At 68.3% G+C, this 55,945-nt stretch carries 50 protein-coding genes (2 of these 50 only partly in view); 24 read left to right on the forward strand and 26 right to left on the reverse strand.

The window, feature by feature from the left end:
- The 4 genes in view from ureC to ureG are tightly spaced (at most 29 nt apart) and all read left to right on the forward strand, a layout consistent with a single transcriptional unit that may run on beyond the window.
- Nucleotides 1-1,326, forward strand: the 3' portion of a protein-coding gene (gene ureC / locus A3A5_RS0125035) for an urease subunit alpha (protein ID WP_304412947.1). It extends 393 nt beyond the left edge of the window; 1,326 of the gene's 1,719 nt are visible here — the last part of the coding sequence; its start codon lies off the left edge, out of view; it ends in the stop codon at nucleotides 1,324-1,326.
- A gap of 29 nt (nucleotides 1,327-1,355) precedes the next feature.
- Complete coding sequence (gene ureE, locus A3A5_RS0125040) at nucleotides 1,356-1,967, forward strand: urease accessory protein UreE (protein WP_018313226.1); 612 nt, start codon at nucleotides 1,356-1,358, stop codon at nucleotides 1,965-1,967.
- Nucleotides 1,968-1,976: 9 nt separating this feature from the next.
- Nucleotides 1,977-2,669, forward strand: a complete 693-nt coding sequence (locus A3A5_RS0125045; RefSeq protein WP_018313227.1) for an urease accessory protein UreF — start codon at nucleotides 1,977-1,979, stop codon at nucleotides 2,667-2,669.
- 14 nt (nucleotides 2,670-2,683) lie between these two features.
- Entirely contained in the window at nucleotides 2,684-3,313 is a 630-nt protein-coding gene (gene ureG / locus A3A5_RS0125050; RefSeq protein ID WP_013956047.1) for an urease accessory protein UreG, read from the forward strand.
- Here ureG and A3A5_RS0125055 read toward each other — a convergent pair.
- A complete protein-coding gene (locus A3A5_RS0125055; RefSeq protein WP_026201101.1) occupies nucleotides 3,310-3,750 on the reverse strand; it encodes a helix-turn-helix domain-containing protein in 441 nt (146 codons plus the stop codon). The two genes, ureG and A3A5_RS0125055, sit on opposite strands and share 4 nt — an antisense overlap.
- 233 nt (nucleotides 3,751-3,983) lie before the next feature.
- On the opposite strand from A3A5_RS0125055, the gene A3A5_RS0125060 reads away from it, so the two are divergent.
- Nucleotides 3,984-4,859: a hypothetical protein gene (locus A3A5_RS0125060; RefSeq protein WP_232431450.1), complete on the forward strand. Its 876-nt coding sequence runs from the start codon at nucleotides 3,984-3,986 to the stop codon at nucleotides 4,857-4,859.
- 50 nt (nucleotides 4,860-4,909) lie between these two features.
- On the opposite strand, the gene A3A5_RS0125065 is transcribed toward A3A5_RS0125060, so the two are convergent.
- A complete protein-coding gene (locus A3A5_RS0125065) occupies nucleotides 4,910-5,602 on the reverse strand; it encodes a glutathione binding-like protein (protein WP_018313230.1) in 693 nt (230 codons plus the stop codon).
- Between the two features lie 156 nt (nucleotides 5,603-5,758).
- Complete coding sequence (locus tag A3A5_RS0125070) at nucleotides 5,759-7,021, reverse strand: acyl-CoA dehydrogenase family protein (RefSeq protein WP_018313231.1); 1,263 nt, start codon at nucleotides 7,019-7,021, stop codon at nucleotides 5,759-5,761.
- Nucleotides 7,022-7,210: 189 nt separating this feature from the next.
- Between A3A5_RS0125070 and A3A5_RS0125075 the strand changes: the two genes are divergently transcribed.
- From A3A5_RS0125075 to ggt, 3 genes are all read left to right on the forward strand, one after another.
- Nucleotides 7,211-8,149, forward strand: a complete 939-nt coding sequence (locus tag A3A5_RS0125075) for a LysR family transcriptional regulator (protein ID WP_018313232.1) — start codon at nucleotides 7,211-7,213, stop codon at nucleotides 8,147-8,149.
- Nucleotides 8,150-8,441: 292 nt separating this feature from the next.
- Nucleotides 8,442-9,563: a CAP domain-containing protein gene (locus tag A3A5_RS0125080; RefSeq protein WP_018313233.1), complete on the forward strand. Its 1,122-nt coding sequence runs from the start codon at nucleotides 8,442-8,444 to the stop codon at nucleotides 9,561-9,563.
- Between the two features lie 301 nt (nucleotides 9,564-9,864).
- Entirely contained in the window at nucleotides 9,865-11,754 is a 1,890-nt protein-coding gene (gene ggt, locus A3A5_RS0125085; RefSeq protein ID WP_026201104.1) for a gamma-glutamyltransferase, read from the forward strand.
- 67 nt (nucleotides 11,755-11,821) lie between these two features.
- Here the strand turns inward: ggt and A3A5_RS0125090 are convergent, their stop codons facing one another.
- The 4 genes from A3A5_RS0125090 to A3A5_RS0125105 form a co-directional block, all read right to left on the reverse strand.
- Nucleotides 11,822-12,898 (reverse strand): phosphotransferase, encoded by a 1,077-nt coding sequence (locus A3A5_RS0125090; protein ID WP_018313235.1) that lies wholly within the window; start codon nucleotides 12,896-12,898, stop codon nucleotides 11,822-11,824.
- 60 nt (nucleotides 12,899-12,958) lie between these two features.
- Nucleotides 12,959-13,687, reverse strand: coding sequence for a histidine phosphatase family protein (locus A3A5_RS0125095; protein ID WP_018313236.1), 729 nt, complete (start codon nucleotides 13,685-13,687; stop codon nucleotides 12,959-12,961).
- An 83-nt stretch (nucleotides 13,688-13,770) separates the two neighbouring features.
- Complete coding sequence (locus A3A5_RS0125100; protein WP_018313237.1) at nucleotides 13,771-14,550, reverse strand: oxepin-CoA hydrolase, alternative type; 780 nt, start codon at nucleotides 14,548-14,550, stop codon at nucleotides 13,771-13,773.
- Nucleotides 14,551-14,583: 33 nt separating this feature from the next.
- Complete coding sequence (locus tag A3A5_RS0125105) at nucleotides 14,584-16,107, reverse strand: 3-hydroxyacyl-CoA dehydrogenase (protein ID WP_018313238.1); 1,524 nt, start codon at nucleotides 16,105-16,107, stop codon at nucleotides 14,584-14,586.
- 189 nt (nucleotides 16,108-16,296) lie between these two features.
- On the opposite strand from A3A5_RS0125105, the gene A3A5_RS0125110 reads away from it, so the two are divergent.
- Nucleotides 16,297-16,941, forward strand: a complete 645-nt coding sequence (locus A3A5_RS0125110) for a glutathione S-transferase (RefSeq protein ID WP_018313239.1) — start codon at nucleotides 16,297-16,299, stop codon at nucleotides 16,939-16,941.
- An 84-nt stretch (nucleotides 16,942-17,025) separates the two neighbouring features.
- Here the strand turns inward: A3A5_RS0125110 and A3A5_RS0125115 are convergent, their stop codons facing one another.
- Together A3A5_RS0125115 and A3A5_RS0125120 are read right to left on the reverse strand one after the other, a co-directional pair.
- Entirely contained in the window at nucleotides 17,026-18,207 is a 1,182-nt protein-coding gene (locus tag A3A5_RS0125115) for a pyridoxal phosphate-dependent aminotransferase (protein ID WP_026201105.1), read from the reverse strand.
- Nucleotides 18,208-18,286: 79 nt separating this feature from the next.
- Nucleotides 18,287-18,814 carry a putative toxin-antitoxin system toxin component, PIN family gene (locus A3A5_RS0125120; RefSeq protein WP_018313241.1) on the reverse strand — a complete coding sequence of 176 codons (528 nt, stop codon included), beginning with the start codon at nucleotides 18,812-18,814 and terminating at the stop codon, nucleotides 18,287-18,289.
- 49 nt (nucleotides 18,815-18,863) lie between these two features.
- Here A3A5_RS0125120 and yaaA point away from each other — a divergent pair, with 49 nt between their 5' ends.
- Nucleotides 18,864-19,649, forward strand: a complete 786-nt coding sequence (gene yaaA, locus A3A5_RS0125125) for a peroxide stress protein YaaA (RefSeq protein ID WP_026201106.1) — start codon at nucleotides 18,864-18,866, stop codon at nucleotides 19,647-19,649.
- A gap of 26 nt (nucleotides 19,650-19,675) precedes the next feature.
- Nucleotides 19,676-20,818, forward strand: coding sequence for a M14-type cytosolic carboxypeptidase (locus tag A3A5_RS0125130; RefSeq protein ID WP_018313243.1), 1,143 nt, complete (start codon nucleotides 19,676-19,678; stop codon nucleotides 20,816-20,818).
- Nucleotides 20,819-20,918: 100 nt separating this feature from the next.
- On the opposite strand, the gene A3A5_RS0125135 is transcribed toward A3A5_RS0125130, so the two are convergent.
- The 3 genes from A3A5_RS0125135 to A3A5_RS0125145 all read right to left on the reverse strand — a co-directional run bounded on the left by A3A5_RS0125135 (nucleotide 20,919) and on the right by A3A5_RS0125145 (nucleotide 23,854).
- Nucleotides 20,919-21,710, reverse strand: a complete 792-nt coding sequence (locus A3A5_RS0125135; RefSeq protein ID WP_369797814.1) for a BspC domain-containing protein — start codon at nucleotides 21,708-21,710, stop codon at nucleotides 20,919-20,921.
- 251 nt (nucleotides 21,711-21,961) lie between these two features.
- Nucleotides 21,962-22,849, reverse strand: coding sequence for an N-formylglutamate amidohydrolase (locus tag A3A5_RS0125140; protein WP_018313245.1), 888 nt, complete (start codon nucleotides 22,847-22,849; stop codon nucleotides 21,962-21,964).
- A 15-nt stretch (nucleotides 22,850-22,864) separates the two neighbouring features.
- Nucleotides 22,865-23,854 (reverse strand): tripartite tricarboxylate transporter substrate binding protein, encoded by a 990-nt coding sequence (locus tag A3A5_RS0125145; protein WP_018313246.1) that lies wholly within the window; start codon nucleotides 23,852-23,854, stop codon nucleotides 22,865-22,867.
- 124 nt (nucleotides 23,855-23,978) lie between these two features.
- Here A3A5_RS0125145 and A3A5_RS0125150 point away from each other — a divergent pair, with 124 nt between their 5' ends.
- Nucleotides 23,979-24,887: a LysR substrate-binding domain-containing protein gene (locus A3A5_RS0125150; RefSeq protein ID WP_026201107.1), complete on the forward strand. Its 909-nt coding sequence runs from the start codon at nucleotides 23,979-23,981 to the stop codon at nucleotides 24,885-24,887.
- Nucleotides 24,888-24,890: 3 nt separating this feature from the next.
- Here A3A5_RS0125150 and A3A5_RS0125155 read toward each other — a convergent pair whose 3' ends face one another.
- A complete protein-coding gene (locus tag A3A5_RS0125155; RefSeq protein ID WP_018313248.1) occupies nucleotides 24,891-25,799 on the reverse strand; it encodes a LysR family transcriptional regulator in 909 nt (302 codons plus the stop codon).
- Nucleotides 25,800-25,908: 109 nt separating this feature from the next.
- On the opposite strand from A3A5_RS0125155, the gene mdlC reads away from it, so the two are divergent.
- The 3 genes from mdlC to A3A5_RS0125170 are packed head-to-tail and all read left to right on the forward strand — an operon-like array spanning nucleotide 25,909 to nucleotide 30,063.
- The gene (gene mdlC, locus A3A5_RS0125160) at nucleotides 25,909-27,513 is read left to right on the forward strand and encodes a benzoylformate decarboxylase (protein ID WP_018313249.1); all 1,605 of its coding nucleotides are present in this window, start codon (nucleotides 25,909-25,911) and stop codon (nucleotides 27,511-27,513) included.
- 49 nt (nucleotides 27,514-27,562) lie between these two features.
- Complete coding sequence (locus tag A3A5_RS0125165) at nucleotides 27,563-29,014, forward strand: aldehyde dehydrogenase (RefSeq protein WP_018313250.1); 1,452 nt, start codon at nucleotides 27,563-27,565, stop codon at nucleotides 29,012-29,014.
- A gap of 59 nt (nucleotides 29,015-29,073) precedes the next feature.
- Nucleotides 29,074-30,063, forward strand: coding sequence for a tripartite tricarboxylate transporter substrate binding protein (locus A3A5_RS0125170; RefSeq protein WP_018313251.1), 990 nt, complete (start codon nucleotides 29,074-29,076; stop codon nucleotides 30,061-30,063).
- Between the two features lie 196 nt (nucleotides 30,064-30,259).
- Here the strand turns inward: A3A5_RS0125170 and A3A5_RS0125175 are convergent, their stop codons facing one another.
- Genes A3A5_RS0125175 through A3A5_RS0125185 form a run of 3 tightly spaced genes read right to left on the reverse strand, consistent with a single transcriptional unit; the run spans nucleotide 30,260 to nucleotide 32,961 of the window.
- Nucleotides 30,260-31,435: a VWA domain-containing protein gene (locus A3A5_RS0125175; protein ID WP_013956076.1), complete on the reverse strand. Its 1,176-nt coding sequence runs from the start codon at nucleotides 31,433-31,435 to the stop codon at nucleotides 30,260-30,262.
- Nucleotides 31,436-31,463: 28 nt separating this feature from the next.
- Nucleotides 31,464-32,057 (reverse strand): GNAT family N-acetyltransferase, encoded by a 594-nt coding sequence (locus A3A5_RS0125180; RefSeq protein WP_018313252.1) that lies wholly within the window; start codon nucleotides 32,055-32,057, stop codon nucleotides 31,464-31,466.
- 13 nt (nucleotides 32,058-32,070) lie between these two features.
- Entirely contained in the window at nucleotides 32,071-32,961 is an 891-nt protein-coding gene (locus A3A5_RS0125185; protein ID WP_018313253.1) for a MoxR family ATPase, read from the reverse strand.
- 539 nt (nucleotides 32,962-33,500) lie between these two features.
- Here A3A5_RS0125185 and A3A5_RS0125190 point away from each other — a divergent pair.
- Together A3A5_RS0125190 and A3A5_RS0125195 are read left to right on the forward strand one after the other, a co-directional pair.
- Nucleotides 33,501-33,848, forward strand: coding sequence for a cytochrome c (locus A3A5_RS0125190; protein WP_026201109.1), 348 nt, complete (start codon nucleotides 33,501-33,503; stop codon nucleotides 33,846-33,848).
- Nucleotides 33,849-33,858: 10 nt separating this feature from the next.
- Entirely contained in the window at nucleotides 33,859-34,257 is a 399-nt protein-coding gene (locus A3A5_RS0125195; protein ID WP_018313255.1) for a c-type cytochrome, read from the forward strand.
- A gap of 105 nt (nucleotides 34,258-34,362) precedes the next feature.
- Here A3A5_RS0125195 and aroG read toward each other — a convergent pair whose 3' ends face one another.
- Nucleotides 34,363-35,442, reverse strand: a complete 1,080-nt coding sequence (aroG, locus tag A3A5_RS0125200; RefSeq protein ID WP_018313256.1) for a 3-deoxy-7-phosphoheptulonate synthase AroG — start codon at nucleotides 35,440-35,442, stop codon at nucleotides 34,363-34,365.
- Between the two features lie 166 nt (nucleotides 35,443-35,608).
- Nucleotides 35,609-35,770, reverse strand: a complete 162-nt coding sequence (locus A3A5_RS43590; RefSeq protein ID WP_157637294.1) for a hypothetical protein — start codon at nucleotides 35,768-35,770, stop codon at nucleotides 35,609-35,611.
- Nucleotides 35,771-35,955: 185 nt separating this feature from the next.
- On the opposite strand from A3A5_RS43590, the gene A3A5_RS0125210 reads away from it, so the two are divergent.
- A complete protein-coding gene (locus A3A5_RS0125210) occupies nucleotides 35,956-37,011 on the forward strand; it encodes a trans-aconitate 2-methyltransferase (RefSeq protein WP_018313257.1) in 1,056 nt (351 codons plus the stop codon).
- Nucleotides 37,012-37,075: 64 nt separating this feature from the next.
- Here the strand turns inward: A3A5_RS0125210 and tldD are convergent, their stop codons facing one another.
- The 3 genes from tldD to A3A5_RS0125225 form a co-directional block, all read right to left on the reverse strand.
- Nucleotides 37,076-38,536 carry a metalloprotease TldD gene (gene tldD / locus A3A5_RS0125215; RefSeq protein ID WP_018313258.1) on the reverse strand — a complete coding sequence of 487 codons (1,461 nt, stop codon included), beginning with the start codon at nucleotides 38,534-38,536 and terminating at the stop codon, nucleotides 37,076-37,078.
- A gap of 99 nt (nucleotides 38,537-38,635) precedes the next feature.
- Nucleotides 38,636-39,466 carry a carbon-nitrogen hydrolase family protein gene (locus A3A5_RS0125220; RefSeq protein WP_018313259.1) on the reverse strand — a complete coding sequence of 277 codons (831 nt, stop codon included), beginning with the start codon at nucleotides 39,464-39,466 and terminating at the stop codon, nucleotides 38,636-38,638.
- Between the two features lie 23 nt (nucleotides 39,467-39,489).
- Nucleotides 39,490-43,770: a YhdP family protein gene (locus A3A5_RS0125225; RefSeq protein WP_232431452.1), complete on the reverse strand. Its 4,281-nt coding sequence runs from the start codon at nucleotides 43,768-43,770 to the stop codon at nucleotides 39,490-39,492.
- Between the two features lie 195 nt (nucleotides 43,771-43,965).
- Between A3A5_RS0125225 and glnE the strand changes: the two genes are divergently transcribed.
- Both glnE and rrtA read left to right on the forward strand, forming a co-directional pair.
- Entirely contained in the window at nucleotides 43,966-46,959 is a 2,994-nt protein-coding gene (gene glnE / locus A3A5_RS0125230) for a bifunctional [glutamate--ammonia ligase]-adenylyl-L-tyrosine phosphorylase/[glutamate--ammonia-ligase] adenylyltransferase (RefSeq protein WP_018313261.1), read from the forward strand.
- Nucleotides 46,949-47,587, forward strand: a complete 639-nt coding sequence (gene rrtA, locus A3A5_RS0125235; protein WP_018313262.1) for a rhombosortase — start codon at nucleotides 46,949-46,951, stop codon at nucleotides 47,585-47,587. Before glnE ends, rrtA begins: the two co-directional genes overlap by 11 nt.
- Before the next feature lie 19 nt (nucleotides 47,588-47,606).
- On the opposite strand, the gene mprA is transcribed toward rrtA, so the two are convergent.
- From mprA to A3A5_RS0125255, 4 genes are all read right to left on the reverse strand, one after another.
- Complete coding sequence (gene mprA / locus A3A5_RS0125240; protein WP_018313263.1) at nucleotides 47,607-49,220, reverse strand: MprA protease, GlyGly-CTERM protein-sorting domain-containing form; 1,614 nt, start codon at nucleotides 49,218-49,220, stop codon at nucleotides 47,607-47,609.
- A 108-nt stretch (nucleotides 49,221-49,328) separates the two neighbouring features.
- Nucleotides 49,329-49,778, reverse strand: coding sequence for a hypothetical protein (locus A3A5_RS0125245; protein ID WP_026201110.1), 450 nt, complete (start codon nucleotides 49,776-49,778; stop codon nucleotides 49,329-49,331).
- Between the two features lie 49 nt (nucleotides 49,779-49,827).
- Nucleotides 49,828-51,582, reverse strand: coding sequence for a DNA repair protein RecN (gene recN, locus A3A5_RS0125250; protein ID WP_018313265.1), 1,755 nt, complete (start codon nucleotides 51,580-51,582; stop codon nucleotides 49,828-49,830).
- 64 nt (nucleotides 51,583-51,646) lie between these two features.
- The gene (locus tag A3A5_RS0125255; protein WP_018313266.1) at nucleotides 51,647-52,564 is read right to left on the reverse strand and encodes an NAD kinase; all 918 of its coding nucleotides are present in this window, start codon (nucleotides 52,562-52,564) and stop codon (nucleotides 51,647-51,649) included.
- A 102-nt stretch (nucleotides 52,565-52,666) separates the two neighbouring features.
- Here A3A5_RS0125255 and hrcA point away from each other — a divergent pair, with 102 nt between their 5' ends.
- From hrcA to A3A5_RS0125270, 3 genes are all read left to right on the forward strand, one after another.
- Nucleotides 52,667-53,701, forward strand: coding sequence for a heat-inducible transcriptional repressor HrcA (hrcA, locus tag A3A5_RS0125260; RefSeq protein WP_018313267.1), 1,035 nt, complete (start codon nucleotides 52,667-52,669; stop codon nucleotides 53,699-53,701).
- 106 nt (nucleotides 53,702-53,807) lie between these two features.
- A complete protein-coding gene (gene hemH / locus A3A5_RS0125265; RefSeq protein ID WP_018313268.1) occupies nucleotides 53,808-54,923 on the forward strand; it encodes a ferrochelatase in 1,116 nt (371 codons plus the stop codon).
- Nucleotides 54,920-55,315 carry an RNA-binding S4 domain-containing protein gene (locus A3A5_RS0125270; RefSeq protein WP_018313269.1) on the forward strand — a complete coding sequence of 132 codons (396 nt, stop codon included), beginning with the start codon at nucleotides 54,920-54,922 and terminating at the stop codon, nucleotides 55,313-55,315. Before hemH ends, A3A5_RS0125270 begins: the two co-directional genes overlap by 4 nt.
- 66 nt (nucleotides 55,316-55,381) lie before the next feature.
- Here A3A5_RS0125270 and A3A5_RS44170 read toward each other — a convergent pair whose 3' ends face one another.
- Nucleotides 55,382-55,555: a hypothetical protein gene (locus A3A5_RS44170; RefSeq protein ID WP_010809048.1), complete on the reverse strand. Its 174-nt coding sequence runs from the start codon at nucleotides 55,553-55,555 to the stop codon at nucleotides 55,382-55,384.
- A 276-nt stretch (nucleotides 55,556-55,831) separates the two neighbouring features.
- Between A3A5_RS44170 and grpE the strand changes: the two genes are divergently transcribed.
- Nucleotides 55,832-55,945, forward strand: partial view of a nucleotide exchange factor GrpE gene (gene grpE, locus A3A5_RS0125280; protein ID WP_018313271.1) — the start only. It continues 447 nt past the right edge of the window; only the first 114 of its 561 coding nucleotides appear in the window; the start codon lies at nucleotides 55,832-55,834; its stop codon lies beyond the right edge, outside the window.

Consider the following 55,945-nt stretch of genomic DNA (forward strand, 5'->3'; position numbering starts at 1 on the left):
ATCGACAGCCATATCCACTTTATCTGCCCGCAGCAGATCGAAGAGGCGCTGATGAGCGGCGTCACCACCATGATCGGCGGCGGCACCGGGCCAGCCACCGGCACCTTCGCCACCACCGTGACGCCGGGGCCGTGGTACATGGAGCGCATGCTGCAGGCGGCCGATGCCTACCCGATGAACATCGGCCTGCTGGGCAAGGGCAACGCCAGCCAGCAGGGGCCGCTCTTGGAGCAGGTGGAAGCCGGCGCGATCGGCCTTAAGCTGCACGAGGACTGGGGCACCACGCCGGCGGCGATCGACACCTGCCTGTCGGTGGCGGACGCGACCGATACCCAGGTGGCAATCCACACCGACACGCTCAACGAAGGCGGCTTTGTCGAAGCGACCATCGCCGCCTTCAAGGGCCGCACCATCCATACGTACCACACCGAAGGCGCGGGCGGCGGCCATGCGCCCGACATCATCAAGGTGTGCGGCGAGGCCAACGTGCTGCCGTCGTCGACCAACCCGACGCGCCCGTACACGGTCAACACGCTGGACGAGCACCTCGACATGCTGATGGTGTGCCACCACCTCGACCCGTCGATTGCCGAGGACATCGCCTTTGCCGAAAGCCGCATCCGCCGAGAGACCATTGCCGCCGAAGACATCCTGCACGACCTGGGTGCGTTCTCGATGATCTCCAGCGACTCGCAGGCCATGGGGCGCGTCGGTGAGGTCATCATCCGCACCTGGCAGACCGCGCACAAGATGGCGCTGCAGCGTGGCAAGCTGCCGGGCGATCCCAACGACGCGCGCGGCGGGCACGACAACTTCCGCGTCAGGCGCTATGTCGCCAAGTACACCATCAACCCGGCGCTGACGCACGGCATCGCCCATGAAGTGGGCTCGGTTGAAGTCGGCAAGTGGGCCGACCTGGTGCTGTGGCGTCCGGCGTTCTTCGGCGTCAAGCCCAGCCTGATCCTGAAGGGCGGCATGATTGCCGCGGCCGCGATGGGCGATCCCAATGCGTCGATCCCGACGCCGCAGCCGGTGCATTACCGGCCGATGTTTGCCTCAGCCGGCGGGGCGCTGCACCGTTCGTCGCTGACCTTTGTGTCGCAGGCGGCGCTGGCGGCCGGCATCGGCGAGCGCTACGGGCTGGCCAAGACGCTGTCGGCGGTGCGCGGCACGCGCACGGTAAGCAAGCGCGACATGGTGCACAATGACTGGCAGCCGCGTGTCACGGTCGATCCGGAGACCTACCAGGTCGTTGCCGACGGCCAGTTGCTGACCTGCGAGCCTGCCACCGAGCTGCCCATGGCGCAGCGCTATTTCCTGTTCTGACTGGCCGGGGCCCGCGCCCCGCATCGCCCATGCTGAAGATCGACAAACTCCTGAGCGCCCCGCACGGCATCGCGCCCGTGCTGGTGCGCCGCGCGCCCAAGCTGGTCTTGCCCTTCGCCGAACGCAGCAAGAGCCGCCTGCGCGCGGTGCTCGACAACGGCGACGAAGCCGCGCTGTTCCTGCCGCGCGGCACCGTGCTGCGTGGCGGCGACTTGCTGGTGGCCGAAGACGGCAGCTTTGTGGAAGTGCAGGCCGCTACCGAGGCGGTGCTGGAAGTGCGCGCACAAGACCCGCATGCGCTGATGCGCGCGGCCTATCACCTCGGCAACCGCCATACGCCCGTGGAGATCGGGCGCGACTACCTGCGGCTGGAATACGACCCGGTGCTGGCCGACATGCTGCAGCGCCTGGGCGTGCGCGCCGAACCCGCCGAGCTGCCGTTCGAGCCGGAGGCGGGAGCTTATGGCGGCGGGCACAAGCATGGGCACGATGCGACGTTCGCGGAGGACTATGCGGCCGCGCAGGCGGTGTTTCAGGAGCATCATGGGCACGGCCACGGGCATTCGCATGGACATGGTCATTCCCATGATCACGGTGATCCGCACCATGTCCACGACGAACATTGCGGACACAAGCATTGATTGCGTGCCATGACCGGCTTGCCCCAACTGATCTCGCTGCTCCATCTGGCATCACCATCGTTGCCGATCGGCGGCTTCAGCTATTCGCAAGGGCTGGAAGCTGCGATCGATTGCGCCAGCGTGCATGACGCGCCAACCGCCGAGCGCTGGATCCGCGACAACCTGTTGCATGTACAGGCCCAATGCGAAGCCCCGCTGTGGCTGCTGCTGCATCGCTACTGGCTGGCTGGTGACGCTGCGCAGGTGCGGGCATGGAACGACTGGTTCCACGCCACGCGCGAGACTTCCGAGTTGCGGCTTGAGACCGAGCAGATGGGCTGGTCACTGTCCAGGCTGATTGCGCAGATGGAGTGGGGCGCGCCCGTGCTGCGCGACACGCTGGCGGCGCTGTCGCCGGTCTGCCTGCCGACGGCGTTCACTGCGGCATGCGTGGCGCTTCAGGTCGAGGCGCGCGACGGCCTCGCCGCCTATTGCTTCAACTGGGCCGAGAACCAGGTCGCCGCGGCGATCAAGACGGTGCCGCTGGGCCAGGTGGCGGGGCAGCACATGCTGCGGCGCCTGCACGGCGCGGTGCTCGGCACGGTCGAAGAAGCCGCGCGCCGTGCCGAAGCCACGCCGCCGCAACTCTCCACCTTTTCCCCGATGCTGGGCCTGCTTTGCGCCCGCCACGAAACGCAGTACTCCCGGCTGTTCCGATCCTGAACCCATACCGCACCATGACCCAGGCCCGTACCAAGAAGAACCCTCCGCTGCGCGTCGGCGTCGGCGGCCCGGTTGGCTCCGGCAAGACCACGCTGCTGGAAATGCTGTGCAAGGCGATGCGCGACCGCTACGACCTGGTTGCCATCACCAACGACATCTACACGAAGGAAGACCAGCGCCTCTTGACGATCTCTGGCGCGCTGCCGGCAGAACGCATCATGGGCGTGGAAACGGGCGGCTGTCCGCACACCGCGATCCGCGAAGACGCCTCGATCAACCTGGAGGCAGTGGACCGCATGCTGGCGCGCTTCCCGGATGCTGACGTGGTCTTCATCGAATCCGGCGGCGACAACCTCGCCGCCACCTTCAGCCCAGAACTTTCTGATTTGACGATCTACGTTATCGACGTAGCCGGCGGTGAGAAGATTCCGAGAAAGGGTGGGCCGGGCATCACCAAGTCCGACTTGCTGGTGATCAACAAGACGGACCTGGCGCCATACGTCGGGGCATCGCTGGAAGTGATGGAGAGCGATGCGCGCAAGATGCGCGGTGCCCGGCCGTTCGTGATGGGCAGCGTCAAGTCCGGGCAGGGCCTGGACGAGGTGATCCGCTTCATCGAACGGCAGGGCATGCTGGGCGTCTAGTCTTTATTGTCGCCGACAGCATCGGACGCGGCGTTGGTGGCGTGAGCCAGCGACGGGCGGAAGCTGCCCTTGCCCGCCAGCGCCCGTGCCACCGCGGCCACCAGGTTCAGCTCGGGCTCGGTCAGCTCCGCCATATGGCGCACGGTGGCCTCGATCGCCGCGCGCTGGCGGTTGCCGAAGGGTGCGCGGGATTGTTCCACCTGCAGCTGGCTGGCGTCATGGCGGCTGAAGTCGAGCATCTCCGGGGTCGGCACGGCGAGGGTTTCGGCCAGCCTGCAGATGTTGGCGAGCGCCAGGTTGCGCTTGCCGCTTTCGATGCCGCTCAGGTATGAGCGCGACAGTCCGCTTTCAAGCGACAGGGTCTCCTGGGACCAGCCCCGCTGCTTGCGTAGCCAGGCAAGATGCAATCCGAATAGTCTGAGATTTCGAGAAGTCATGGGGTCGTGAAAGGTTCAGAGTGATCTGAGGCTAAGGGTTTGACCTTGAGGCCACGACAACTTATCCTCCTCCTCACTATCGGTGTCCGATCCGCAAATTGAGGGGTGCGCCAGGCAAAATGGCGCGACACGATGGCATCAACCGGACGGCCTGCATGGCCGAGCCAAACGGGCCACTGCGCAATGCTGCGCGCAACGCTGTCATGCGTGCGCCGCGTGCGCGGACAGCCGCCTTGCGGCCTGTCGCCCTGCAGGGGATTGCCATGCAGATCTTCACGCTGTTCGAGGCGCGGATGCGCGCCCTCCATGCCGACCGCCACGCGCCGTCGGATTTCATTCCCGGGTTCCAGTCACGCTTGCTTGCCGCTGCTGCCGGCCTCGGCAGCACCTGTGACTACGTCTTTCTCTGCGCCGGCGAGACCCAGCCTGAATTTGCCGCGGACCGCCATGAATGGTGGGGCTGCCTGCGCGGGGGCCTGCGGCTGTGGTCGCCCGGGCGCGGCTGCCTGCTGATGGGCGGCGGCGAGCTGTTTGCGCCGGCGCCAGGCGTGCCGATGCAGGTGCAGGCGATGGTCGACACCATCCTGGTGCGCACCGTGCCGCAAGGGCCGGCCGATGCGTCGCGGCCGGTGGCACTGCCTGCGGGCGGGTGGCACTGCGCGCTGGGCGGCATTGCCGCGGTCGGGGCCAATGGCGCCGAGGGGGTGGCGGGCATGCACGTATTGCCAGCTGAGGTGGTGCGGGCAGAGGGCCCGCAGCCGGAGCAGGGGATGCGGCCGGAGTTCATCCAGCTCGACCAGTCGGGCGATGACTGGGCGCAGCGGCTGCAGGCGCGCGGGCTGCGCTGGGCGCTGTGCTACCGCGGCGCCATCGGCCTGCACTGGCATGGCGCGCTGGTGCGGGCCGGTGGGGACATGGCCTTCCTGCAGCCCGGCACGCTCTACGCGCCGGCCCCGCACGAGTCATGCCGGCTCGACGTGCTGTTGCCGGGCACCGGCCTGCTGTGCTGCTTCGGACCGGGCGATGACGCGGACATTGGCGTTGCGGCCCGCGGCGGCCGGCGCGCCGACGGGTATGCCGTTGCGTGCCACGCGCCGGCGCCGGCCTGATGCCCGGCGGGGCAGCCGCGGCCTGGGCCCCGGCTGCTCCAGTCCCATGCTCAGTGCCGCTTGTATTGGGTGGCGCCGAACAGGACCTCGCGTGCCTTGTCGTCCTGCAGCGCCTTGCGCGCGCTGGCCAGCACTTCCACGCCGCGCTTGACCGCGGGGCGCTCGGCGATCTCGTTGAACCAGCGCTTCAGGTGCGGGTAGTCGTCCAGATCCACGCCCTGGTTCTGCCAGCTGCGCAGCCACGGGAAGGTGGCGATGTCGGCGATGGTGTACTGCTCGCCGGCCAGGTAGGCGTGCCTTGACAACTGCGTGTCGATCACGCCGTACAGACGCTTGGCCTCGTTGGTGTAGCGGTTGACCGCGTACTCGATCTGCTCGGGCGCGTACATGCGGAAGTGGTGCGCCTGGCCCAGCATCGGGCCCACGCCGCCCATCTGGAACATCAGCCACTGCAGCGCCTCGTACTTGCCGCGTACGTCCTCGGGCAGGAACTTGCCGGTCTTGCCGGCCAGGTAGAGCAGGATGGCGCCCGATTCGAACAGCGAGATCGGCTTGCCGTCGGGGCCGTCGGGGTCGACGATGGCGGGGATCTTGTTGTTGGGGCTGAGCTTGAGGAAGTCTTCGCCGAACTGGTCGCCGGCGCCGATGTTGATCGGATGGACCTTGTACTCCAGGCCGCATTCTTCCAGCATGATGTGGACTTTGTGGCCGTTGGGCGTGGCCCAGGTGTAGACGTCGATCATCGCAAAGGATCTCCTGGCTGCGATCGTTGGGGATGGCCACATCAACCACTGAGGTGGCGAACCGGGCGATTTAAGCACAGAAGAAAAAAACGCGCAGACTGGCTGCGCGTTTTCCATGCTGCCGGCAGGGCCGAAGCCCGCGGCGCAGCCAGGCGGTCAGAACCCGCGTGCCACCGGCATCCTGATGTCGTCCGGGTTCAGGTTCATGTGCTTGGCCAGTTCCAGCTTGGCAATGGCGTTGCGGTGCACCTCGTCCGGACCGTCGGCCAGGCGCAGCGTGCGCTGGTGTGCCCACCAGTTGGCCAGCGGGAAGTCGCTGGAGACGCCGGCCGCGCCATGGACCTGGATGGCCCAGTCGATCACCTTCAGCGCCACGTTCGGGGCGATCACCTTGATCATGGCGATCTCGGCCTTGGCCACCTTGTTGCCCACGGTGTCCATCATGTACGCGGCCTTGAGCGTCAGCAGGCGCGCCATTTCGATCTCGCAGCGGGCTTCGGCGATGCGTTCCTGCGTCACGCCCTGGCTGGACACCGGCTTGCCGAAGGCCACGCGCGACAGCGCGCGCTTGCATAGCAGCTCCAGCGCGCGCTCGGCCACGCCGATGCTGCGCATGCAGTGGTGGATGCGGCCCGGGCCCAGGCGGCCCTGCGCGATCTCGAAGCCGCGGCCTTCGCCCAGCAGGATGTTCGACGCCGGCACGCGCACGTTCTTCAGCTCGATCTCCATATGGCCGTGCGGCGCGTCGTCGTAGCCGAACACCGGCAGGAAGCGCTTGATGGTGATGCCCGGGGTATCGGCGGGCACCACGACCATCGACTGCTGCTCATGGCGGCCGGCGTCGGGGTTGGTCTTGCCCATCACGATGTAGACCTTGCAGCGCGGGTCGCCCGCGCCCGACGACCACCACTTGGTGCCGTTGATCACGTAGTGGTCACCGTCGCGCTCGATGCTGCATTCGATATTGGTGGCATCAGATGAGGCCACCGCCGGCTCGGTCATCAGGAAGGCCGAGCGGATCTCGCCGGCCAGCAGCGGCTCGAGCCACTTGTCCTTCAGTTCCTCGGAGGCATAGCGCTCCAGCGTCTCCATGTTGCCGGTGTCGGGGGCCGCGCAGTTGAAGACCTCGGCCGACCAGGGCACCCGGCCCATGATCTCGCACAGCGTGGCGTATTCCAGATTCGACAGGCCCTGCGGGGCGCGCGGCGAGCGCGGCAGGAACAGGTTCCACAGGCCGGCCGCGCGTGCCAGCGGCTTCAGTTCCTCGATCACCCTGGTCGGCACCCAGGCGTTGCCGGCGCGGCGGTTGGCGTCGATCTCTTCGGCGAAACGCTTTTCGTTCGGGTAGATGTGCTGGTCGAAGAAGGCCAGCAGCTTGGCCTGCATTTCCTTGACCTTCGGGCTGTATTCGAAATCCATGTGGTCTCCTCGCTACAGAATCAGTGGACGCCGGGGTGGGCGGCGTCGCCTCGTTGGCCTCGGCAGGCCTCGGCATCAATGCGGCATGGGCCGATGGAATGCACTCTATCTGAAAGCTGGTAATAACAAAAATGAATTTTCTGGATTTGCCAGTATCAATTCCCTGCATTCCGTGCTAGAATCCCCGGCATGCAGCTCTCCCGCATCGACCTGAATCTCTTCGTGGTGTTCGACGCCATCTACAGCGAAGGCAGCATCACCGCGGCCGCGCGCCAGCTCAACCTGACGCAGCCCGCGGTCAGCCATGCGCTGGGCCGGCTGCGCACGCTGTTCGATGACCCGCTGTTCGAGCGGCGCGGGCAGGGCATGGCGCCCACGCCGCTGGCGCGCTCGCTGGCCGCCGAGGTGCGCAGCGCGCTGCAATCGTTCGCGCGCACGCTGCAGGATACGCCGCACTTCGATCCCACCAATACCGTGCGGCGTTTCACCATTGGCATGCGCGACGCGCTGGAATCCACGCTGCTGCCGCCGCTGATGGCGCGCGTCACGGCGATGGCGCCGCAGGTGGAGATCGCCGCGATCCGCTTCGACCGCCGCGAGATGGAGTCCGAGCTGCTGGCCGGCACGCTGGACGCCGCGCTGGACATCCTGCTGCCGGTCTCGCCCGCCATCCACCACGCGCCGTTCATGGCCGATCCGATGGTGGTGCTGGCGCGGCGCGACCATCCGCTGATGAAGAAGGAGCTGACGCTCGAACGCTACCTCGCGGCCGAGCATGTGCATGTGTCGTCGCGCCGCCGCGGCGCCGGGCTGGAAGACCAGGCCCTGCACCGCATGGGCCTGACGCGGCGCGTGCGCCTGCGTTGCCAGCACTACGCGGCCGCGTGCCGCGTGGTCAGCTGCACCGACCTGCTGGCCACGCTGCCGCTGCGCTATGCGCGCATCGCCAATGAGCCCTATGCCAACCGCGTGCTGTCCCTGCCGTTCAAGGTGCCGTCGCTGGAACTGCACCTGTACTGGCATGCGGGCGGCGAAAACGACGGTGCCAACCGCTGGCTGCGCGAGCAGCTGATGGCGGTGATGGCCGCGCTCGGCACCGGCATGGCCGACGTGGCCGCCGCCAGCTAAGTGCCCCCGCGCCCGCATGGCGGGCACCGCAAGCGCCCCCGCGGCGCCCCGGTGCGGCGCGCGCGGGTCACACGTAAGGAATTGTTCATGGGGTAGACCCTGCCGGTCCGCGCCCATACCATCATCCGGTCTTTCTGCCCCCGGCGCGAGCCCGTGTCCACACGGTGCTGGCGATGGTTGCCGCGCCGGTTGTCCGCGCCTGCGGATCCCCCGGGGCAGGTTCCTTCCTCCGATGACCACACGACGATTCAGAACGATGACCGGGAAACGCTTGTTTGCTGATAACCAACCCATGCTGCCGCGACGCACCACGCTCGCCCTGACCGCCCTTTGCGCCGCTGCGGCGCTGGCACTGTCCGCATGTGGTGGCGGTGGTGGCGATGGCGGCGGCGGTGGTACTTCGTCGGGCGCATCGCAAGCGAACGGGCAGGCCAGCGCGCCGTCGGGCGCGAGCCCCGGCACGACTTCCACCGCCGGTGCCTGCTATACCGTCAGCGGCACGGCGCCGGCCCCCGCGGCGGGCGGCGGCATCTCGCTGCTGCCGGCGCGCGGCAGTGCGGTCAGCAATTACCGCGTGCTGGAAGAGCCGCGCACCGCCGGCCTGTGCTACGCCAACTATCGGCGCGAGCAGGTGGGCCTGCCGCCGCTGGCGGCACGCGATCCGCTCAATACCGTGGCGCAGAACCACACTGCCTACATGCTGGCCAACGCCACGCTGACGCACGACGAGACCAGCGGCAAGCCGGGCTATACCGGCGCCACGCCCAACGAGCGCATCCAGGCCGCCTATCCGACCAATGCCACCGCTGAAGTCGTGGCCGGGGCCAACCGCTGGACCTCGGTTGCCAATGCGCAGCTGTCGATGTCGCCCAAGGACGCGCTGGTGTCGGACCTGGTCAACGCGCCGTTCCACCGCGCCGCGCTGCTGGGCAGCTACGGCTCGGCCGGCAGCGGCTTTGCCGAGCGCGTGGGCCCGGACGGCAGCGGCACCTCGGCCAGCTACTACCAGACCATCGACCTGGCGGATGCGTCCAAGGGCGGCAGCGACAACCAGATGGTGGCCTATCCGTTCAACGGCCAGGCCGATGTGCCGGTGAGCTGGGTCAACTCGGAAAGCCCCAACCCGGCGCCAGGATACGAGGGCAAGACCATGGGTTATCCGGTGTCGCTGCAGGCCATCAACACGTCACTGCAGTTCGATGCCGACAACTTCGTCATCACGGATGCACAAGGCGGCAACGTCAACTGCATCAAGGTCGACAGCCGTTCGGCGGGCCTCTCCAGTGCCGCGGGCGGCCTGGCGATCTGCACACCGGTGGCGCAGCTGGCCAGCCAGCAGCGCTATACCGTGCACGTCACCGGCAGGCTGGGCTCGCAGCCGGTGGACCTGAGCTGGTCGTTCACCACGCGCTGACCTGACCATCCCGCCAGCCCTTGCGCTGGCTGCCATGCACCGGCGCGCTCATTGCGGCGCGTCCGGCTCCCTCGCACGTCAGCATGCGGTTCTCATCGCCGATCAGCCGATATCCCTTCACGTCGGCGCGATGGCGGCCCGTGTCGAGCTGATCTCGATGACGCCTTATCGCCTTCTATCAGGTTGTCGCTGTACGAGTACGCGCCGGCTGGCTGCTGATGTGGAGGGAATTCGACTTTCACGTTTCCTGGATGCCCGGATCGCCACTACAATCGGTTGATCCTTCCCCAGGAGATACCGCATGGCTCACCCCGACCTTACTTCGATGGCATGGCGCGGCGCGCTGGCCCTTGCCCTGACAGCGCTGCTGGGTGCCTGCGGCACCCAGGGCGGAGGGACCGCCACTCCCGCCGCCCCGGCTGCACCGGCCGCGCCGTCGGCCACAACGCCGCCTGCCACGATGCCGCCGGCCCCGGAAGTCGCTTCCGGCTATCGCCCGGGCATGTCCACCGTCTACGCGCAGCGCCACATGGCTGCCGCGGCCAACCCGCTGGCCAGCGAGGCCGGGCGCACCATCCTGCGCCAGGGCGGCTCGGCCATCGACGCCGCCATCGCCATGCAGGCCGTGCTGACGCTGGTCGAGCCGCAGGCCACCGGCATTGGCGGCGGCGCCTTCATCATGTACTGGGACGGCAAGAACGTTCAGGCCTTCGACGGCCGCGAGACCGCCCCTGCCGGCGCCACCGAAAACCTGTTCCTGCGTCCCGACGGCAAGCCAATGGAGTTCAGCGAGGCCCAGATCGGCGGCCGCTCCGTCGGCACGCCCGGCGTGATGCGCGCGCTGGAAATGGCGCACCGGAAGCACGGCCGCCTGCCGTGGGCCAAGCTGTTCCAGCCCGCCATCGACCTGGCGGAGAAGGGCTTCCCGATCTCGGAGCGGCTGTACACGCAGGTGGCGGCCGACAAATTCCTGGCCAATTCGCCGGAGATGGCCGCGTACTTCCTGGATGCACAGGGCAAGCCCAAGCCGGCCGGCACGGTGCTGAAGAACCCGAAGCTGGCGCAGACCCTGCGCGATGTCGCCCGGCGCGGTGCCGGCGTGCTCTACAGCGGGCCGATCGCGCACGATATCGTCGCCAAGGTCAACGGTGGCAGCAATGCCGGCTCGTTGTCGCTGGCTGACCTGGGCAGCTACCGGGCCAAGCAGCGCGTGCCGGTCTGCACCGACTACAGGCGCTGGAAGATCTGCGGCATGCCGCCGCCGTCGTCGGGCGGCATCGCCATCGCGCAGATCCTGGGCACGCTGCAGGCGCTCGAGACCAAGAATCCCAAGTACGCGCTGGCCGCGCTCAAGCCACAGGGGGTGAACACGCCGGCAGTGATGGAGGCCAATCCCGACGCGGTCCACGCGATCTCCGAAGCCGACCGCCTGGCCTACGCCGACCGTGGCCTGTACGTGGCCGATGCCGACTTCGTGCCGGTCAACGTGGCCGGCATGGTCAGCCCGTCCTACCTTGCCACGCGCGCGGAACTGATCGGTGACAAGAGCATGGGCAAGGCCCAGCCGGGAGTGCCGCCGGGCACGGCGATGGCTTACGCGCCCGACCGTTCGCCGCCGCGCGTTTCCACCTCGCAGATCGTTGCGGTCGATGACCGCGGCGGGGCGATTTCGATGACCACCACGATCGAGTCGTACTTCGGCTCGCATCTGATGGTGCGCGGCTTCATGCTGAACAACCAGCTGACCGACTTCTCCTTCGTGCCGAGCGAGAACGGCAAGCCGGTGGCCAACCGCGTGGAGCCGGGCAAGCGCCCGCGTTCGTCGATGGCGCCGACGCTGGTGTTCGACCGCGAGAGTGGCCAGCTGGTGGCAACGGTCGGTTCGCCGGGCGGCTCGCAGATCATCGAGTATGTGTCCAAGACGCTGGTCGGCATGCTGGACTGGAACATGGACGTGCAGGCCGCCATTGGCATGGGCAACTTCGGCAGCCGCAACGGCCCGACCGAGGTGGAGAAAGGGCTGGTGTCGCCGGCCCTGGTGCAGGCACTGCAGCAGCGCGGCCACCAGGTGGCCGAGATCGAGATGACCAGCGGCACGCAGGCCATCATGCGCAAGCAGGGGCCTGACGGCAAGGCGGTGTGGGCGGGTGGTGCGGACCCGCGGCGCGAAGGGGTGGCGCTGGGGGATTGAGCGCCGCGCGACGCGGATGAAAAACGGGCGCCTCGGCGCCCGTTTTCTTGCCGCGGCAGTTGCCGCGTCAGCCCTTTGCCTTCTGCGCGTACTGCCACCCCATCTCCGCCATCGGCCGCGCGCGCTTGCCCGCGTCCAGCGCCTGCGCCGACGACGCGGTGCCGTCCACCACGCGCTTCATGATTCCCTGCAGGATCCCGGCGATGCGGAACATGCTGAAGGCGAGGTAGAAGTTCCAGTCGCCGGTGATCGGGCGGCCGGTGCGCTGCTCGTACAGGCGGCGGTAGCTGGCTTCGTCCGGGATGCCCAGCGCGGCGAAGTCCAGGCCTGCAATGCCGCGGAACTGGCCCGGGGCGATATGCCAGCTCATGCAGTGGTAGCTGAAGTCGGCCATCGGGTGGCCCAGCGTGGACAGTTCCCAGTCCAGCACCGCCAGCACGCGCGGCTCGGTCGGGTGGAACATCAGGTTGTCCAGCCGGTAGTCGCCATGCACGATCGAGGTCAGGTCGGCGTCTTCTTGCGGGATATGCTGCGGCAGCCAGTCCATCAGCGCGTCCATCGACGGGATCGATTCGGTCTCGGACAGCTTGTACTGCTTGGACCAGCGCTCGATCTGGCGCTGGAAGTAGTTGCCGGGCTTGCCGTAGTCGCCCAGGCCGATGGCGTTGTAGTCGACCGTGTGCAGCGCGGCGATGACGCGGTTCATCTCGTCGTAGATGGCGCTGCGCTCGGCGGTGCTCATGCCCGGCAGCGACTGGTCCCACAGCACGCGGCCGGCGACGAATTCCATGATGTAGAAGGCGCGGCCGATCACGGACTCGTCCTCGCACAGCGCGTACATGCGCGCCACCGGCACGTCGCTGCCGGCCAGCGCCGCCATCACACGGTACTCGCGCTCGATCGCATGCGCAGAGGGCAGCAGCTTGCTCTTGGGGCCGGGCTTGGCGCGCATCACGTAGGTCTGGCCCGGCGTGACCAGCTTGAAGGTCGGGTTGGACTGGCCGCCCTTGAACTGCTCCACGGTCAGCGGGCCGGCAAAGCCCTCCACGTGCTGGCGCATCCAGGCTTCCAGCGCGTCGGTGTCGAAGCGCTGCTGGTCCGCCACCGGGCGCGTGCCCTCGAAGTGCGATACGTTGCTCGTCATGCTGTCTCCGTTGGTTTTCTGTTCGGTATCGGTTGGGATTCGATCAAGTCCGCGGCGCACTCAGCCCTGCGGCTGGCGTCCGCGCAAATACTGGTGCAGCAGCACTTCCATGGTGGTGTGGCGCGTGCCGCTGTGCACGGGCGTGGGCGGCGAGTAATTGGTCATGCGCACCACCCAGTCGAGCGGGTCGTCGCCCATGTCGAGCACATTGATGCAGCCCGCGGTCTGCAGCAGCGAGCCGAAGAACACGCGCCGCCCGCAGGTAATGGCCTGCGACAGGATGGCGCGGTTGGTGCCGCCATGCAGCACCATCAGCACCGTGTCCCAGCCGGGATCGGCGCGCAGGCGCTCCAGCGCGGGCAGCACGCGGTCGAGGAACTGGCCGATGGTCTCGCCGTTGAGGAAGCGCTTGTCTTCGGGCACTTCGCCTTCGAAGGCGCCGACGAAGGCGTCGCGCAGGTCTTCGCTGGCAATCGCGGACAAGTCGCCGCCGCGGATTTCCTGCAGCGCGGGCCAGACTTCCGGCACCACGTCGTCCATCCCGGTCAGTTCGGCCAGCACGCGCTCAGCCGTCTCGACGGTGCGTGGCAGGCCGCTGACAATGACGCGGTCGAAGCGGACCTGCTCGGCGGCAAAGGCACGCCCGGCGGCGGTGGCCTGCATGCGGCCGGTCTCATTCAGGGGCACCATCTCGGGCAGGTTGGTGCGGCGCCCGGCCTCGTCGAAGTAGGAAACGGCACCATGCCGCATCAGGTAGATGCGGCGACGCGAGGACGGCGGCAATTCCATGCGTTGTCTCCTTGCATTGTGCCGGCATGCCCGTCTGCCGCGGGCTGGCCGTTCGGGTAAAGCCAGGCGTCCGGCGCCCGGCTTCAACGGTACTGCGGCTTGCGCTTCTCCAGGAAGGCGCTGATGCCTTCGCCGCCGTCGGGGTGATGCAGCGCGGCGACGAAGCTGTCGCGCTCGGCCAGCAGGTGTTCGGCGCGCGATGCGGTGGCCGCGTGGTTGATCAGGTCCTTGATGCGGCCCACGGCGTGCGGCGACTGGCGGGCAAGGCCGGCGGCCAGGCGCAGGGCCTCGTCCAGTGCCTGGCCCGGTTCGGTGACGCGGTTGACCAGCCCGAACTGCGCCAGCCGCGCCGCGTCCACCGGCTTGCCTTCCATCATCAGCTCGCTGGCCAGCGGGCGCGGCAGCGCGCGTGCGATCTCATACGAGCCGCCGCCGTCGGGCGTGAGCCCCACGGAAACATAGGCCATCACGAACTTGGCATTGCTGGCCGCCACCACGAAGTCGCACGCCAGCACCACCGAGAAGCCCGCGCCCGCGGCCGCGCCTTCCACCGCCGCGATGATCGGCTTGGGAAAGGCGTGCAGCGACTCGACCCAGCCGTTCAGCAGCGCGATGCTGGCGGCCTGTACCTCCTGGGGCTGGCTGCGGTTGCCGAGCAGCCGGTTCAGGTTGCCGCCGGCGCAGAAAATGCCGTCGGCGCCGGTGATGATGACCGCGCGCACCGAGTCATCGGCCGCGGCCTGATCCAGCGCCTGCTGCGAGGCCGCGTAGATGTCCGGGTGCAGCGCATTGCGTGCCTCGGGGTTCGAGATGGTCAGCACCAGCGTCGAATCGACGCGCTGGGAAAGCAACTGTGCAGGCATGGGCGTGGCTCGGTCGGTGTGGCGGTGGCGGGCTTACTGCTCTTCGGCCAGCAGCGACAGGCCCAGGCCGGCGCGGCGCCACAGCCACGGGCTCGGGCGGTAGCGCATGTCGCCGGTCAGCGCTTCCATGTTGCGCAGCGTCTCCAGCACCAGTTGCGGGCCGACCGCATCGCCCAGCGCCAGCGGACCCTTGGGATAGCCCAGGCCCAGGTTGACGGCGAGGTCGATGTCCGACGGCGTGGCGATGCGCTGCTGCGCGATATCGCTGGCGATATTGATGATGCAGCAGAGCACGCGCTGCGCGACAAAGCCGGCCGAATCACGGGTCACCGTGACCGGCACGCCGTCGCTGCCAAACAGGCCGTGTGCGGCGTCGCGCGCGGCGGCGCTGGTGGCCGGCGTGGTCATCAGCGTGCGGCGCCTGGTGGCCTCGAACGGCAGCAGCGTGTCGATGGCGACGGTGCGGGCCGGGTCCAGACCCTGTTGCAGCGCGCTGGTGGTGGCGTCCAGGCCCAGCGGCGTGACGATGATCAGCGCATCGGCCGACGGCTTGTTGCCGCCTTCCGGGGTCACGCCCAGCGCGCCCAGCAGCCTGGTCACCATGGCGTGGCCGCGCTCGCTTTCATGGCTGACCCAAACGCTCGACGGGCGCGCGGACGGCACCACGGCAGCCGCCGGCACCTGCTTCTGCCCATCGGCGTAGGCATAGAACCCGGCGCCGGCCTTGCGGCCGATCAGCCCGCCGACCGCGCGGATCGCGGTGATCGGCGACGGGCGGTAGCGCGGTTCCTGGTAGAACTGGTTGTAGATCGATTCCATTACCGGGTGCGACACGTCCAGCCCGGTCAGGTCCATCAGCTCGAACGGACCCATGCGGAAGCCGGCCTGCTCGCGCATGATGTTGTCGATGTCGGCGAACCCGGCCACGCCTTCCTGCGCGGCCTTCAGGCCTTCGATATTCATGCCGCGGCCGGCATGGTTGACGATAAAGCCCGGCATGTCCTTGCAGCGTACCGGGGTATGGCCCATGCGGCGCGACAGGGCCATCAGCGCGTCGCCCACCGCGGGATTGCCCGACAGGCCGTCGATGACTTCGACCACCTTCATCAGCGGCACGGGGTTGAAGAAGTGGTAGCCGGCGATGCGGCCGGGGTGCTTCGAACCCACGGCGATGGCAGTGATCGACAGCGACGACGTGTTGGAGGCAATGACGGCGTCTTCACGCAGGACCGCTTCCAGCTTGGCGATGAGGTCGCGCTTGACTTCCAGCTTCTCGACGATGGCTTCCAGCACCATGTCGCAGCCGGCCAGGTCCTCCAGCGCGCCGCAGGGCTTGACGCGGGCCAGCGTGGCCTCGGCGTCGGCGGCGCTGATCTTGCCCTTGTCGGCCAGCTTGGCCAGCGTGTCCTGCAGGTACTGGCGCGCCGCGGCCACCGCTTGTGGGTTGGCGTCGTACAGGTTGACGGTCAGGCCAGCCTGCGCGGCGATCTGCGCGATGCCCCGGCCCATGGCGCCGGTGCCGACGATACCCAGCGTATCGATGGTGAAAGTGCTCATCATTCGTCCCAAAAGTTGTGGTTAAATTAGCACGATCGTACGTTTTTTGCACCTTCCGCAACAGGTCGGCGCGGCAGGCCGCGTGCGCTGATCGGCCAGCCGGTACACTGCAGACCCCGGATGGTCCACAATCACTGGGAATCCGCGCAGCCTGACGCGAGGATCATTCCAATAACGGAGAGAGACGACATGCTGAAGCTCTGCGGTTTTGCCGCCAGCAACTACTACAACAAAGTGAAGCTGGCGCTGCTGGAAAAGAACGTGCCGTTCGAAGAGGTGCTGGCCTGGATCGGCCAGACCGACCCGGCAGCCACGCCCGCGGGCAAGGTGCCCTACATCATCACCGAATCCGGCCCGCTGTGCGAGTCCGAAGCCATCGTCGACTACGTAGAGGCAGCCTATCCGCAGACGCCGCTGCTGCCGGGCGACCCGTTCCAGGCCGCCAAGGTGCGCGAGATCGTCGTCTTCATGGAACTGTACCTGGAGCTGACTGCGCGCGAGCTGTACCCCGAGGCATTCTTCGGCGGCAAGGTCAGCGATGGCGTCAAGGAACGCCAGCACAAGCTGCTGACGCGCTATGTCCCCGCCTTCGCCAAGCTGGCGAAGTTTTCGCCATATATCGCCGGCGACACCTTCACGCTGGCCGACTGCGCCGCCGCAGCGCACCTGCCGCTGGTGTCGTCGTGCACCAAGATCATCTACGGCACCGACCTGCTGGCCGACCTGCCGGTCAAGGACTACCTGAAGACGCTGTCGGCGCGTGAATCGGTGCAGAAGGTCAATGCCGACCGCAAGGCCAATCTTGAACTGATGGCGAGCCGCAGCAACAAGTAGCCGGCCACAAACCGGCGGCACAAGGAAAAACGCCCGCGATTGGTTCGCGGGCGTTTTTCGTTGGCGCGGTGGCCAGGCCCGCGCCTACAGCTTGCCCAGCCGCTCCAGCGCCAGCGCCAGCGTCTCTTCCCTCTTGGCAAAGCAGAAGCGCACCACGCCCGATTCACGCGGCTGCGTGTAGAAGGCCGAGACCGGGATCGCGGCAACACCGATCTCGCGCGTCAGCCACATGGCGAAGTCAGCCTCGCTCAGGTCGGAAATGGCCGAGTAGTCGACGCACTGGAAGTAGGTGCCGTCCGACGGCAGCAGCTTGAAGCGGCTGTTGGCGAGGCCGGCGCGGAAGAAGTCGCGCTTGGCCTGGTAGAACGCCGACAGCTGCAGGTAGGGCGCGGGATCGGCCATGTAGTCGGCCAGGCCGTGCTGCACCGGTGTGTTCACGGTGAACACGTTGAACTGGTGCACCTTGCGGAACTCGGCCATCAGCGCGGCCGGCGCGGCCACGTAGCCGACCTTCCAGCCGGTCACATGGTAGGTCTTGCCGAAGCTGGAGATCACGAAGCTGCGGCGCGCAAGCTCAGGATGGCGCGAGACCGAGGCGTGCTGCTGGCCGTCGTAGACCATGTGCTCATAGACCTCGTCCGAGAGCAGCAGGATGTCGGTGCCGGCCAGGATCTGCGCCAGCTGGTCCATGTCGGGCGCGCGCCAGATCGTGCCGGTGGGGTTGTGCGGCGTGTTGATCAGGATCATGCGCGTGCGCGGCGTGATCGCGGCGGCCAGCTTGTCGAAGGGCACGCGGAATTCCGGCGCTTCCAGCGTGACCGGCACGGCGGTGGCGCCGGCCAGCTCGATCGCGGGCAGGTAGCTGTCGTAGCACGGCTCCAGCACGATTACCTCGTCGCCCGGATGCACCGCGCACAGGATCGCGGTCAGGATGCCCTGGGTGGCGCCGGCGGTGACGGTGATCTCGGTGTCCCAGCTGTACTGGTGGCCATAGAGGCTGGCGATCTTGTCGGCGATGGCCTGGCGCAGGCGCGGCACGCCCGCCATCGGCGGGTACTGGTTATGGCCGGCGCGCATGGCAGCGGTCACGGCATCGATGATCCTGGGGTCGCAGTCGAAGTCCGGGAAGCCCTGGCCCAGGTTGACGGCGTTCTTCTCGGTGGCCAGCGCGGACATCACGGTGAAGATGGTGGTGCCGACGGCGGGCAGGCGCGAGGGCGGCGGGGTCAGCGGCGTCAACTGGGTGTGGGTGGTGTCTGCGGACATGATACGGACGTGTCGATGCGGTCGGGACGGGATGCGATCAGGCGGCGCCACCGGGCAGGCGGCGCCGGGAGCCGACATTCTAAAGCGGATCGGCGGCGCTGGCGGCGCCAAGCGCGGCCAGCCAGACACCGAAGGCCGGTGGCGTCATCACTTCCACGCCGCTGCTGCGGCGCAGGCGGGTGCGCAGCTTGAGCACGGCCTTGTCCTTCGATACCAGGCAGGCGGCGCCGGCAAAGTGCGCCAGCTCAATGAACTTCTGGTCGTCGGTGTCCTTGCAGCGCGGCAGGCGGATGGCATCGTAGTCGGCCTGCGGCGGCGCGGCTTCCAGGCTGGCGAGGCGGTCGACGGTGGCCAGCGCGGCATCGATATCGACGTCAAAGCGGGTAAATTGCGGATAGGCCAGCACCCGGCGCAGTTCCTCGCGGCAGTCGGCGCGGATCACCGGGGCGATGGTGCCGGCCTCCAGCGCCGCGCGGATCGGCTCCACATGGGGGTCGCGAAAGACCAGCAGGTCCACCCAGATATTGGAGTCGAGCACCACGCGGGGCGCAGATGTGACGCCGGCGGGGCTGGCGAAGAGGGTGGTTCCGGTGGTGTCGAGGCGCATTCGCTACAATCTCGGCTTGTTTGTCCTTGGCTACTGCCGCGATTTTGCCATGCTCATCGTTTTGTCTCCCGCCAAGTCGCTGGACTACGAGACTCCCCCGCGCCTCAAGACCCATACGCTGCCGCGCTTTATCGACCGTTCCACCACGCTGGTCGAGCGCCTGCGCATGCTGGCCCCGCAGGACGTGGGCGCGCTGATGGACATCTCCGACAAGCTCGCGGTGCTCAATGTGACGCGCTACGCCGACTGGTCGCCGGAGTTCACCGCCGCCAACAGCAAGCAGGCGGTGCTGGCCTTCAATGGCGACGTCTACGACGGCCTGGGCGCGAACACGCTGTCGGCCGACGATCTCGGCTTTGCGCAGAAGCACATCCGCATCCTGTCCGGCCTATACGGCGTGCTGCGCCCGCTGGACTGGATGCAGCCCTACCGGCTGGAGATGGGCACGCGCCTCGACAACGCCGCCGGCAAGGATCTGTACGCGTTCTGGGGTGACGATGTCACGCAGATGATCAACGCCGACATGACCGCGCTCAAGCAGGAAGGCGCGCCGGTGCTGGTCAACCTGGCCTCGGAAGAGTATTTCAAGGCGGTGCGGCCCAAGGTGCTGCAGGCGCGCATCGTCACGCCGGTGTTCGAGGACTGGAAGGGCGGCCGCTACAAGATCATTTCGTTCCACGCCAAGCGCGCGCGCGGCACCATGGCGCGCTATGCGGTGATGCATCGGGTGACCGAGCCGGAAAAGCTCAAGCGCTTTGCCGAAGACGGCTACGCCTTCGACGCCGCTGCCTCGGATGCCACCCGCTGGGTGTTCCGCCGCCGCCTGGAAGACTGAAACCTATCGCCACGAGACTGCCAGCCATGCCTGCCGCCATGCACATCTCTTCGCATTTCGACTCCGGCGCCATCGAGGTCGAGGCGCTCGACCGCGCCGACGATATCCGCCTGCGCATCCGCGCCGACTCGCACGCCGACTTCCGCCAGTGGTTCCATTTCCGCCTGCAGGGCGCGGCGGGGCAGGCGTGCCGGATGCATTTTCTGAACGCCGGCGACTGCACCTATCCGGACGGATGGCGCGACTACCGCGCGGTGGCTTCGTACGACCGCGCCAACTGGTTCCGCGTGCCGACGCGCTTCGACGGCCACGTGATGACGGTGGAATTCACGCCCGGGCACGACAGCATCTGGTTTGCGTATTTCGAGCCCTATCCGGATGAGCGCCACCTGTCGCTGCTGGCCAGCTGCCAGCGCTCGCCGCTGGCGCGGCTGTCGCACCTGGGCAGCACCGTGGACGGGCGCGACATGACCCGCGTCACGCTGGGCCAGCCCGGCCCCGGCAAGAAGACCATCTGGATGATCGCGCGCCAGCACCCGGGCGAGAGCATGGCTGAGTGGTTTGTCGAAGGCGTGCTGCAGCGGCTGACCGGCACCGGCATGTGGGCGGGCGACCCGGTTGCGCGCAAGCTGCTGGAGCGCGCGGTCTTCCATATCGTGCCGAACATGAACCCGGACGGCTCGGCGCGTGGCAACCTGCGCACCAACGCCGCCGGCGCCAACCTGAACCGCGAGTGGATGGCACCGAGCCCGGATAACAGCCCCGAGGTCTACCACGTGCGCCGCGCCATCGAGGCCACCGGCTGCGACATGTTCTTCGACATCCATGGCGACGAGGGACTGCCGTACAACTTCGTCGCCGGCAGCGAGATGCTGCCGGGCTTTACCGAGGCGCGCCGGCGCGAGCAGCAGCGCTTTATCGAGGCCTTCAAGCGGGCCTCGCCGGATTTCCAGGATGTGCACGGCTACGCGGCCAGCAAGTACAACGCGGATGCGCTCAAGCTGGCGTCCAAGTACATCGGGCATACCTTCGGCTGCCTGGCGCTGACGCTGGAGATGCCGTTCAAGGACAATGCCGATCTGCCGGATCCGGAGGTCGGCTGGAACGGCGCGCGCAGCGCGCTGCTGGGGACGGCGATGTTGCAGGCGATCCTTGATTATCTGGGCTGAGGCTGGCGAACTTTGCCCGCTTGTGGTTGTGTCCCCTCTCCCATTTATGGGAGAGGGGACACAACAAGCGCCTGCATGGGCGCCCGCGGTCTCACTGCGCTCACTGCTTCTTCTTGGCCTTGCTGCTTGTCTTGGCCGACCCCGAAGCCGAAGTGGTCGAAGCCGACTTCGACGACTTCGATGACTTCGCCGCCGACGACTTGCCCGACTTCGCCGACGCCGTGCTCTTGCCCCCCTTGCGGCTCTTGCTTGACGAGGTGCGCGTAGCCGTGGGCACGGCCGGCTCGGCAGCCGGTTCGCTGATGGTGGCGCCGCCGCTGTCAAGCAGCTCATACGCCAGCATCATCCCGTCGTCATAACCGCAGCGCACCTTCACCGGCTGCCAGTCGTCGCTGCCGCGGCGCTTGTGCGCGGTGGCGGCGAAGGTGACCACCGAGCTGACCGGCACGGCCTGCTTGCCGGGCGAGAAGCGTCCGCTCCATGGCTCGGTCGTGGCCTGTCCCGCGGCGAGCGCGCCGGTGGGGATCTTCAATGCATCGTAGCTGGCCGAGCGCGGCACCACCCAGCTGGCGTGGGCGGCGCAGTCCGCCACGTCGCCGGTGGCGCTCTCGGTCTTCATCAGTTGTTCGCGCATGCGGGTCCGGTACTCGGACAGGCTGACGCGGCCACGGTCGGGCAGGGTGATGGTCTTGGTGGGCGCAGTGGAAGTGGCGGGTGCCGGGGCGGCGGCAGGTCGGGCGGGCGCGGCGGCGGGTGCCGGCGCGGGGGCCGGGCCGGCGCTGGCATCATCGGCCGGCATATTGGCGCAGCCTGCCAGCGCGATCGCACCGGCCACTGCGGCAGCCACCATGCGGAGCCGGCTGCCGAGCAGTTCGGAGATTCGTCGGATCACGGTGTGAGCGGTGTGTGCGTGCTTGGGTCTGCCCGCAGGGCCGTAGGGCCGGCAGGCAAGATGGGTTCGCAAAGGAATGCCATGATAGAGGAAACCTATCTGACAAAGTTCCTAAATCTTGTTACCCATTCTTCCAATGCTTGAAGTCGTGCAGCAAGTGACTTGTGCGCTAGCGGGAATCCCTTGTCTCGCACAACTGCGGTGAACTCGCAGCGTATGCGGGGCTGCGTGGCGCAGCCCCGGCCTCGGGGTCAGGCCACGCGCGACGGCATCGAGCGCGTAAAGCGCAGCAGCTCGTCGAGCAGCAGGTTCAGGTCATGGCGCAGCCGGGCAAAGCCCGCGGTATGCGTCAGGCCCACCTCGTCCATATAGAGCTTGCGGTTGACCTCCAGCTGCAGGCTGTGGCAGCCGGCCTGGGGCTGCCCCACCACGCGCACGATCTCCACGCCCTTGTACGGGTGGTTGCGCCAGACGTCGTAGCCCATCTCCTTGAGCACGCCCTCGACCCGGTCGGTGAAGCGCTTGTCGCAGGTGGTGCCATCGCGGTCGCCCACCACGAAGTCCGGATGCTCCAGCCCCGGGAACTCGGTGGCGTATGGCGCGGCGTGGCTCGGCATTGAATGGCAGTTGATATGCCAGGCGCTGCCGTGGCTGGCGACGGCGCGGTCGGCCAGCTTCTGCAGCTGCGCGTAATAGGGCAGGTAGCAGCGGTTGATGCGCGCCTGCACTTCTTCCACGCTCAGCTTGCGGTCGTATATGGCCTCGCCGGTGTCCAGCACGCGCCAGACCAGGCCCTTGCCCAGCCGGGTCTTGGAGGTCTCCTGCCTGGCTCCGGGCCAGGGCGCGTCGAGCAGGGCTTCGTCGATTTCTTCCAGCGCGCGGTTGGCGTCCAGGTAGCTGCGCGGGAAGCCCGCGCACAGCAGCGGGATGCCGCGCGCCGGGGCCCCGGCGTAGAGCTCGTCGACAAAGGTGTCTTCGGCCTGGCGCAGCAGCGGCAGCGGCAGGGCGGGGTCGGGGCGGAAGTCCGTCGGGTAGATCGTCGCGCTGTGCGGCGAGTCCAGGAACAGCGCCGCGGGCTCACCCTCGGGCTGGTACAGGTAGAACGGACTGTCCGCGGTGGTTCGGTCGGTGTCGGTCATGGTGTTGCTGTGGAATCAGTCGAGCGAGATCTTGGCGGCGGCGGCCACGCGTTTGTTCTTGGCCACTTCGCTCTTGATCTGGGCGGCAAAGTGCGCCGGCGTATCGCCCACCGGGGTCGCGCCCAGCTTCTCGAGCTTGGCCTTCACTTCCGGCAGCGCCAGCACCTTGACCGCGGCGGTATGGAGCCTGGTCTGGATATCCGCCGGCAGGTTGGCCGGTGCGATCAGGCCGAACCAGGCGGCGTCGTTGACTTCGCCCAGGCCCAGCTCGGCAAAGGTCGGCACGTTGGGCAGCGCGGCCACGCGCTTGGGCGCCGCCACGGCGAGCGCACGCAGCTTGCCGCCTTCAATGAACGGCAGCGACGACGGCAGGTTGTCGAACAGCACCTGCACCTGGCCGGCCAGCGCGTCGTTCAGCGCCGGGCCCACGCCCTTGTAGGGCACGTGCAGCAGTTCGGTCTTGCTGCTCATCTTGAACAGCTCCCCCATCATATGCGAGACGCTGCCGTTGCCCGCCGAGCCATAGGCCAGCTTGTTGGGCTGCGACTGCGCCAGCGCGATGAAGGACTTCATGTCGGTGGCCTTGACCGCCGGGTTGATGCTCATCACGTTGGGCACCGAGGCCAGGTTGGTGATGGTGGTGAAGTCCTTGGTTGCATCGTAGGACAGGCGCGGGTAGACCGCCGGATTGATGCCATGGGTCGAGGCCGTGGCAATGCCCAGCGTATACCCGTCCGGCGCCGCCTTGGACAGGAAAGCGGTGCCGATGCTGCCGCCGGCGCCGCCGCGGTTGTCAACCACCACGGCCTGGCCCAGTTGCTGGCCGAGCTTGTCGGCGACGATGCGCGCGATGATGTCGGTGGTGCCGCCAGCGGGGAAGGGCACCACCAGCGTGATCGGCTTGGTCGGGTAGCCGGCCTGCTGCGCCACGGCGCTGAAGGAGATGCCGGCAGCGGCGGCGGCCGAAGCGGCGGCCAGGAGTCGGAGAAGATGGCGACGTTGCATGACGGGGTCCAGGGGAAGGGGAGGAATAAAGTGGATTTCACGATTCTGCGCGCCGGGGCAAGCGTGCCGCAAACGAAATAAAATCCTTAGCTCATTCCATTTGGTCGTAAAGTAGAGGTGATTTATGCGACGCCTATGTCCGTCGCTGACCGAGTTGCAGGCCTTCGAGGCCGCCGCGCGTCATAACAGTTTTACCGTAGCCGCGCGTGAACTGCATGTCACGCAAGGCGCGGTCAGCAAGCAGGTGCGCAGCCTGGAGGCTTACCTGGGCGTGGAGCTGTTCCAGCGCGTGCGCCAGCGCCTGATGCTGACCAAGGCGGGCGAGCGCTACCTGGAGCGCATCGGCCCCAGCCTGAACGAGCTGGAGGCCGCCACCGTCGAGCTGATGGCGCGGCAGGGGCGGGGCGGCGTGCTGCACATCGCCAGCATGCCGACGCTGGGCGCCAAGTGGCTGATCCCGCGCCTGCCGCAGTTTTTCGCGCGCCATCCGGAGGTGACGCTGGAATTCGTGCCGCACGCGCAGGGCTACGATTTTTCCGAGCCGGACCTGGACGCTGCGATCCGTTTCGGCGACGGCGTCTGGCCCGGCAGCCTGGCCGACTACATGACCGGGCGTGAGGTGCTGCCGGTGTGCCGCCCGGGCCTGCTGGCGTCCGAGCCCGGCGGCGTGGCGCCCACGCCCGCTGCCTTGCTGCGCTATCCGCTGCTGCACCACACCACCGTGCCCGAGGCCTGGCCCGACTGGTTCGCCACGCTGGGCGTGCCGACCCGCGAGGCCTGGAGCGGCGCGCGCTTCGACCAGTTTTCGCTGCTCACGCAGGCCGCGCTGTCGGGTCTGGGCATCGCGCTGATCCCGCGCTGTCTGATCGAGGAAGAACTGGCCACCGGGGCGCTGGTGGTGGCGCATCCGGCCCAGGTGCTGGCCAGGAAGGGCTATTACCTGTGCTATCCGGAGCAGAAGCAGCACCTGCCGGCGCTGCGCACGTTCCGCGCATGGGTGATGGAAGGGGCCGACCTGGCGCGGCCCGCCTGACGTTCAGCCCACGTCCGATGTCAACTGGCGCAACTGCTCCAGCAGCTTCGCTGCCGGCGCCGGAAGGATGCCCTGGCGGCGCCGGTACACCGCCAGCCGGCGCGGCGCCTGGGCGCCTTCAATGGGCAGCGGCTGGATCATGCCGGCCTTTTGCTCGGCCTCGTACATCGGCGCGGCCATCCAGCTGAGGAAGCCCGCGCGTGCCACCAGCGCCTTGAGCGCAATGATCGAGCGGGTTTCGGCGACGATGTCCGGCGGCGGCAGCCCGGCCCGTGCAAACAGCCGTTGCAGTTCGTCGAATGGCGCCGTGCCGCGCGGCGGCATGACCCAGCGGCAGCCGACCGTATCCGCCAGCCGCAGCGCCGGCCGGCCCGTCAGCGGATGCCCGGCGGCGGCGACCACGAAGCTGCTGTCGCTCCAGCCCACATCCGCCACGGCGCAAATTTCCTCATTCTCCGGCAGCGCGATGCCGATGGCCAGGTCGATCTCGCGGCGCAGCAGCGCATCGGCCAGGAAATCTCCCACCCCTTCGACGATGCGCACGCGCAGCCCGGGCCAGCGTGCCAGCACCGCCTCGATCGCTTCCGGCAGCACCACGCTGGCCACGCTGGCGACGGTGCCCACGCGGATGGTGCCGGCAGCCAGCCCGCGCAGCGCGCGCACGGCCTCGGTGGCGTGCTCGGCCTCGTGGCGCAAGAGGTTGGCGTGCGGCAGCAGGGCCTCGCCGCAGGCGGTCAGCACCATGCCGGTGGCATAGCGTTCGAACAGCGGCGCGTCCAGCTGGGCTTCCAGCCGCTGGATGGTGCGGCTCAGTGCCGGCTGGGTCACGTTCAGCTGTGCGGCCGCGCGGCCCAGGCTGCCGTGTTCGCACACCGCAAGGAAGGCAAGAAGCTGGCGCAGATCGAGGGTCATGCCAAATCGTAATGACTTTGCCCCGAAACGGCAATTTCTGGGCAAGGCCTGATTGTCCATACTGGTCGGCAAGCTTTGTCTCTGATTCCGCACTGGAGCTTCCTCGACCATGGCCAGTTCTGCCTCGCCTGCCGCCTCCGCCACTCCCACCACCGTGCGCACCGCGGTGCTGGACCTGCTGCGCGGGTTCGGCATGACCACCATCTTCGGCAATCCCGGCTCGACCGAGCTGCCGCTGTTCCTCGATTTCCCCGACGACTTTCGCTACATCCTCGGCCTGCAGGAATCCGTGGTGGTGGGCATGGCCGATGGCTATGCCCAGGCCACCCGCAATGCGGCCTTCGTCAACCTGCACTCGGCGGCCGGTGTCGGCCATGCCATGGGCAGCATCTTCACCGCCCACAAGAACCGCACCCCGATGGTGATCACGGCCGGGCAGCAGGCGCGCTCGATCCTGCCGTTCGAGCCCTTCCTGTTCTCGGCTCAGGCCACTGAGCTGCCCAAGCCCTACGTGAAGTGGAGTTGCGAGCCGGCGCGGGCCGAAGACGTGCCGCTGGCGATTGCGCGCGGCTACTACATCGCCATGCAGCCGCCGCGCGGGCCGGTGCTGATCTCGATCCCCGCCGATGACTGGGCCCGGGCGTGCGAGCCGGTGCTGCCGCGCACGGTCAGCACTGAAAGCCGCGTGCAGCCGGCACTGCTGGCGCAGATCGGCGACGCTCTCGATGCCAGCCGCCGGCCGGCGTTCGTGGTGGGCGCGGCCGTGGACCGCGATGGCGCCTGGGACGATGTCGTGCGCCTGGCGGAACGGCACCAGGCGGCGGTGTGGGTGGCGCCGATGTCGGGGCGCTGCGGCTTTCCGGAAGACCATCCGCTGTTTGCCGGCTTCCTGCCGGCGATGCGCGAGAAGATCGTCGGGCTGCTGACGGGCCACGACCTCGTGTTCGCGCTGGGGGCGGCGGCCTTCACTTATCACGTCGAGGGGTTTGGCCCCCACGCGCCGCCCGGGGCGCAGGTGGTGCAGCTGATCGACGATCCGAATATCGCCGCATGGGCGCCGGTGGGCACTGCCGCAGTCGGCAGCATCCGCCAGGGCGTGGCCGACCTGCTGGCGCGCCCGGCGCCGCCGCGGCGCGAAGCCCCGCGCCCGCGCGTGCCGGCACCGCGCGCCGAGCCCGGCATGCCGATGAGCGTCGCCTATGTCCTGCAGACGCTGGCGGAACTGCGCGACCCCGATTCCATCGTGGTCGAGGAAGCGCCCAGCGCGCGCCCGGTGATGCATCGCCACCTGCCCATCCTGCGCAGCGAGACCTTCTATACGATGTGCAGCGGCGGGCTTGGCTACGGCCTGCCCGCGGCAGTGGGCGTCGCGCTGGGCAAGCCGGGGCGCAAGGTGATCGGCCTGGTCGGCGACGGCTCCAGCATGTATTCGATCCAGGCGCTGTGGAGCGCCGCTCAACTGGGCCTGCCGATCACGTTCATCGTGCTCAACAACCGGCGCTACGCCGCCCTGCAGGAGTTTGCGCCGACCTTCGGCTTTGGCGGCGATGATCCGCTGGTCGGCACGGCCTTGCCCGACCTGGATTTCGTGTCAATTGCGCTCGGGCATGGTTGCGAGGCAGTGCGGGTGACTCATCCTGCTGCATTGCGCGAAGCACTGGCGACAGCCCTGCGGATGCGTGTACCGACCGTGGTGGAGATCGAGGTGGCCTGAGCCGCAGCGCCAGACGACAGACGAAGTACCCCTTCCAGGAGACTCCAGGATGCAAAACATCACCATGCTGATCAACAGCGAGCGCACGCAGGCCGCCAACGGTGCCACCTTCGAGCGCCGCAACCCGCTTGACCACAGCGTGGCCACGCGAGCGCCGGCAGCCACGAGCGCCGATGCGCTGGCCGCTGCCGACGCTGCAGCGCGCGCCTTCCCGGCCTGGCGCGACACCGGTCCGGGCGAACGGCGCGCCTTGCTCATGCGCGCGGCGCAGGCACTCGAAGGCAAGGCCGGGGCGCTCACCGCCGCGATGGCGGCAGAGACCGGTGCGTCGGCGATGTGGGCTGGCTTCAATGTGCACCTTGCCGTCGGCATGCTGCAGGAGGCCGCCGCGCTGACCACGCAGATCAACGGCGAGGTGATCCCCTCCGACGTGCCGGGCAGCCTGGCCATGGCGGTGCGGCAGGGCGCGGGCGTGGTGCTGGGCATCGCGCCGTGGAACGCACCGGTGATCCTGGGCGTGCGCGCCGTGGCCACGGCGCTGGCGTGCGGCAATACGGTCATCCTGAAGGGTTCGGAGATCTGTCCGGCCACGCATGGCCTGATTGTCGATGCGCTGGCGGAGGCGGGCTTCCCGGCGGGCGTGGTCAACTTTGTCACCAACGCCCCGGCCGATGCCGCCGCGGTGGTCGAGACCATCATCGCCCACCCGGCCGTGCGCCGCATCAACTTCACCGGCTCCACGCGCGTGGGGCGGCTGATCGCGCAGACCTGCGCGCGCCACCTGAAGCCCGTGGTGCTGGAGCTGGGCGGCAAGGCGCCGCTGGTGGTGCTCGACGATGCGGACCTGGACGCCGCGGTGGACGGCGCCATCTTCGGCGCCTTTGCCAACTCGGGCCAGATCTGCATGTCCACCGAGCGCATCGTGGTGGATGCCAGCATCGCGGACGCCTTCGTGGCACGCTTTGCCGCGCGTGCCGGCGCCTTGCCGCTGGCGGATCCGCGCACCGGCCCGGCGGTGCTGGGCTCGGTGGTCGACATGAGCACCGTCGAGCGTTGCAACGCGATGATCGACGATGCGCTGGCCAAGGGCGCGCGGCTGGTCTGCGGCGGCAAGGCGACCGACACGCTGATGCGGGCCACGGTGCTGGATCACGTGACGCCGGACATGGAGATCTATCGCGAGGAATCGTTCGGGCCGGTCAAGGCCGTGGTGCGCGTGGATGGCGTGGAAGCGGCCATTGCCTGCGCCAATGATTCCGCCTATGGGCTGTCGGCGGCGGTGTTCGGCGGCGATGTGGCGCGCGCGATGCGGGTGGCCGGCCGCATCGAATCGGGCATCTGCCACGTCAATGGGCCGACCGTGCACGACGAGGCGCAGATGCCGTTCGGCGGCGTCAAGGCGAGTGGCTATGGCCGCTTCGGCGGCAAGGCCGGGATCGATGCCTTCACCGAGCTGCGCTGGATCACGGTGCAGACCACGCCACGGCAATATCCGTTCTGAGTGGTGCCGCAGAGCGCTGCGGCAGGCAGTAGCAAAACATAAGACAGGAGACAACCATCATGCGATTCCCCCACCGTATCGCGCGCGCCCTTTGCGCCGCACTGTGCGCGCCGGGCCTGCTGGCTGGCGTGAGCGCGCCGGCCGCCGCGCAGCCGTGGCCGGACAAGCCGATCCGGCTGGTCGTCAACTTCCCCGCCGGCGGGGCTGCGGATACGCTGGCGCGCGGCATCTCGCCCGGTCTGTCCGAGGCGCTGAAGCGTCCGGTGGTGATCGACAACCGCCCGGGCGCCAACGGCATCGTTGGCGGCGATGCCGTGGCCAAGGCGCCGGCCGATGGCTATACCTTCCTGCTGACCTCGGGCGGCGCGGTGGCCATCGATCCCTTCCTCTACAAGAAGATGCCGTACGACCCGCTCAAGGATCTGACCCCGGTCGCGTCGGTGGCGCTGGTGCGGGTCTACCTGCTGGTGCATCCGTCGGTGCCGGCGAAGACGCTGGACGCGTTCATCGCCTATGTGCGCGAGCATCCGGGCAAGCTCAGCTACGGCTCGGCCGGCAACGGCAGCACGCCGCATATCGCTGCCGAGATGTTCAAGCGCGCCGGCAAGCTGGACGCCGTGCACGTGCCGTACAAGGGCGCGGCCCCGGCCCTGAGCGACCTGCTGGCAGGGCAGGTGCAGTTCATGTTCGATCCCGGCCCCGGCCTGCAGCACGTGGCCAGCGGCAAGCTCAGGCTGCTGGCGGTGGCCAGCGCCAAGCGCGCGGCGCAATACCCGGACGTGCCGACGCTGGCCGAGGCCGGCCTGCAGGACGTGGACGGCGACTCGACCTTCGGCGTCTATGCGCCCGCCGGCACGCCGCCGGCCATCGTCGAGTGCATGAACCGCGAGATCAACCGCGCGCTCGCCGGCGCGCAGCTGCAGGACAACGTCAACAAGCTGGGCGGCGCGGTGGCGCCGCTGAGCATCCAGGCGTTTGCCGAGCGGCAGAATGCGAATCGTGCGCGCTATGGCAAGTTCATCAGGCAGGCGGGGATTACGGTGGACTGAGGCGAGAAGAGGGCAGCCAGGGGATTCGGACCGCCGCTGGGGTGCTCCCTCTCCCGCTTGCGGGAGAGGGTTGGGGTGAGGGCGGGAGTCTCTACGAAGTACGGCCGGTGGTATGCCACCGCCTGCCCTCACCCCCTGCCCCTCTCCCGCAAGCGGGAGAGGGGAGCAAACCAGAAGGCGTTGACAACAATCAGCCTTACTTCGACAGCACCTTCATCGCCTGTTCCAGCCCGGCCAGCGTTACCGGGTACATCCGTCCCTTCATCAGCTGGTTGATGACCGTGATCGACTGCCGGTACTGCCACAGGCCTTCCGGCTCCGGGTTGAGCCAGACGAAGTGCGGGAACTGCTCGGTCATCCGGTTCAGCCATACCGCGCCGGCTTCGGTGTTGTTGTACTCGACCGAGCCGCCCGGCTGCAGGATCTCATACGGGCTCATGGTGGCGTCGCCGACGAAGATGATCTTGTAGTCGGGCGTGTACTTGTGCAGCAGGTCCCACGTGGCCAGCTTCTCGGCGTGGCGGCGGCGGTTGTTCTTCCACACGTAGTCGTACAGGCAGTTGTGGAAGTAGTAGTACTCCAGGTGCTTGAACTCGGTCTTGGTGGCCGAGAACAGCTCTTCCACGCGCTTGATGTGGTCGTCCATCGAGCCGCCCACGTCCATCAGCATCAGCACCTTGACCTTGTTGTGGCGCTCGGGCCGCAGCTTGATGTCGAGCAGGCCGGCGTTGGCCGCGGTGGAATGGATGGTGTCGTCCAGGTCCAGCTCGGTGTCGGCGCCTTCGCGGGCGAAGCGGCGCAGCCGGCGCAGCGCCACCTTGATATTGCGCGTGCCCAGTTCGACCTGGTCGTCATAGTCCTTGTAGGCGCGCGCCTCCCACACCTTGATGGCGGTGCGGTTGCCCTTGGAAGGGCCGCCGATGCGGATGCCCTCGGGGTTGTAGCCGCCGTGGCCGAAGGGCGAGGTGCCGCCCGTGCCGATCCACTTGTTGCCGCCCTCGTGCTTTTCCTTCTGCTCCTCCAGCAGCTGCTTGAGGCGTTCCATCAGCTTGTCGAGGCCGCCCATGGCCTCGATCTTGGCTTTTTCCTCGGGCGAGAGTTCGCGCTCCAGCGTCTTCTGCAGCCAGTCGAGCGGGATGTCGGACTTCCAGTCGACCAGGCTCTCGACGCCCTTGAAGTAGGCGGCGAAGGTCTGGTCGAACTTGTCGAAGTGCTTCTCGTCCTTGACCAGTGTCATCCGCGACAGGTAGTAGAACTCGTCGATCGAAGGGGAGATGACCTGCGCCTTGAGCGCTTCCAGCATGGTCAGGTATTCCTTGACCGAGACCGGCAGCTTGGCGTGGCGCAGCGAGAAGAAGAAATCGATCAGCATGATGCCTCGCTTTCAGTCGGCGGCCGCTTCAGCGCGGACGGTCGAGCTGGAATTGCAGGTGTTGCCGCACCGCCGGCCATTCGCTGGCGATGATCGAGAACACCACGGTGTCGCGCAACGAGCCGTCCGGCATGCGCTGGTGGTTGCGCAGCACGCCGTCCTGCTTGGCGCCCAGGCGCGCGATGGCGGCGCGGCTCTGCTGGTTCATCCAGTGCGTGCGGAACTCCACGGCGATGCAGTCGAGATGGTCGAAGGCATGGCCCAGCAGCATCAGCTTGCATTCCGTATTCAGCGGCGTGCGCTGGACGCGGCGCGCATACCAGGTGGAGCCGATCTCCACGCGCCGGTGGGTCGCGTCGATATTCATGTAGGTGGTCATGCCCGCCAGCTCGCCGGCGGCATCGCGCACCGTGAACGGCAGCATCGAGCCCTGTTGCTGCAGGCCCAGGCGCCGCGCGATCTCGGCTTCGATCCGCTCGGGCGCGGGCACGCTGGTGTACCAGAGCTTCCACAGCTCGCCGTCGGCGCAGGCGGTGCGCAGGCCCTCGGCATGCTCGGCGCGCAGCGGCTCCAGCGTGACGTGCCGGCCCACCAGCGTGACGGGTTTGACGAACGCAGTCATGGCGGGCAGTGCCTCAGCGGTTGGCGCGGTTCATGAACACCAGGCGCTCGAACAGGTGCACGTCCTGCTCGTTCTTCAGCAGCGCGCCGTGCAGCGGCGGGATCGCGGCCTTCTTGTCCGGGCTCTTCAGCGCCTCGGGCGGAATGTCCTCGGCCATCAGCAGCTTGAGCCAGTCGATCAGCTCCGACGTGGACGGCTTCTTCTTCAGGCCCGGCAGGTTGCGCATCTCGTAGAACGATTCCAGCGCGGCGGCCACCAGCTCGCGCTTGATGCCGGGGTAGTGCACGTCGACGATCTGCTGCATCGTCTCGGCATCGGGGAACTTGATGTAGTGGAAGAAGCAGCGGCGCAGGAAGGCGTCGGGCAGCTCCTTCTCGTTGTTCGAGGTGATGATCACCAGCGGGCGATGCTTCGCCTTGACCAGTTCGCGCGTCTCGTAGACGTAGAACTCCATGCGGTCGAGCTCGCGCAGCAGGTCGTTGGGGAATTCGATGTCGGCCTTGTCGATCTCGTCGATCAGCAGCACGACCTGCTCGTCGGCGTCAAAGGCCTGCCACAGCACGCCCTTGACGATGTAGTTGCGGATGTCGTGGACGCGGTCATCGCCCAGCTGCGAGTCGCGCAGGCGCGACACCGCGTCGTACTCATACAGGCCCTGCTGCGCCTTGGTGGTCGACTTGATATGCCACTGCAGCAGCGGCATGCCCAGCGCGGCGGCGACCTCCTCGGCCAGCATGGTCTTGCCGGTGCCGGGCTCGCCCTTGATCAGCAGCGGGCGCTGCAGCGTGCGCGCGGCATTGACGGCCAACTTGAGGTCGTCAGTGGCGACATACTGGTCGCTGCCCTCGAAACGGGTCTGCTGGGCGATGGAAGCTTGGGCGGAAGCGTTGGCGGTGTTTGACATGAGGCAACCTGAGGTGACGGCCTCGGATCGAGGGCCGGGTTGGCGTGCTTGGCGCGGTCTCTTCGCGCTGTCATGCGCGCTTTCATTATGGAAACAGGGTCCGGTGCAGGGCGCCCGCACGCTGCTGGCGGCAGCATTCGCGAACGGTCGTGCAGATTCCCGGGATCAGCCAGTATAAAAGACCTTTGCGGTTCGTGTTGGCGCGCGCTGACAGGCCGCCGGCGGCCGGGGCCGGTTGCTGGACTGGCAGGTGCCGGCTGCGGTACAATGCGGCGGTTTGACGCGCCCCCACGTCCAGTTCTCCAGTATCCGGCAGTCCGCGTTCAGAAGTCCCAGCGGCCCTTCCGGGTCGCGGCGATTGCGAGAGGTGGTTCCAGAATGGTGTTCCACATCCCGGCAACAGACCGGATGCGACATGTCTGGCGGGTTGCACCTCGGCAATCCGTCCGGCTGCCCTGGTTTTCCCCGCAGAAGCATTCTGAAACCGTCTCCGCCCGGCAGGGCAGGTCACACGGTTTAACTTCCAATCCGCAAAGACAATGAAAAAGCTCCTCACGATGGTGGTGCTGGGCGCGGCTGCAACGGCCGCGCAGGCACAGGAAGTCAAGGGCAATGGAGACGCTGCCAAGGACAAGGTTGCAATGTGCATCGGATGCCACGGCATTCCGGGCTACCGTGCGTCATTCCCTGAAGTCTATGAAGTGCCGCTGCTGGGTGGCCAGAGCGCCAAGTACATCGAGAACGCGCTCAAGGCCTACCAGAAGGGCGAGCGCAAGCACCCGACCATGCGCAGCATCGCCGCGACGCTGACCGAGCAGGACATCGCCAACGTGGCGGCCTACTACTCGCAGCAGAAGGCCGGTACGCAGAACAATTCCCTCAAGTAAGAGACCCCTCATGAATACGCTCAAGACGCTTTCGTCCGCGCTCGGCGCACTCGTGCTGGGTGCTGCCGCGATGCCGGCCTCGGCCGCCGACCTTGCTGCCGGCAAGGCGCTGGTGGAAAAGGGCGCCTGCGTGGCCTGCCACGGCCAGGGCCTGAACGCCCCGATCTCGCCGGACTATCCCAAGCTGGCGGGCCAGCACGCCGACTACCTGTACCACGCGCTGGCGTCGTACCAGGTGTCGGGCAACGCCCTGGTGGGCCGCTCCAACGCCATCATGGCCGGCCAGGTCAACGCCAATCCGGCCGTGACCGACAAGGACGGCAAGCCGCGCCCGTTCACCCGCAAGGAGCTGAAGGACATGGCCGCCTACATCGAGTCGCTGCCTGGCGACCTGCTGCTGAAGAAGTAAGAACGCGCGGCGGCTGCCGCGCCAATGCAAAAAAGCCGCTTCCCTGGAAGCGGCTTTTTGTTGTGTGCAGCAGCGCGGGCCCCGGGCCCGGGGCCCGCCGCGGCATCAGTTGCCGCTGCCCGAGGCCAGCCGGCGCTGGCGCACCGACTCGGCCAGGCCCTCGAGCACCTTGACCGAGTCGTCCCAGCCGATGCAGGCATCGGTCACGGACTGGCCGTAGGTCAGCTCCTCGACCGGCTGGCCCTGCACGTGGTCCTGGCGGCCCGCCACCAGGTGCGATTCCACCATCACGCCGATGATGCGCTGGTCGCCGCCGGTGATCTGGCGGCCGATGTCCTCGCACACCGGGATCTGGTTCTCATGCCGCTTGCTGCTGTTGGCGTGCGAGGCATCGACCATCAGGCGCGAGGCCAGGCCGGCCTTGGCGATCGCGTCGCACGCTTCCTGCACGCTGGCCGCGTCGTAGTTGGGCGCCTTGCCGCCGCGCAGGATCACGTGGCAGTCCTCGTTACCCGAGGTCGATACGATCGCCGAGTGGCCGCCCTTGGTCACCGACAGGAAATGGTGCGGCTGCGACGCGGCCTTGATCGCATCGACCGCGATCTTGACGTTGCCGTCGGTGCCGTTCTTGAAGCCCACCGGGCACGACAGCCCCGAGGCCAGTTCGCGGTGCACCTGCGACTCGGTGGTGCGGGCGCCGATCGCGCCCCAGCTGACCAGGTCGGCGATGTACTGCGGGCTGATCATGTCGAGATACTCGGTGCCGGTGGGCACGCCCATCTCGCTGATGTTCAGCAGCAGCTCGCGCGCGGTGCGCAGGCCATCGTTGATCTTGAAGCTGCCATCCATATGCGGATCGTTGATCAGCCCCTTCCAGCCCACCGTGGTGCGCGGCTTCTCGAAGTACACGCGCATCACCACCTCCAGTTCGCCGGCGAAGCGGTCGCGCTGGACCTTGAGCAGCTTGGCGTAGTCCAGCGCGGCGCGGGTATCGTGGATCGAGCACGGGCCGATGATGACGATCAGGCGGTCATCCATGCCGTGCAGGATGCGGTGCATGGCCTGGCGCGCGCCGTAGATCACGTCCGAAGCCTGTTCGGAGCAGCCGAACTCGCGGATCAGGTGCGCGGGCGGCAGTAGTTCCTTGAGTTCGCGAATGCGCAGGTCGTCGGTGTTCTTCAGCATGATGGCTCCAGGATTCTTGTGAGGTCGTGAGTGTGTGGGGGTAACAAACAGGTATAAAAAAACCGCCAGGGTCGCTGGCGGTCTTTTTTGTATTCGGGGCGCTGCTTACAGCCGTCCCTCCCTATCCGCCAGCGGTGTGAGATCGCTAAAAAAGTAAAAGTAAAACTTAGCGGACATGGCGGAAAAAGGCGTTGGCTTGGGTCAGCTTGAATCGATTATCGTCGTGGGCGCCGAATTTATGCTGCACTGCGTAGCAGAAAGGCAGGAAATTGCGCGCCGGTCGGTCAATTTTCAATGCGCGTCCGTTGCGGGTCGTGCGGCGAAGCATCTTTATAGCGCCTTTTACCAGGGTTGGCAAGTGTCGACGAGGCCATGCGGTGCGCTGGCGCACCGATCTCGGGTGACTTGCGGCCTTGGCGCGCAAGTGTGGTGCTGCCGCTGCTTTTCGGCTTTCCCCAACATAACCGGGGGCTATATTGGAACCGGGGAGCAGTGAGCACGGGGAGGTGCATCATGAGCGTCGATGAAGCGAGGCTGAACGCCTTCATGGAAAAATTCGTCAACGATATCGGCGCGGTGATGCATGCCGCGACGGTGGTCGTGGGCGATGAACTGGGCCTGTACAAGGCCATGGCGGAAAAGGCAATGACCGCCGATGTGCTGGCGGCAAAAACCCATACTGACGCGCGCTACCTGCGCGAATGGCTGTCGGCCCAGGCGGCCAGCGGCTATGTCGACTATGACCCGGCAACCGGGCAGTTCAGCCTGAACGAAGAGCAGGCCTATGCGCTGGCGCAGGAGGGCAGCCTCGCATTCATCCCGGGCGCGTTCCAGATCGCGGTGGCGCAGTTCCGCGCCATCCCGAAGGTGATCGATATTTTCCGCAACGGCCGCGGGCTCGGATGGCACGAGCACGATCCCGCGCTGTTCCACGGCACCGAGCGCTTCTTCCGGCCCGGCTACGCGGCGCACCTGGTTTCGGAATGGATTCCCGCGCTGGACGGCATGGAGGCGCGGCTCAGGGCGGGCGCGTCGGTGGCGGACGTGGGCTGCGGCCACGGCGCGTCGACCATCATCATGGCGCAGGCGTTTCCGGCTTCGCGCTTTGTCGGTTTCGACTACCACGAGCCTTCGGTGCGCCATGCCGCCGAAGCCGCGCGCCGCGCCGGCGTGGCCCAGCGCGTGCGCTTCGAAGTGGCCACCGCCAAGGATTACCGCGGCAAGGACTATGACCTGGTGGCGGTGTTCGACTGCCTGCACGACATGGGCGATCCGGTCGGCGCGGCGCGCCACGTGCGCGAGACCCTGCGCGCCGATGGCGCCTGGATGATCGTGGAGCCGTTTGCCAACGACACGCTGGAGCAGAACCTCAACCCGCTCGGCCGGGTGTTCTATTCCGCGTCCACCTTCATCTGCACGCCGGCGTCGCGCGCGCAGGAAGTCGGCCTGTGCCTGGGCGCGCAGGCAGGCGAAGCGCGCATGCGCGGCGTGGCTGAGCAGGCCGGCTTCCGCAGTTTCCGCCGCGCGGCACAGACGCCGTTCAACCTGGTGTATGAAGTGCGGCCGTAAGGCTGGGACGATCCCATGAAAAACGGGACCCCGCGGGGTCCCGTCTTCGTCATCGCCGGACTGGTCAGGCGGTGCCGCCCACCGTCATGTTCTCGATGCGCAGCGTCGGCTGGCCCACGCCCACCGGCACGCTCTGGCCTTCCTTGCCGCACACGCCGACGCCCGAGTCCAGGCGCATGTCGTTGCCGATCATGGTGACATCCTTCAGCGATTCCGGGCCGTTGCCGACCAGCGTCGCGCCCTTGACCGGGTAGGTGATCTTGCCATCCTCGATCATGTAGGCCTCGCTGGCCGAGAACACGAACTTGCCGTTGGTGATGTCCACCTGGCCGCCGCCGAAGTTGACCGCATACAGGCCGCGCTTGACGCTGGCGATGATCTCCTGCGGATCCCTGTCGCCGTTGAGCATGTAGGTGTTGGTCATGCGCGGCATCGGCAGCGCGGCATAGCTTTCGCGGCGCGCGTTGCCGGTGACCGGCAACTTCATCAGGCGCGCGTTGAGTGTGTCCTGCATATAGCCGCGCAGGATGCCGTCCTCGATCAGCGTGGTGCACTGGGTCGGGTTGCCTTCGTCGTCCAGGTTGAGCGAGCCGCGGCGGTTGGCCAGCGTGCCGTCGTCGACCACGGTTACGCCCTTGGCCGCGACGCGTTCGCCCATGCGGCCGGCAAAGGCCGACGAGCCCTTGCGGTTGAAGTCGCCCTCCAGGCCGTGGCCGACGGCTTCATGCAGCAGCACGCCGGGCCAGCCCGGGCCCAGCACTACGGTCATCGCGCCGGCCGGGGCCGGGCGCGCGTCCAGGTTGACCAGGGCCGAAGAGACAGCCTCGTCCACATACTTCTGCAGCAGCTCGTCGGTGAAGTAGCCATAGGCATAGCGGCCGCCGCCGCCGGAAGAGCCGACCTCGCGGCGCCCGCCGTGTTCGGCGATCACCGTGACCGAGACCCGCACCAGCGGACGCACGTCGGCGGCGATCACGCCGTCGCTGCGCGCCACCAGCACCACGTCGTATTCGCCGGCCAGGCCTGCCATCACTTGCACCACGCGCGGATCCTTGGCGCGCGCCATGCGCTCGATGCGCTCCAGCAGCGCCACCTTCTCGGCCGCGCTCATCGAGTCGAGCGGGTCGTTGGGCGTGTACAGGTTGCGCCCGGCGTGCGTGGCCAGCTCGCCGGCCACCTTGACGCGGCCGCTGCCGGCACGGCCAATGGTGCGCGTGGCCGCCGCTGCCTGCGACAGCGCCGCCAGGCTGATGTCGTCCGAATAGGCGAAGGCGGTGCGGTCGCCCGAGACCGCGCGCACGCCCACGCCCTGGTCGATGCTGAAGCTGCCCGACTTGACGATGCCTTCTTCCAGGCTCCAGGCCTCGTTGCGGGTGTACTGGAAGTACAGGTCGGCATAGTCGACCTTGTGCGTGAAGATATCGGCCAGCACGCGCTGGAGCTTGGCCTCGTCCAGGCCGTACGGTGCCAGCAGCAGTTGCTGCGCGGTGGCCAGGTTGCGGATTCCGAGATCGCCGGCGTTCATGAGATGTCCTTTCTTCCTGGGGACGCGCCGGCTTGCGGCCGGCGCGGCAAAAAATTCTCTGGGCGGGCGCCGGTGGCGGCCCCCGCGGTTGCGTACATGCTACAGCACCCGGTGTCGCAGTGCCGGCAGGTTCTGCCGGACCTCGGCCAGGCGCGCGGGGTCGATCACGCCGCCGACCACGCCTTCGCCTTCGGGCAGCGTTGCCAAGACCTCGCCCCAAGGATCGACCAGCATCGAATGGCCCCAGGTGCGCCGGCCGTTCTCATGCTTGCCGCCCTGTGCCGCGGCCAGCACATAGCACTGGTTTTCAATGGCGCGGGCGCGCAGCAGGATTTCCCAGTGCGCCTGCCCCGTGGTGTAGGTGAAGGCGGCCGGCATCAGAATCAAGCTGGTGCCGTCGCCCTCGGCCAGTCCGCGGTACAGCTCAGGGAAGCGCAGGTCGTAGCACACCGACATCGCCACCCGGCCACAGGGCGCGTCAAAGCTGACCGGCGTGCGACCGGCCAGGATGGTGCGCGACTCGTCGTAGCTCTCAGTGCCGCGGGTAAAGCCGAACAGGTGGATCTTGTCGTAGCGCGCCACGCGTTCGCCGCGCGGGTTGAAGGCGAGCGAGGTGTTGTACACGCGTGCCGGGTCGTCGCACCACATCGGCAGCGTGCCGCCGACCAGCCAGATGCCGTGGCGGCGCGCCGCATCGGCCAGGAACTGCTGCACCGGGCCGTCGCCGTCATGCTCGCGCACGGCCACCTTGTCCGATTCGGAGCGGCCCATCATGCAGAAGTACTCGGGCAGCAGCACCAGCGCGGCGCCGCCGGCCGCGGCCTCGGCGATCAGCGCGTCGGCGCGCGCCAGGTTGGCATCGAGCGAGGTGCCGGTCACGGTCTGGACGGCGGCAACGCGGAACGGGGCGGGGGCGGCGGTTGCAGTCATAGGCGGGGCGGGCGTTGTTTTCCTCAGCGCGGGAGGGCGGGGTCCGCGCGGTTCTGGAAGGTCGGGGCTTGCGCCTTATTGTCCTCCAGTTTGCCGATCTGCGGGTTGGCCCAGCTGCCGGTGATGCGGTAGTGCTGGGTGAACACCTTGGAGAACTCGTCGGCAAACAGCAGTTGCGCGGCCAGCGTGCCGATGCCCAGCACCGGGTTGATAAAGGCGGCCGCGATCGAGGTGGAGGTGGCGTTGATACGCGGCACCACCTCCACACGCAGGTCCTGGGTCTCGCGCAGCAGGTTGGCGGTGCCGCTCATGCTGGCCATGATCTGCGGGCTCCTGAGCTCGAAATCCTGGATCGTGCCGACGCCACTCTCGATCGTGCCGGTGCCGGCAATGCGGTCGAACACTAGCCCGCGCCCCGACAGGGTGCGGAAGTCCAGCGTGGCAAAGCGCAGCAGCCCCTGCAGGCTGAGCACGCCCAGCAGCCGCGCCGCGCCGGGCTCCACGCTCAGGATCTGGCCATTCTCCAGGTCCAGCGACAGCTTGCCCGACAGCGTCGGGTAGTCGATCGAAAGCGGCGAACCGCGCCAGGCCACGCGGCCTTCGAGCTTGCCCTTGCCGTCGCTCAGCGTGTGTGCCAGCCCCAGGCGGTCCAGCGTGGCGCCGGCATCGCGCACGTCGATGGTGAAGGACAACAGGGTGCGGCGCTCGGCATTGGCGTCGGCGCGCAGCCGGCGCGGCACGCGCCAGCTGCCGCTGCCGGTCAGGGTGGCGCCGGGCTGCTCGATCTGCAGCTTGTCCAGGGTCCAGACCGGGTCGGCAGCACTGGTGCCGGTACGGGCCTTGACTTCAAGCTTGCCGAAGTCATGCCCGCGCAGCATGAACTGGTCGGCCACCAGGTCGATCGCGGGCAGCTCGTCGATGCTGCTGGCGAGCGCGTCCACCACGTTGTGCTCGTCGCTGGCATCGGGCACGTTCAGGCGCGCCAGGCGCAGTTGCAGCGACCCGGTGGCCGAGGGCCCGGCCGGACGCCATTGCACCGCGCCGGCCACCTGGCGCGAGTCGATCTTCGCGTTCCAGCCACCGGGCTCGCGGTTGGCGTCGAGCACCACCTCATCCAGCGTGCGGCCCATGGCGTGCAGCGCGCGCGCGCGCAGCGCAATGCGGCCAGGAAGGAAGGGAGAGGGCGCCTCGGCGGGGCCCGCGGTGCCGGCACTGCCGCCGAAGGCCGCCCGCCACGCATCGATATCGAGCTGGTCGAAGGTGGCCGCGGCGCTGACGCCGGCCGCGGGCAGCGGTGCTGCCTGCTGCACGCCGATGCCGCCGGCGAGCACGTCGATGCCGCCGCCCTGGTCGCGGCGCAGCAGGTAGCGCGCGTTCAGCGCATGGCCCAGCTGCACCACCAGCTCGTTGGCGCCGGCGCGGCCCGGGGCGCTGGCCGGGCGCAGGTCCACGCGCAGCGCCAGGTCTTGCGCCGCGGCCTTGGCCAGGGGCGCGGGCAGGCCGATCGCCATGCCATTCAGTTCGGAGTTCAGCTGCACCTGCAGCTGGCGCTCGCGCGTGGCGATCACGGCGCTGTAGCTGGTGCTGCCTTCGAGCCGCGCGGCCACCGGCGCCAGCGCCGAGCCCGCGGCAGCCTCGCGCAGCCCCGCGGCCGAGACGCTGCCGCTGGCGGTGACGTGCGTGGCGCCGTCCGGCTGGGTGCCGCCGCCGAGCCGGGTCTCGCCACCGAGGAAGCGGGCCCGCATGTTCTCCAGCCCGAAACCGTGCTCATTGAACGTGATGGCGCCGTTGGCATTGCCCAGTTGCGGCAGTTGCGGGCTGAGCACGACATCGTTGCCGGGGAAGCGGAAGCGGCCGTCCACCTTGGCGGCATTGGCGTGTTCCAGCGGCATGTCGAGCTTGAGCCTGAGCTCGCCGTTGCCGTGGGCCTGCGCCGCATCGGCCACGTGCCCGGTCCATTCGCGCACCGGCGAAGCGTTGATGTAGCGCAGGAAGCCCTGCACCGGTCCGCTGGCGCCGCCGTCGATCACCAGCTTGCCGCGTGGGCCAAGGTCGTCGATGCGGCCCTTGACGTCCTGCAGCGTGACGCCGGGGATGTCGTGGACCGTGGCCCGGCTCGCCAGGAACGTCATGCCGCCGCGGTCGAACACGACCCGCCCGGCAATATCGGTGAACGTAGGCCACGCCTGCACGCCGGTGGTGGTGCCGCTTGCGGTTTCGTGCGGGGCGATCTGGTAGCTGACATGTTCGATCGGCACCTCGACACGGAACTCGCCGGCCTTCTCGTGCGGGGCATGGAACGGGAAATGCGCCAGGTCGCCGCGCAGCACGAAGCTCACGCCGGCAGCTTCGCCGCCCGCCAGCGCACCGGCCAGGTAGTGCCGGGTGCCGGCCGGAATGCTCAGCGGCAGGTAACGCGGCACGCGCGCCACCTGGGCGCGGGTCATCTCACCGGTCAGGTCGGCGATGCCGGATACACCGTCGCCGCCTGCGCGCCAGGTGCCGCGCACCGAGCCGGCCGCATCGGCATTGGCAAAGCGCACGCCGTCCAGCGTGACCGCGAGCTTGCCGCCGGCATGGGTCCAGCGCACTTCGCCGCCGATCTGGTCGAACGGCAGCCGCGGCTCCCCGAAGAGGCCAGGCAGCACCAGTGCCGCGCCATTGCCTTCGAAGCGGGCATTGCCTTGCTGGTCGTCGAAGGAGAAGGTGCCGGACAGGCGCGAGAAGCCGGGCGTGCCCAGCCGCGCGTGACCGCTCGCGTCCAGCGCCGGCACCGCCGGCTGGCCGTTGACCGAGACGTCGCGCAGCGTGCCCTGCACGCTGTAGTGCGGCTTGCCGCCGCCGCGCCCGAGCATGCCGGCGCGCTCGCGGCTCCAGGTCACGTTGAGGTTGTCGATGTGGCCCGCCGGCTGCAGCGCGCGCAGCCGGCGCAGCACCGCGGTGTCGAGCGGCATCGAGCTGGCCGCCGCGCGCACCGTGTTCAGGTCCAGCGTGGGCGCCTTCAGCGAGAACTTGCGCAGGTTGCCGTCATTGCCGGTGGCCCAGCCGAGGGTGACCTTGCGCATGCCTTCGCGCCAGGTGCTGTCGGCGGGCGTGCCTTCGTCGTCGCTGGCGGGCTGGGGTTGCCAGAGGAGCGTGTCGACGGTCAGCAGGTTACTGCCGTCACGCTCGGTCCGGTGCAGCAGGAAGGCCTGCGCATTGGCCAGGCGCAGCGGGGCGGAGGCGCCGGCCAGCTGCAGGTCGACGCCGCTGGCGCGCAGCCGCGTCTGGCTGCGCACGATGCGGCCCTGGCGGAATTCAATGCTGCCGTCGGTGCTGAAGGTGCCGCTGGCGACGCGCTCGAACATCGCCAGGTAGCGCTGCAGCACCGGCAGCTGCAGCTGGCCGAGGTCCCAGCTGGCCTGCCCGGTCCAGTAGCGCCAGTTGCCGGCACTGTGCAGGTAGTCGTTGCGGAAGGTGGACTGCACCACCAGCGGGTTCGGTCCCAGCGCCGGCGAGCGCGCTTCCAGCATCAGCGTATGGCGCGCGCCGTCGCGGCGGGTATCGAGGCGGATCTCGCCGATATCGAGCTGCGGCAGGCGCGCCTTCTCGTCCAGCCAGCGCAGCTTGCCGTCGGACAGCGCCACGCGCCCCTGCGACATCAGCCAGCCCAGGAAGCGGTCGTCGTCCTGCTGGCCACCGGTCGCGTCCACCACCATGCCGCCCACCAGCAGCCGGCCCTCGGGCGTGCGCCGCACCAGGATGTCGGTGCTGGTCGCGCCCAGGCTGACGAACTGCAGGTTCATGCTGAACAGCGAGCGCCACGCCAGCTTGCCGTCGAGCGTGCCGGCCGCAAGCAGCACGCGCTGTTCAGGGTCCACGGCGCGCAGGCCGCGGGCGCGGAAGGCCGGGTGCCAGCCGTCCCAGTAGGTATCGAGCGCGCCGATGCTGACCTTGGCCGACAGCGCCACCGAGGCGCGTTCTTCCAGCCACTGGCGCGCGGTGGATGCCTGCGGCCACAGCACGAAGCGAATCAGCAGGCCCGCCACCAGCGCCAGCGCGGCCAGCACCAGCGCCAGCCGCACCAGCGCGCGGCCCAGCCCGCGCCAGAACGGATGGCGCACGGCTGCCGCCACGCCGCGCGCGCCGGCGCGCAGGAACGCGCCAGCGCGCGCGCGGACGGAATCGTTGCGCCGGGCGCTGGCGGCATCGTTGGCCGGGGGATTCACGGGGTGTGGCGGGGCCAGGGTGGAGGCGGCCTCCTGCCCGCCCGCGCCGCCATTGGGAGGGGAACCATCAGCGGGTTGTGGGGCGCGGCTGGACATGCGCAGATTATCCGACAATACTAGCCGCTCTCCAATCTGGTGCCCGGCCGCTTAAACAAGAACGCGCAAGCTGCGCGCACCCAAAGCGACAATAGCGACGATGGCGCGCCCGCTGCGCGGACAACAAGACGCGAGCATCGGGTGAGCCGCGGGGCGAACCACCGGCGCACTTTTTCTCGCATTTCAAATACTGGAATGACTGCCTCTGAACCGACGAGTTCCGCCGCTGGCGACGCTGCTGACCAACATGGCGCGCGCGCCACACCGGATCCGGCCAGTCCGGCGGATCCGCAGCCGGGGCAGGGCCCCGGCACCATGGCTGCCGGCGCCTTTGCCATCACCGCGGCGCAGGGGCTGCAGCCGGCTGACGGGGTTGGCCAAGCAGGCGGCCACGTATTGTACTCGGCTGCGTATTCGCATTACGCGCGCCGCGTGCTGCAGGCCCGGCCGGAGTTGCCGGCCGTCCTGGCTGCCGCGGCCGCCCAGCCGCTGACGCGCGCCTGGATGCAGGCGCGGCTGCAGGCGTTGCATGAGCCCTCGGCGGATGCCGAGGAATCCGCCAGGCGCACCCTGCGCCGTCTGCGCGCCGAAGTGATGTGCGCGGTGATCGAGCGCGATTTGCGCGGCCTGGCCACGCTGGGCGAGGTCACCGGCGCCATGACCGACCTGGCCGAACTGGCGATCCAGCATGGCCTGGCGATGCTGGGCGACGACCTGGCCGCCACCTTCGGCCGCCCGCTCGGCGCCCAAAGCGGCGAGGTGCAGGAGCTGGTGGTGGTGGGCATGGGCAAGCTGGGCGGGCGCGAGCTCAATGTCTCGTCCGACATCGACCTGATCTTCCTCTATGACGAGGACGGCGAGACCCATGGCGGCTCGCGCAGCCTGTCCAACCACGAGTACTTCATCAGGCTGGGACGCCGGCTGATCAACCTGCTGGCCGAGGTGACCGCCGATGGCTATGTGTTCCGTGTCGACATGCGGCTGCGCCCCAACGGCGATGCCGGCCCGCTCGCGTGCAGCCTGGGCATGCTGGAGGAATACCTGGTGGTGCAGGGGCGCGAGTGGGAGCGCTATGCCTGGATCAAGGGCCGCGTGGTGTCGGCGCTCGATACGCCGCACGCGCAGCGCACCGCCAGCCTGCTGTCGCGGCTGACCACGCCCTTCGTGTTCCGCCGCTACCTGGACTACGGCGTGATCGCGGCGATCCGCTCGCTGCACGCGCAGATCCGCAGCGAGGCCGCCAAGCGCAGCGGCGGGCTGGCGGGGCACGGCATCAACCAGCGTTCGTTCAATATCAAGCTGGGCCGCGGCGGCATCCGCGAGATCGAATTCATGGCGCAGGTGTTCCAGCTGATCCGCGGCGGCCAGGACCCGGTGCTGCGCGTGCGCCCGACGCTGGAGGTGCTGGCGGTGGCGGTCGAGCGTGGCCTGCTGCCCGCCGGCCAGGCTGAACAGCTGGGCGATGCCTACCGCTTCCTGCGCCAGCTGGAGCACCGGCTGCAATACCGCGACGACGCCCAGACCCACCACTTGCCGACCTCGGCTGACGAACAGCTGGCGGTGGCGCAAATGATGGGTTGCGCCGACTGGCAGGAACTGCTGGCACGCCTGGCGGCGCTGCAGGAGCCGGTGGCGCAGCAGTTCGAAGCCACCTTCTCGGATCCCGATGCCGCCCCGTGCGAAGCGCTGTGGCCGGGCATTGTGTTCGACGATAACGCCGCGCAAGCGCAGGACAACCCGGAACAGAAGCAGGACGACGCGGCCTGCGACGATGACGTCGCCCCCTGCCGACGCTTGCAGGCCGCCGGCTTCACCGACTGCGCCGGGCTGCTGGACCGGCTGCGCGCGATCGCCTCGTCGCTGCGCTACCGCGCGCTGTCAGAGTCCAGCCGCGCGCGCTTCGACCAGCTGGTGAACCGCGCGCTTGACCTGGCCGCGCGCCAGGAAGACGCCGACAGCACCATCGCGCGCTTTATCGACTTCCTCGAGGCGATCAGCCGCCGCGCCTCCTACCTGTCGTTGCTGTCCGAGTATCCACAGGCGATGGACCGCGTCGCGCAGACGCTGCATGCCTCGCGCTGGGCCGCGGCCTACCTGACGCGGCACCCGCAGCTGCTGGACGAACTGCTCGACAGCGATGCGCTGGCCGGCGCGCCCGACTGGGCCGCCTTCCGCAAGCGCCTGCATGAACGGCTGCTGGCCGCCGAAGGCCAGGTCGAGCAGCAGATGGATATCCTGCGGCGCGAGCATCATGTCGAGACCTTCCGCGTGCTGCTGCAGGACCTGCAGGGCATGCTGACGGTGGAGCAGGTGGCCGACCGCCTGTCCGACCTGGCCGATGCCATGCTCAAGGCCACGCTGGAAACCGTCTGGCGCCAGCTGGCCACGCGCCACCGCGACACGCCGCGCTTCGCGGTGATCGCGTACGGCCGGCTGGGCGGCAAGGAACTGGGCTATGCCTCGGACCTGGACATCATCTTCCTGTACGACGATGACCATGAGCGTGCGCCCGACGTCTACGCCGCCTATGCGCGCCGGCTGATCACCTGGCTGACCAGTCATACCGCCGCCGGTGCGCTGTTCGACGTCGACACGCGGCTGCGCCCCAACGGCGCGGCCGGCCTGCTGGTGACCAGTTTCGAGGCGTTCCGCCGCTACCAGCTGCGCGAAGGCGACAACACCGCCTGGGTGTGGGAACACCAGGCGCTGACGCGCGCACGCTTCTGCGCCGGCGACGCCGCCATCGGCGACCGCTTCGAGGCGCTGCGCGGCGAGGTGCTGTGCCAGGACCGCGATGCCGCCGCGCTGCGCGACGAGATCGTGCAGATGCGCCGCAAGGTTGCCGAGGGCCATCCCAACCCGACCGACCTGTTCGACCTGAAGCACGACCGCGGCGGCATGGTCGATATCGAGTTCACGGTGCAGTACCTGGTGCTGCTGCACAGCCGGGCGCATCCGCAGCTGACCCGCAATGCCGGCAATATCGCGCTGCTGCGCGAGGCTGGCGAGCTGGGCCTGATTGACGCCACGCTGGCGCTGGCGGTGGGCGACGCCTACCGGCTGTTCCGCGCGCGCCAGCACCAGCTGCGGCTCGACGGGCAGGCGCACGCGCGCGTCGCGCCCGCGTCGGTGGCGCAGCAGACCGGACAGGTGCGCGCGCTGTGGCTGGCCGTGTTCGGTGAAGCCTGACGCGGCAGTTCCGCCGGCACCCGCCGGGGCATCTTGGCCGGGGCTGCTGGCGGCGACCGCGCTGGTGTGGGCGCTGTCGGCCTGGTTCACCTTCATGCCGTGGTGGCACGCGCACGGCCTCTACCTGCGCGATGCGGTGCGGCTGGACGGCCAGTGGTGGCGCCTGGCCACCGCCATGTGGGTGCACCTGGACGGACACCACTGGCTGGCCGACGCGCTGGCGGCCGCCGGCGTGCTGGCCATCGCCGCGCGCGTGGCGCGGGCGCGCACCATGCTGCTGGTGCTGGTTGCCTGCGGCATCGCCGTGCAGGTGGTGCTGCTGCGCGTGCCGGCGATTGCATGGTATGGCGGGCTCTCAGGCGCCTTGCACGGGCTGGCCTTGTGGGGCGCGCTCGGGCTGTTGCGGGCATCGGGCCTGGCGCGCGCCACCGGCGTGCTGCTGTGCCTGGGCGTGCTGGCCAAGGTCTGGGTGGAACAGTCGTGGCTGGCGCCGGTGGTGTTCGATCCGGCCTGGGGATTTGGCGTGGTGCGCATTGCGCACGCGGCCGGCGCCGTGGCCGGCCTGCTGTGCTGGGTCTTGCAGGAGTGGTGGCTGGCGCGGCGCCCGGCCCGCGGCGACGACGCCTGAGCCGGAGCGGGCGCCGGGTTTACATGCGGCGCCGCAGCGCGAAGGCCAGCAGGCCGGACAGCGCCAGCAGCATCGCGGTCCAGGGTGGAACGGCGCCGCCGCCGCCGCCCGAGTCCGGTGCCGGCGCAGCCTGCGCCGGTGGCGTGCCCGCCGCGGCCACCAGTGCGCCGTCGGCATCGAGCAGGCCGGCGCCGCAGACGCCCGGATTGGTGGTGCAATAGGTGCCGGACGGATGCGGGCGTGCAGAGGTCTTCAGCGCCGCAGTGACCTGGGCAGGCGTCAGCGAACCATTGACCGCGAACATCATCGACACCACGCCCGAGACCATAGGTGCAGCGAAGCTGGTGCCCGCGGAGTCCGTCACGACATAGGTGCCAAGGCCAGTCTTGCCATTGTTGTTCAAGGTGCGAATGACCGACGGCGTGGTCGTGCACTGCCCATTGACTATTTGCGAGTTGCCGCACCCGCCGCCCGGCGCGCTGATCGCGACCTGCGGTCCGACGTTGGCATAGCTGGCATTTTCGCCGTCGTTGGCATGCGCCGTGACCGCGATCACGCCGCTGCAGTCGCCCGGCGCTTCCACCGCGCCGCGCTCGTTGCCGGCGGCGGCCACCACCACTACGCCGCGCGCGTTCAGGTCGTTGACGGCCTGTTGCTCAATGCTGCTGCAGGTGCCGCCGCCGAGGCTGATATTGACCACGCGCGCCGGCGTCGGATTGGCCGGCGCGTTGGGTACTGACAAGCCGCCGGCCCAGCGCATGCCATCGACGGTATCGGACAGCAGCGCGCCGCAGCGGCCCGATACGCGCACGGGCAGGATGCGCGCGTTCCAGTCGACGCCCGCGATGTCCTGCGCGTTGTTGGTCTGCGCGCCGAGCACGCTCGCCACGCGCGTGCCATGCCAGCTGTTGTTGGTCGCCGTCTGCGTGGGCGTGGAACTGCCGGGGCAGGTAAAGCCGGCCTCGAGGTTGTCGCCGGCATCGGTGGCATCGGCGTCGCGGCCATCGCCGTCATTGGAAATCGTGCTGCTGCTGATGAAGTCGTAGCCCGGCAACACGCGCGCGGCCAGGTCAGGGTGCGGCAGGATGCCGGTGTCCACCACAGCGATCACCACGCCACTGCTGCCGCGGGTGCGGTCCCACGCGCGCGGCAGGTTGACGCCGCCCACCGCCGTGCCGGTACCCATCAGGTAAGGCTGGCGCGAGATGAACTCGGGATCGTTGGGCAGGGTGTCATGCAGCCGCAGCCAGCGGTCGGGCACGGCGTCGGCCACGCGCGGGTCCTGGCGCAGCCGGGCCGCCGCGGCTTCCGGGTCGGCTGCCAGTGCGTCGGGCACTTGCAGCAGCTGCAGGTTGCCGCCCATGGCGCGGCGCGCCGTGACGGCAATGCCGGTGCGCTCGCTCAGCTGCTTGAGCGCATCCGCCGCGGCCGCAGGCGTCTTGCTGTTGCCATCGGCGCCATCGCGCCAGCGCACGATGATCTGGCCGGTGTAGGCGGGTGCGGCATGGGCGCCGGCAGCCAGTGCCGCGCTAGCCGGTATCGCGCCGCACACAGCGGCGGCGGCGAAGACGATAGCCCGCCAGCGGCGGGTCACGGGGCTGCTACGGAAGTCGGACTGCGCGGGTTGCGGCATGTATACCTCCTGGGGCGTAGCGCGCGGGGTGGCTTGTTATGTAGCGAATACGATCCAGCTCAGTTGCGCAAGGGCACTGAATGCTTAGAACCCGTCCTGCATTCGGGCTCAGCTCTGCGGCATGTCGCGGCTGGTGGGAGCGTTGCGGTTGGGCTTGAGCACGCGGTCCGGCTCGGCGGTCTCGATGCGGGGCGCGGCGCGCAGGGTCTCGACCGCCTGGTCGATGGTGGCCTCCGCCGACGGCGAGATCGCTGTGACCAGCCAGACGCCGCCGGACATCGGGCGCTTGACCACGTAGCGGATCGGGCCCTTGATCCCGGCCAGCAGCTTGCCGGCATCCTCCGACAGGGTCACCGCGGGCGGCTTGAAGCGCACCATGATGTCGCCAAGGGCGCGGTCATCGCTGATGCTGCCCGGCGGCGGGGCCGAGGACTTGGGCTGGGCCTGGCAGGCGGACAGCGCCAGCAGTGCGGCCGATGCGGCGGTGGCGATGGCCAGCACGGCGCGCAGCGATGCGCGCGGGCGTTGCCGGAGGCCGGCTTGCGCTTGGCGGGTCATGGTGAAGCTCCTGTCAGTGTATGGATTGGCGCACGTGCTGGGCGGGGCATCAACCGGCGGCGCGGCGGTTGCGCCGGCCATCCTTGCCGCCCGCGCCGCGTGCGGGCTGGCTGCCCTGGCCGCCGGACATGCCTTGCGCCAGCATTTCTTCCGCATGTTGCAGTGTGGTGGCGGTGACGGTGGCGCCGCCCAGCATGCGGGCGGTCTCGACCACGCGTCCGGCGGGATCCAGCACCCGGATGCGCGAGCGCGTGACCGAACCGTCGCCTGCGTCGGTGGTTTCCTTGCTGACCAGCAGGTGGGTGCCGGCCTGTGCCGCCACTTGCGGCAGGTGCGTCACGCACAGCACCTGGCGTGCGCGGCCGAGCTCTTGCAGGCGCCGGCCGACCACTTCGGCCACCGCGCCGCCGATGCCGGTATCGACCTCGTCGAAGATCAGCGTGGGCGTGGGCGAGGCTTCGCTGGTGATCACCGAGATCGCCAGGCTGATGCGCGCCAGTTCGCCGCCCGACGCCACCCGGGCCAGCGGCCGCGGGCTTACGCCGGCATGGCCGGCGACCAGGAATTCGACCTGCTCCAGTCCATGGCTCTGGCCTTCGTCGAGCGCATTGAGTGCGGCGACAAAGCTGCCGCCGGCCATCGACAGGCCCTGCATGGCGTCGGTGACCGCGGCGGACAGCGCCTGCGCGGCATGCTTGCGGGCGTGGCTCAGATGCTGCGCCAGGGTCAGGTAGGCGGCCTTGGCCGCGGCCTCGCGCGCCATCACCTTGTTCAGGTCCTGTGCGGCCTGCAGGTCGTCCAGCTGCTGGCGGCGTGCCACCAGCTCGTCGGGCAGCTGCTCGGGCGGCAGGCGGTACTTGCGCGCGGTGGCGTGCAGCGCCTGCATGCGTTCGTCCACCGCCTGCAGCCGCTCGGGATCGAGTTCGAGCCGGTCGACATAGCGCGTGAGCGAATGCGCGGCCTCCTCGGCCTGCATCTGCGCGGGCTCGAGCGCGGCCAGCACGTCGCGCAGCGCGGGATCGACATCGGCCAGCTGCTGCAGCTTGTGCACGATGGTATTCAGCGCCGACAGCACCGAGCCGTCGGCCTCGGACAGTGCCTCCAGCGCGGCGCGGCTGCCGTCGATCAGGCCGGCGGCATGAGACAGCCGGTTGTACTCGGACTGGATCTCTTCCCATTCGCCCGGCTGCGGGTTGAGCTTGTCCAGTTCGCCGACCTGCCATTCCAGCCGTTCGCGCTCGAGCTGCATCTCGCGCGACTGGTGTTCCACCGCCTCGCGCTGGCGCACGCAGGCACGCCAGGCGCGCCAGGCCTCGGCCACGGCGCCGGCCTGCTGCGTGAGGCCGGCGTGGGCGTCGAACAGCAGCCGCTGCGCATCGGGGCGCAGTAGCAGCTGGTGCGCGTGCTGGCCGTGGATGTCGACCAGCTGGTCGCCGACTTCGCGCAGTTGTGCCAGGGTGGCGGCGGCGCCGTTGATAAAGGCCTTGCTGCGGCCGCCGGCATCGACGGTGCGGCGCAACAGCACGGTAGCCACGCCGTCTTCCGCTTCACTGTTGAGCTCGCGCTCGGCCAGCCAGGCATCCAGTGCCGGGTGGGTCGAGAAGGTGGCGCTGACGCTGGCGCGCGGGGCGCCTTCGCGCACCACGCCGGCATCGGCGCGTTCGCCCAGCACCAGCGCCAGGGCATCGATCAGGATGGATTTGCCGGCGCCGGTCTCGCCGGTGAAGACGGTGAAGCCAGTGGTGAAGTCCAGGTCGAGCGTATCGACGATGACGAAATCGCGGATGGACAGGCTGCGCAGCATCGTGGCGTGGAAGGTAGTCGGTCCGATGGGTTCGGGATCAGGCTCAAGGGGCGGCTTGATTGGCTCAGAGGCGATTGTCTTCGGAAGGATACTCGTGCCAGTGCAGCTTCTTGCGCAGCGTGGCGTAGTAGTTGTAGCCGACCGGGTGCAGCAGGTTGATGGTCTTTTCGGAGCGCCGCACCACGATGCGGTCGCCCGGCAGCAGCGAGGTCAGCGACTGCATGTCGAAGTTGACGCTGGCGTCGCGCGCGCTGGCCACCTCGATGATGACCTCGGCGTCGTGCGGCAGCACGATCGGGCGGTTGGACAGCGCGTGCGGGGCGATCGGCACCAGCACCACGCCGGACAGCGTCGGATGCAGGATCGGGCCGCCGGCGGACAGCGCGTAGGCGGTGGACCCGGTGGTGGTCGACACGATCAGGCCGTCCGACCGCTGGTTGTACATGAAGTGGCCGTCCACCGACACCGCCAGCTCGACCATGCCGGAGATGCCCGAGCGGTTCACCACCACGTCGTTCAGGGCCAGCGCGGAGAAGATGTCCATGTCGTCGCGCACCACGCGCGATTCCAGCAGCAGGCGGTTCTCGGCCTCATACCGGCCGTCGAGCATGTCGGGCAGCACGGTGTGCACATCTTCCAGCGCGATGTCGGTCATGAAGCCCAGCCGCCCGTGGTTGACGCCGATCAATGGCACGTCATAGCCGGCCAGCTGGCGGGCGATGCCCAGCAGCGTGCCGTCGCCGCCCAGCACCACGGCCACGTCGGCATGCCGGCCGATCTCCTCGGCGGACAGGGCAGGGTAGGCGGTCAGCCCGGTGGCCAGCGCGGTGTCGCGCTCGAACACCACGTCCTGCCCGTTGCGCAGGATATAAGAGGCGATCTCCTCCAGCGGCCCTTCGATGCCGGCAGTGGAGTACCGGCCCACCAGGGCGACGGTCTTGAACGAAGTGCGCACGGCGCTGGCTTTCGGGGGGACGGACATGCCGGGATTAGACCATACCGCCATGACGGTTGTCAGCAGGCGCGGGCGGGCGGCCCAGGCCGGCCGCCAGAAGGTCCAAAACTTGCGTAAAATCGGAACATCATGGATGAACGCTCCAAAACGCTGCTCAAGACTCTGATCGAGCGCTATATTGCCGAAGGGCAGCCGGTCGGTTCCCGCACCCTGTCGAAGTACTCGGGGCTGGACCTGTCGCCTGCGACCATTCGCAATGTGATGTCCGATCTGGAGGAAATGGGCTTTATTGCCAGCCCGCACACCTCGGCCGGCCGTATCCCGACCCCGCGCGGCTACCGGCTGTTCGTCGATTCGATGCTGACGGCCAAGCCGCTGGAGCGCAACGCCGACCTGGCCGAGCTGACCGGCCAGATCCAGGACCAGCTCGGCGGCCAGCAACTGGGGCCGCAGCGCATGATCACGGCGGCGGCGCGCACGCTGTCCAACCTGTCGCACTTTGCCGGCGTGGTGATGACGCCGCGCCGCGCGCAGGCGTTCCGGCAGATCGAATTCATGCGGCTGTCGGACAAGCGCATCCTGCTGATCATCGTCAGCCCCGAGGGCGATGTGCAGAACCGCATTATCCAGACCGAGCTGTCGTACACGCCGGCCCAGCTGATCGAGGCGGCCAACTTCTTCAACTCGCACTATGCCGGCATGAGCTTCGACACGGTGCGCGGCCACCTGCGGGTGGAACTGCAGGACCTGCGCCGCGACATGTCGCAGCTGATGCAGGCCGCGGTCGAGGCCGGCAGCGTCGCCGAGGATGAGGACGACGACCACGTCTTTATCAGCGGCGAGCGCAAGCTGCTGGAAGTGGACGACCTGGCTTCCAGCATGGACAAGCTGCGGCGTCTCTTCGACGTGTTCGAGCACAAGACCAGCCTGCTGCAGCTGCTGGACGTGTCCAGCCATGCGCAGGGCGTGCAGATCTTTATCGGCGGCGAAAGCCGGCTGGTGCCGATCGAAGACATGGCGGTCATCACTGCCCCGTATGAAGTCGACGGGCAGATCGTCGGCACGCTCGGCGTGATCGGCCCCACGCGCATGGCGTATGAGCGCGTGATCCCCATCGTCGACATCACCGCGCGCTTGCTGTCCAGCGCCCTGAGCCAGAACTAGTGGAAAGACTGGCTGGTCTGACAAGCGGCTCCATTCCTACCGAGCGCGGCAATCGCCGGCGCGCCGCACCGGCGCCATTCCGGCACCGTGCCAACCCGGAAGCGACATGACGTTTTCTCCCGAACCGGCCTACCTGCACGGCCAGGCGCCGCGCACGGCGATCCTGCTGGTCAACCTGGGCACCCCGGACGCTCCCACGCCCAAGGCGGTGGGGCGCTACCTGAAGGAATTCCTGTCCGACCCGCGCGTGGTCGAGATCCCGCGCGCGGCCTGGCTGCCGCTGCTGCATGGGGTGATCCTGCCGCTGCGTTCGCGCGCCTCGGCGCTGAAGTACGAATCGATCTGGCTGCGCGAGGCCCATATGACGGGCTCGCCGCTGCTGGTCTACAGCGAGCGCCAGGCCCATGCGCTGCAGCGGCTGCTGAACCAGCACGGCCATGAAGTGACGGTCGCGTGCGCAATGCGCTACGGCAACCCGTCGATTGCCTCGGTGCTGGAGGCGCTGCGCCGGCAGGGCTGCGAGCAGGTGCTGGTGCTGCCGATGTATCCGCAGTACTCGGGCACCACCACGGCCACGGCTTTCGACGAAGTGTTCCGGGTGCTGGGCCAGTGGCGCAACCAGCCCGAGCTGCGGCTGGTCAAGCATTTCCATGATCACCCGGCCTATATCTCGGCGCTGCACCAGCAAGTCGGCGCCTATTGGGCGCGGCACGGCATGCCGGACTTTGCGCGCGGCGACAAGCTGATCCTGTCGTTCCACGGCGTGCCGCGGCGCACGCTGGAGCTGGGCGACCCCTATCACTGCGAATGCCTGAAGACCGGCCGGCTGCTGGGCGAGGCGCTGGGCCTGCAGCCGGGCCAGTATCAGGTGACGTTCCAGTCTCGTTTTGGCAAGGCGGAATGGCTGCAGCCGTACACCGCGCCGACGCTGGCCGAGCTGGGCAAGGTCGGTGCGGGCCGGGTCGATGTCTTCTGCCCGGGCTTTCCGGCCGACTGCATCGAGACGCTGGAAGAAATCGCCATGGAAGGGCAGACCGAGTTCAAGGTCGCGGGCGGCAAGGATTTCCACTTCATCCCGTGCCTGAATGATGGCGATCCCTGGGTCGCGGCCATGGCCGAGATTGCGCTGCAGCACCTGCAGGGCTGGCCGCTGGCCACCCCGCATGCGCACGAACTGGAAGCACGGCGCACGCGCGCCCAGACCCGGGGAGCGGCGGCATGAACGTCGACTTTGAGCCGGATGCGCGCCAGCGCATCGACAAATGGCTGTGGTGCGCGCGCTTTTTCAAGACGCGCTCGCTGGCGGCCGAAGCGGTGGAGCGCAGCAAGGTGACCGTCAACGGCCAGCCGTGCAAGAACTCGCGCGAGGTGAAGCCCGGCGACATGGTGGTGCTGGAAGCGCACCAGCAGCGCTGGGAACTGGTGGTGAAAGGCATTGCCCCGGCACGCGGGCCGGCGCCGGTGGCACAGACGCTGTACGAGGAAAGTGCGGAAAGCCAGTCCCGCCGGCTGGCCGATGCCGAGCGCCGGCGCCTGCAGCCGGAGCCGTCCGCGCAGATCCAGGGGCGCCCGACCAAGCGGGACCGGCGCCGCATCGACCACCTGAAGCGCTGAAATGACAACGCGGCGGCACCGGGAAGCTCCGGCGCCGCCGCGCAGTGGATCAGAGCCAGGTTGCGCTTATTCCTGCGTGACTTCCTGGCTGACGATAGGGACGATGTAATGCTTGAACACCGCCTTGCCGCTGCCATACTCCGTATCGCGCGGGGTGAACGCGCCGGAAAGGCAAATAAAGACGGTCATGACCGCCAATGCGGCCACAAGGCAGAGCGTCACGACTGGCAGCTTATGCATGGCCAACCTTTCGGAAGAGGCACAAAGTTGAACCATCTCCAGGGACCCCCGACATTTTTGTCATTTTTCTTACTGAGAATCTTAGTGAGTGCAATGCAGCAAAGCAATAAGGCGTCGATTGCATATGCCTGGCCTTTGTAACCGTGTGTTTCCGCGTCACGCCAGCGCCACTCTTGAAAACCTGCGCCTTGCCACCACCTGCACGGAACACGCGCCGATTTACCACCCGCGGCCAGGCCCACGGCGGGCCGCGACAATGCATTGATACGGATCGACATGGAAGAACAGAAGCAGACGCCAACCACCCAGACGCCTACGCCCGCGGGCGATGAGGCCGCCAACGCCAGCCCGGAAACCGGTGCGCCGGAAACCGCTGCCGTGGACGACGTG

Origin of the sequence: Cupriavidus sp. UYPR2.512 (genome assembly GCF_000379565.1) — a bacterium.
GTDB lineage: Bacteria > Pseudomonadota > Gammaproteobacteria > Burkholderiales > Burkholderiaceae > Cupriavidus.

Coding starts and splice junctions, on each gene's coding strand:
- ureE (WP_018313226.1), top strand. CDS start 1,356: ATGCTGAAGATCGACAAACTCCTGAGCGCCCCGCACGGCATCGCGCCC.
- A3A5_RS0125045 (WP_018313227.1), top strand. CDS start 1,977: ATGACCGGCTTGCCCCAACTGATCTCGCTGCTCCATCTGGCATCACCA.
- ureG (WP_013956047.1), top strand. CDS start 2,684: ATGACCCAGGCCCGTACCAAGAAGAACCCTCCGCTGCGCGTCGGCGTC.
- A3A5_RS0125055 (WP_026201101.1), bottom strand. CDS start 3,750: ATGACTTCTCGAAATCTCAGACTATTCGGATTGCATCTTGCCTGGCTA.
- A3A5_RS0125065 (WP_018313230.1), bottom strand. CDS start 5,602: ATGATCGACGTCTACACCTGGGCCACGCCCAACGGCCACAAAGTCCAC.
- A3A5_RS0125070 (WP_018313231.1), bottom strand. CDS start 7,021: ATGGATTTCGAATACAGCCCGAAGGTCAAGGAAATGCAGGCCAAGCTG.
- A3A5_RS0125075 (WP_018313232.1), top strand. CDS start 7,211: ATGCAGCTCTCCCGCATCGACCTGAATCTCTTCGTGGTGTTCGACGCC.
- A3A5_RS0125080 (WP_018313233.1), top strand. CDS start 8,442: ATGCTGCCGCGACGCACCACGCTCGCCCTGACCGCCCTTTGCGCCGCT.
- ggt (WP_026201104.1), top strand. CDS start 9,865: ATGGCTCACCCCGACCTTACTTCGATGGCATGGCGCGGCGCGCTGGCC.
- A3A5_RS0125090 (WP_018313235.1), bottom strand. CDS start 12,898: ATGACGAGCAACGTATCGCACTTCGAGGGCACGCGCCCGGTGGCGGAC.
- A3A5_RS0125095 (WP_018313236.1), bottom strand. CDS start 13,687: ATGGAATTGCCGCCGTCCTCGCGTCGCCGCATCTACCTGATGCGGCAT.
- A3A5_RS0125100 (WP_018313237.1), bottom strand. CDS start 14,550: ATGCCTGCACAGTTGCTTTCCCAGCGCGTCGATTCGACGCTGGTGCTG.
- A3A5_RS0125105 (WP_018313238.1), bottom strand. CDS start 16,107: ATGAGCACTTTCACCATCGATACGCTGGGTATCGTCGGCACCGGCGCC.
- A3A5_RS0125110 (WP_018313239.1), top strand. CDS start 16,297: ATGCTGAAGCTCTGCGGTTTTGCCGCCAGCAACTACTACAACAAAGTG.
- A3A5_RS0125115 (WP_026201105.1), bottom strand. CDS start 18,207: ATGTCCGCAGACACCACCCACACCCAGTTGACGCCGCTGACCCCGCCG.
- A3A5_RS0125120 (WP_018313241.1), bottom strand. CDS start 18,814: ATGCGCCTCGACACCACCGGAACCACCCTCTTCGCCAGCCCCGCCGGC.
- yaaA (WP_026201106.1), top strand. CDS start 18,864: ATGCTCATCGTTTTGTCTCCCGCCAAGTCGCTGGACTACGAGACTCCC.
- A3A5_RS0125130 (WP_018313243.1), top strand. CDS start 19,676: ATGCCTGCCGCCATGCACATCTCTTCGCATTTCGACTCCGGCGCCATC.
- A3A5_RS0125140 (WP_018313245.1), bottom strand. CDS start 22,849: ATGACCGACACCGACCGAACCACCGCGGACAGTCCGTTCTACCTGTAC.
- A3A5_RS0125145 (WP_018313246.1), bottom strand. CDS start 23,854: ATGCAACGTCGCCATCTTCTCCGACTCCTGGCCGCCGCTTCGGCCGCC.
- A3A5_RS0125150 (WP_026201107.1), top strand. CDS start 23,979: ATGCGACGCCTATGTCCGTCGCTGACCGAGTTGCAGGCCTTCGAGGCC.
- A3A5_RS0125155 (WP_018313248.1), bottom strand. CDS start 25,799: ATGACCCTCGATCTGCGCCAGCTTCTTGCCTTCCTTGCGGTGTGCGAA.
- mdlC (WP_018313249.1), top strand. CDS start 25,909: ATGGCCAGTTCTGCCTCGCCTGCCGCCTCCGCCACTCCCACCACCGTG.
- A3A5_RS0125165 (WP_018313250.1), top strand. CDS start 27,563: ATGCAAAACATCACCATGCTGATCAACAGCGAGCGCACGCAGGCCGCC.
- A3A5_RS0125170 (WP_018313251.1), top strand. CDS start 29,074: ATGCGATTCCCCCACCGTATCGCGCGCGCCCTTTGCGCCGCACTGTGC.
- A3A5_RS0125175 (WP_013956076.1), bottom strand. CDS start 31,435: ATGCTGATCGATTTCTTCTTCTCGCTGCGCCACGCCAAGCTGCCGGTC.
- A3A5_RS0125180 (WP_018313252.1), bottom strand. CDS start 32,057: ATGACTGCGTTCGTCAAACCCGTCACGCTGGTGGGCCGGCACGTCACG.
- A3A5_RS0125185 (WP_018313253.1), bottom strand. CDS start 32,961: ATGTCAAACACCGCCAACGCTTCCGCCCAAGCTTCCATCGCCCAGCAG.
- A3A5_RS0125190 (WP_026201109.1), top strand. CDS start 33,501: ATGAAAAAGCTCCTCACGATGGTGGTGCTGGGCGCGGCTGCAACGGCC.
- A3A5_RS0125195 (WP_018313255.1), top strand. CDS start 33,859: ATGAATACGCTCAAGACGCTTTCGTCCGCGCTCGGCGCACTCGTGCTG.
- aroG (WP_018313256.1), bottom strand. CDS start 35,442: ATGCTGAAGAACACCGACGACCTGCGCATTCGCGAACTCAAGGAACTA.
- A3A5_RS43590 (WP_157637294.1), bottom strand. CDS start 35,770: ATGCTTCGCCGCACGACCCGCAACGGACGCGCATTGAAAATTGACCGA.
- A3A5_RS0125210 (WP_018313257.1), top strand. CDS start 35,956: ATGAGCGTCGATGAAGCGAGGCTGAACGCCTTCATGGAAAAATTCGTC.
- tldD (WP_018313258.1), bottom strand. CDS start 38,536: ATGAACGCCGGCGATCTCGGAATCCGCAACCTGGCCACCGCGCAGCAA.
- A3A5_RS0125220 (WP_018313259.1), bottom strand. CDS start 39,466: ATGACTGCAACCGCCGCCCCCGCCCCGTTCCGCGTTGCCGCCGTCCAG.
- A3A5_RS0125225 (WP_232431452.1), bottom strand. CDS start 43,770: ATGTCCAGCCGCGCCCCACAACCCGCTGATGGTTCCCCTCCCAATGGC.
- glnE (WP_018313261.1), top strand. CDS start 43,966: ATGACTGCCTCTGAACCGACGAGTTCCGCCGCTGGCGACGCTGCTGAC.
- mprA (WP_018313263.1), bottom strand. CDS start 49,220: ATGCCGCAACCCGCGCAGTCCGACTTCCGTAGCAGCCCCGTGACCCGC.
- A3A5_RS0125245 (WP_026201110.1), bottom strand. CDS start 49,778: ATGACCCGCCAAGCGCAAGCCGGCCTCCGGCAACGCCCGCGCGCATCG.
- recN (WP_018313265.1), bottom strand. CDS start 51,582: ATGCTGCGCAGCCTGTCCATCCGCGATTTCGTCATCGTCGATACGCTC.
- A3A5_RS0125255 (WP_018313266.1), bottom strand. CDS start 52,564: ATGTCCGTCCCCCCGAAAGCCAGCGCCGTGCGCACTTCGTTCAAGACC.
- hrcA (WP_018313267.1), top strand. CDS start 52,667: ATGGATGAACGCTCCAAAACGCTGCTCAAGACTCTGATCGAGCGCTAT.
- hemH (WP_018313268.1), top strand. CDS start 53,808: ATGACGTTTTCTCCCGAACCGGCCTACCTGCACGGCCAGGCGCCGCGC.
- A3A5_RS0125270 (WP_018313269.1), top strand. CDS start 54,920: ATGAACGTCGACTTTGAGCCGGATGCGCGCCAGCGCATCGACAAATGG.
- A3A5_RS44170 (WP_010809048.1), bottom strand. CDS start 55,555: ATGCATAAGCTGCCAGTCGTGACGCTCTGCCTTGTGGCCGCATTGGCG.